The following is a 56,216-nucleotide window of genomic DNA, read 5'->3' as shown; positions in this document are numbered from 1 at the left end:
TTGCCCACCTCGAACTGCGGCTTGACCATCAGTGCCAGCTCGCCGTCGCCGCTCGTCACGGCAAGCAGCGCGTCGAGCACGAGCTCCAGGGAGATGAACGAGAGGTCTCCGACAACCAGGTCGACGGGACCTCCGACCGTCTCGAGGGTCAGCTCCCGGACGTTGGTGCGGTCGTGGACCGTCACCCGCGGGTCGCTGCGCAAGGACCAGGCGAGCTGCCCGTAGCCCACGTCCACTGCGACCACCTCACGCGCACATCGACGGAGGAGCACGTCGGTGAAGCCGCCGGTGGACGCCCCCGCGTCGAGGCAGCGCTTGCCCGACACGGTCAACCCGTGACCGGAGAACGCGTCGAGCGCACCGGCGAGCTTGTGGCCGCCACGCGAGACGTAGTCCTCACGCTCCGGGTCTGCCTTCACGACCAGGGCCACGTCGGTCGTGACCCCCGTGGCTGGCTTGGTCGCCACGACACCGGCAACCCGCACCCGGCCCTCGGCAATCAGGTCGCTGGCGTGCTCGCGCGACCTGGCCAGGCCTCGCCGGACGAGCTCTGCATCGAGGCGCAGTCGCCGGGGCGCCACTTCGGCTCAGGGCTCCTGTGGGGCGTCGAGAGCGCGCCGCAGCTGCTCCTGGGCGCGCTCGAAGGCGCCCACGTGCTCGGCCACCGGCACGTCGCCGAGCCTGTCGATCTGCTCCAGGACCTGGTCCACCTCGACCACGCCGGTCGGCTCGAACGCGAGCCCGTCGGAGTGGGCGGAACCCTGCTGCTCGTCCATGGCAGGAAGCCTACTCGGAGAGGGTGGTCCGGTCAGGGCCGGGCGGTACGACGTCGGACACGTCCGCAGGGCCGCCGGTGCGGTCGAGGTGTGACCAGCACGCCGTCGCCGTGACCCGCCACCAGTCGGCGACCTCACCCTCACCGCGGACCTCGAGGCGACCGTCGACCACGTCCGCCTGCCACCCCCCGAGTCGGGCTCCCCCTCCGACGGTCTCGGGAACCGGGTGTGCCTCGAACAGGCCCTCCAGGTCAGGCGAGATGTAGCTCGGGCGCATCTCGGGAGGAGCTGAGACGAGCTCCTCGAGCCACGTCACCCCGGTGAGCACCAGGATGGACGGGACGCCGACCGAGTGCGCGCCCTCGATATCGGTGTCGAGCCGGTCGCCGACCATGAGCGGCGTCGAGCCGCCCACGCGGCGGATGGTCTCCTCCATCAACGGCCGCTCGGGCTTGCCCGCCACGGTCGGGGCCACGCCCGCGAACTCGCTGATGGTCCGCACCAGCACGCCGTGCCCCGGTGCCAGCCCGTAGGCGGTGGGGATGGTGAGGTCAGCGTTGCTCGCCACGTAGGGAAGACCGTCCCTCACGAGTACGGCGGCCCGCATGATCTCGCGCCACCGGACGTCCTTGCCGTAGCCGCTCACCACGGCGACCGCCGAGTCACCAGCACTCGGGGACACCGGCTCCAGGCCCTCGTCCACGAGTGCGGCCTCGAGACCCTTCCCGCCGAGCAGGACGACCCTGGCACCGGTGCCGTGCTGCTTACGGAGGAGGCGGGCAGCGGCCTGCGCCGACGTCACCACGTCGGAGGGGTCGGCCGCCACCCCCACCCCTGCCAGCTTCACCGCCACCTCGTCGGGGGTGCGTGAGGCGTTGTTCGTCACGAACGCGACGTGGCGGCCGCCGGCGCGAGCGCGTTCGATGCGTTGCGGCGCCCCGGCCACGGCCTGGCCACCGACATAGACGACGCCGTCGAGGTCGAACATCACCAGGTCGTGCGCCTCCAGCAAGACGCCCGGGCTCTCCTGCAGCATGGCCACCCCTTACCCGTTCGCTCCTCTGCCGGCCCCTACGATGCTGCGATGGACTTGGCCACGGTCGTGCCGCCGTACGTGGCGAAGCCTCTCCGGCTCGAGCCCTTCCGTGCGTCGATGCTTGCGCCCGCCAGGGTTGGGGATCCCTCGTCTGCTCGAGCCCTGGCGCGACCATACCGTGACGTCGCCGGGCGGCTGGCGACCTGGATCGAGCGCGGCTGGGCGCTGCGTGACACCGGGCCGGCGATCTACCTGCACGAGTACTCCGCGGGCGGGGTCACGATCAGGGGCTTGGTGGGCGCGCTGGACGTGTCTGCGCGAGCAGCCGACATGCGCGACAGGGCGGTGTGGCCCCACGAGGCAGTCCATCCCGAGCAGGCCGCCGACCTGGCCGCGCGGATGGAGGAGATGCACCTGAACCCCGCCCCGATCCTCCTCGTCCACGACGGCGACGCGGACGTGCGTGAGGTGATCCAGCAGACGTCGGCGACTCCCCCGACGTGGAGCTTCGAGGACCACGGGGGCCAGCACCAGCGCCTCTGGGCCGTCCGCGACGAGAAGGCCCTCGACCAGATCACCCGGGGCCTGGCCGAGACACGATGCCTCATCGCCGATGGCCACCACCGCTACGCGGCCTACCTCGCCCTGCAGGCCAAGCATCCGGGCACTGCCTGGGACGCGGGCCTCGCCATGGTCGTCGACCAGTCGGACACGCCGTTCTTCCTCGGCCCCATCCACCGGTCCCTCTCGGACCTCGACCTCGACACCATCACGTCCGTGGCCGACGAGCTGGGGGCGGTCATCACAGCGCACCCGCGCGCGGACGCGCTGAACACGCTCGCCCCCGGCACTCTTGTGTGCACCGATGGTGCCCGGTGGAGGACCATCACTCCCGAGGTGCGCGGCGCGGACCCTCTCGTGGAGTGGCTGCACGACACCCTCATCCCCGCCCTCCCCCACGCCCCGCGACTCGCATACCACCACACCGTCACAGACGTACTTGCCTCGCTCGGGTCCCACGCCGTGGGCGCTCTGCTGCCCAGCGCCGACTTCACACAGATTCGCGACGTCGTGTCTTCTGGCCGTCTCCTTCCGGAGAAGGCGACCTCCTTCCAGCCGAAGCCGAGCCTCGGGGTCATCATGCGGCACGTGCCCGACGCCTGACCTTCGCCGACACGACCTCGACCTCCACCCGCGACGCGGCCCCGCCGACCCCTCGGAAGAACCGTCGTCTGATCGCCCCGGACACCTCGACCACGTCGCCCGTCTGCCACTTGAGGACGCTGCGCTGAACACGGGCGGTCCACGCCACGCACTCGAGCGCGTCCACCGACTGTCTGGACCTGCCGCCGGGCGCACGGTCGACCACGAGGCGGAACGACACCAACCTGTCCCCGCTCGGCAACGTCCGTGTCACGGGCTCTTCGGCGACCCGTCCGACCAGGCGCACGTCATTGACCGCCGCGACGGCGTCCTCCAGCCCGGGTGTCCCTGTCCTGGGCTGCTTCTCCTTGGGTGTGCGAACCGGCATCGCACCTCACCTCCTCAGTGGAGATACACGCTGCCGGTTGCCCCCGACAAATTGCCGCTCCACGCCGGCTCCCTGTGGAAACGCCACGAGCGGGAGCTGCTGTGAACACTTTGTGGACGGCGATGCAGGGATAGCGCCCCTTGCACACGACGGTGAAATGCAAGAAGCGGGACCCCGAGGGGTCCCGCTTCTGCGTAGTTTATGTCCGGCGGCGTCCTACTCTCCCACAACCTCTCGGTTGCAGTACCATCGGCGCTGAAAGGCTTAACTTCCGGGTTCGGTATGGGACCGGGTGTTTCCCTTTCGCTATGGCCGCCGTAACTTTGTCAACCCTTCACACACATGGTGGGTGTGTTGGTTGGGAACTGCGTAGTGGACGCGGGCGTGCATGACTGTGGTGTTGCTTGGGTGTGTCTGGGCTTGTTTGGTGGTGTTGTGTACGTGGTTGGGACAAGCCCTCGGCCTATTAGTACCGGTCGGCTTGGCATTGCTGCTGTACACCTCCGGCCTATCAACCCCATGTTCTGTGGGGGGCCTTACCCAGCTACCTGGTGGGAAACCTCATCTTGAAACGTGCTTCCCGCTTAGATGCATTCAGCGGTTATCACTTCCGAACGTAGCCAACCAGCCGTGCCCCTGGCGGGACAACTGGCACACCAGAGGTTCGTCCATCCCGGTCCTCTCGTACTAGGGACAGCCTTTCTCAAGTTTCCTGCGCGCGCGGCGGATAGGGACCGAACTGTCTCACGACGTTCTAAACCCAGCTCGCGTGCCGCTTTAATGGGCGAACAGCCCAACCCTTGGGACCTACTCCAGCCCCAGGATGCGACGAGCCGACATCGAGGTGCCAAACCATCCCGTCGATATGGACTCTTGGGGAAGATCAGCCTGTTATCCCCGGGGTACCTTTTATCCGTTGAGCGACCACGCTTCCACATGCCGTGGCCGGATCACTAGTTCCGACTTTCGTCCCTGCTCGACATGTCTGTCTCACAGTCAAGCTCCCTTGTGCACTTACACTCAACACCTGATTGCCAACCAGGCTGAGGGAACCTTTGAGCGCCTCCGTTACATTTTAGGAGGCAACCGCCCCAGTTAAACTACCCATCAGGCACTGTCCCTGATCCGGATAACGGACCTAGGTTAGACATCTAGTACGACCAGAGTGGTATTTCAACGTTGACTCCACCCCAACTGGCGTCGGGGTTTCACAGTCTCCCACCTATCCTACACAAGCCGAACCAAACACCAATACCAAACTATAGTAAAGGTCCCGGGGTCTTTCCGTCCTGCCGCGCGTAACGAGCATCTTTACTCGTAGTGCAATTTCGCCGAGTCCATGGTTGAGACAGCGCCCAAGTCGTTACTCCATTCGTGCAGGTCGGAACTTACCCGACAAGGAATTTCGCTACCTTAGGATGGTTATAGTTACCACCGCCGTTTACTGGGGCTTAAATTCTGAGCTTCGACTTGCGTCTAACCCGTCCTCTTAACCTTCCAGCACCGGGCAGGAGTCAGTCCGTATACATCGTCTTACAACTTCGCACGGACCTGTGTTTTTAGTAAACAGTCGCTTGGGCCTGGTCTCTGCGGCCCTTCACGCTTCCCCCAGCAAGTGGGTTCACGATCCGGGCCCCCCTTCTCCCGAAGTTACGGGGGCATTTTGCCGAGTTCCTTAACCATGGTTGTCTCGATCGCCTTGGTATTCTCTACCTGATCACCTGAGTCGGTTTGGGGTACGGGCGGCGCATAGCTCGCTAGAGGTTTTTCTCGACAGCATAGGATCACCCACTTCGCCACTAATGGCTCCGTGTCACATCTCAGACATATGAGGCCCGGATTTGCCTGGACCTCGTCCTACCTGCTTACCCGTGGACAACCATCGCCACGGCTGGGCTACCTTCCTGCGTCACCCCATCGCTTGACTACTACCAGCTCGGGTCCCACGCTCCACACACCAGCCTCGCCCCGAAGGGTCCGGTCCGCTGCGCTTCGGGTGGTTAGCATCACCAGGTTCGTCATGGGCGCTACTTTGCCGGTACGGGAATATCAACCCGTTGTCCATCGACTACGCCTGTCGGCCTCGCCTTAGGTCCCGACTTACCCAGGGCAGATTAGCTTGACCCTGGAACCCTTGATCATTCGGCGGAAGAGTTTCTCACTCTTCATTCGCTACTCATGCCTGCATTCTCACTCGTGTGGCCTCCACGCCTGGATCACTCCGACGCTTCACTGCCCACACGACGCTCCCCTACCCATCCAGAGCACTGAACACCGATCAAGTCGATGCTGATGTATATCTCTGAATGCCATAGCTTCGGCGGATGACTTGAGCCCCGCTACATTGTCGGCGCGGAATCACTTGACCAGTGAGCTATTACGCACTCTTTCAAGGGTGGCTGCTTCCAAGCCAACCTCCTGGTTGTCAATGCGACTCCACATCCTTTTCCACTTAGTCACCGCTTAGGGGCCTTAGCTGATGGTCTGGGCTGTTTCCCTCTCGACTACGGAGCTTATCCCCCGCAGTCTCACTGCTGCGCTCTCACTTACCGGCATTCGGAGTTTGGCTAACGTCAGTAACCTTGTAGGGCCCATTAGCTATCCAGTGCTCTACCTCCGGCAAGAAACACGCAACGCTGCACCTAAATGCATTTCGGGGAGAACCAGCTATCACGAAGTTTGATTGGCCTTTCACCCCTATCCACAGGTCATCCCCTCAGTTTTCAACCTAAGTGGGTTCGGTCCTCCACGTCGTCTTACCGACGCTTCAACCTGCCCATGGATAGATCACTTCGCTTCGGGTCTTGAGCGCGCTACTGAATCGCCCTATTCGGACTCGCTTTCGCTACGGCTTCCCCACACGGGTTAACCTCGCAACACACCGCAAACTCGCAGGCTCATTCTTCAAAAGGCACGCCGTCACCCACCACAAGGGCAAGCTCCGACGGATTGTAGGCACACGGTTTCAGGTACTATTTCACTCCCCGCCAGGGGTACTTTTCACCTTTCCCTCACGGTACTTGTCCGCTATCGGTCATCAAGGAGTATTTAGGCTTAACGGGTGGTCCCGCCAGATTCACACGGAATTTCAGGGGTTCCGTGTTACTTGGGAACACGCTCCAGAGCCAGTGGCATACATCTACGGGGCTATCACCCGCTACGGCGCGGCTTTCCAACCGGCTTCGACTTCCCCACTGGTTTCTTACTCTGCACCAGTCCGGCAGAACTGGTCGAACGGTCCCACAACCCCACAACTGCAACCCCTGCCGGGTATCACACAGCCGCGGTTTAGCCTCTTCCGATTTCGCTCGCCACTACTCTCGGAATCACTGTTGTTTTCTCTTCCTGTCGGTACTGAGATGTTTCACTTCCCGACGTTCCCTCCACACACCCTATGTGTTCAGGTGCGGGTAACACGACATGACTCGTGCTGGGTTTCCCCATTCGGACACCCCCGGATCACAGCTCGGTTGCCAACTCCCCAGGGCTTATCGCAGGCTCCAACGTCCTTCATCGGCTCTTGATGCCAAGGCATCCACCATGTGCCCTTCATAGCTTGTCTCAACAACGTCACAACAACACAAACATGCAACGCCACAAGACAACACCACAAGAACAACAAAACAATCATGCACAACCACACCCCCAACAAAAAAAGTCGGGGGCATGAATTAAATGCTCGCGTCCACTATGCAGATCTCAAACAACAACCCCACCAACCCCCACCCCCAACCAACCGGTCGCGGAGCAGACAAAGGAGGAGACAACCAGAGAAACCAACCCCCACCACCCCCCAATCCAGCAGGAGACGATGCGGAGCCTGATCCCTCAGGACCCAACAGTGTGTCCGAACAGCCACCACCCACCAACAGACCCCAGGTTCCACACCCACACCCCACACCAACCCCAAAGGGCCGGCACGAGACACGAGCAGTACTGAGGGACCCACCCGCAGGCAGCGACCCAATCATCGACGATTCCACTAGTGAACACCACCATGCGCCCACCCACACTCGGGGCAGGTCGGGGCGTGTGCTCCTTAGAAAGGAGGTGATCCAGCCGCACCTTCCGGTACGGCTACCTTGTTACGACTTCGTCCCAATCGCCAGCCCCACCTTCGACAGCTCCCTCCACAAGGGTTGGGCCACCGGCTTCGGGTGTTGCCGACTTTCGTGACGTGACGGGCGGTGTGTACAAGGCCCGGGAACGTATTCACCGCAGCGTTGCTGATCTGCGATTACTAGCGACTCCGACTTCATGGGGTCGAGTTGCAGACCCCAATCCGAACTGAGACCGGCTTTTTGGGATTCGCTCCCCCTTACGGGATCGCAGCCCTTTGTACCGGCCATTGTAGCATGCGTGAAGCCCTGGACATAAGGGGCATGATGACTTGACGTCATCCCCACCTTCCTCCGAGTTGACCCCGGCAGTCTCCTATGAGTCCCCACCATAACGTGCTGGCAACATAGAACGAGGGTTGCGCTCGTTGCGGGACTTAACCCAACATCTCACGACACGAGCTGACGACAGCCATGCACCACCTGTACACCGACAAAAAGGGGCCACATCTCTGCAGCTTTCCGGTGTATGTCAAACCCAGGTAAGGTTCTTCGCGTTGCATCGAATTAATCCGCATGCTCCGCCGCTTGTGCGGGCCCCCGTCAATTCCTTTGAGTTTTAGCCTTGCGGCCGTACTCCCCAGGCGGGGCGCTTAATGCGTTAGCTGCGGCACGGAACCCATGGAATAGGTCCCACACCTAGCGCCCAACGTTTACGGTGTGGACTACCAGGGTATCTAATCCTGTTCGCTCCCCACACTTTCGCTCCTCAGCGTCAGGTAATGCCCAGAGAACCGCCTTCGCCACCGGTGTTCCTCCTGATATCTGCGCATTTCACCGCTACACCAGGAATTCCGTTCTCCCCTGCATACCTCTAGTCTGCCCGTATCGAAAGCAAGCCACATGTTAAGCATGAGGTTTTCACTCCCGACGCGACAAACCGCCTACGAGCCCTTTACGCCCAATAATTCCGGACAACGCTCGCACCCTACGTATTACCGCGGCTGCTGGCACGTAGTTGGCCGGTGCTTCTTTAGTAGGTACCGTCACTTGCGCTTCGTCCCTACCGAAAGAGGTTTACAACCCGAAGGCCGTCATCCCTCACGCGGCGTTGCTGGATCAGGCTTCCGCCCATTGTCCAATATTCCCCACTGCTGCCTCCCGTAGGAGTCTGGGCCGTGTCTCAGTCCCAGTGTGACCGGTCACCCTCTCAGGCCGGTTACCCGTCGAAGCCATGGTGAGCCATTACCTCACCATCAAGCTGATAGGCCGCGAGCACATCCCCCACCGAAAAAACTTTCCACACACAACCATGCGACCATGTGTCATATCCGGTATTAATCACCGTTTCCGGTGGCTATCCCGAAGTGGGGGGCAGATTACTCACGTGTTACTCACCCGTTCGCCGCTCGAGTACCACCGAAGTGGCCTTTCCGCTCGACTTGCATGTGTTAAGCACGCCGCCAGCGTTCGTCCTGAGCCAGGATCAAACTCTCCATCGAAAAACAAACCCCCACACAACCCCAAAGAGCCATGCAGAGAAAAAGAGAGCCACATCCCCTGACAAAAAACAAAACTGACAAAAAAGCCAGAATCATTGTCAAAGAAACCATCAACAACCAGCCACCAAAAAGACGACCAGAAGTCAACGGGGCAAAACAAACTAATTCGTCGACTATCAAACACACTGTTGAGTTCTCAAGAATCAGACACACCCACGACACACACCACAAAGCGCGATCACGCGGAGCAACTGGTCAAACTACCGAGAAGATCGGCCATCGTCAAACTGATTGGCTTCTTCTCGGGGCGGTCCTGCGTGGGCCCCTCTCAGGCTGGCCTTCTGGCCAGGAGCGGGCGCCGCTTGCAGCGACAGGTAGAACCATAGACCCTCTCCCTCCTCGATGCCAAACCGGGGGTCGGTTCCACGCATCTGTGCAGGTCAGGGGCTCGTTCGAGCTCGGCGGGGCGCCGCCGGTCGGTAGACCGAGACGTGCGGGTCGTGCTCGATCCAGAACCGCCACGGGCGATCGGCGGCATGCCGCAGGCCGACCCTCGGGCCGGTGCGCACCTCGTCGGTCGCGACTGCGCGTCCGAGCTCGAGGGACAGTGCTCCCCCGCCGCCCAAGTCGCTGCCGTCATGGGTCAGGTCGATCGCCAGTGCACGACACAGTCGTGCAGGCCCGCGAGCGAGGTCCCGAGCGGAAGAGCCGGGGCGTCGTACCTGGGCCACGTCGAGCCCCTCGACGACCTGTCCCGCCCGCAGGAGCACCGCAGAGGCGGCGCCCTCCGGCCCGCACACGACGTTGCAGCAGTGGTGCATCCCGTAGGTGAAGTAGACGTAGAGGTGCCCGCCCGGTCCGAACATGACGGAGTTGCGGGGAGTGCGACCGCGGTAGGCGTGCGAGCCGGGGTCGTTGGCGCCGTCGTACGCCTCGACCTCGCAGATGCGGACGGCCACCTCGCCGTGGCGCAGCACAGCACCCAGGAGGCGCGGCGCCACTTCGAGCGCCGGCCTCCGGAGAAGCGCCTGCAGGTCAGGCAAGGTGCTCACGGTGGGCCGACACCCTGGCCCGAAGCTCGGTCAGCTGTTCGCGGACACGTGAAGGGGCGGTGCCGCCGCGACCGTCGCGCGATGCCACGGAGCCCTCGACCGTCAGGACGAGGCGGACCTCGGGCGTGAGGGCAGGAGAGATCGACGCGAACTCCTCGTCGGTGAGGTCGGCCAGCTCGACACCACGGGCCTCTGCTGCTCGCACGCATGCGCCCGCCACCTCGTGGGCGACCCGGAAGGGCGTGCCCTCGCGCACGAGCCACTCGGCGATGTCGGTGGCGAGGGAGAATCCCTGGGGAGCGAGCTCGGCCATGCGCGCGGTGTTGTAGATGAGGGTGGCGACCTGTCCCGTGAAGGCTGGGAGGAGCACCTCGAGGGTGTCCAGGGAGTCGAAGACCGGCTCCTTGTCCTCCTGGAGGTCGCGGTTGTAGGCGAGCGGGAGGGCCTTGAGGGTGGTCAGCAGGCCAGTGAGGTTGCCCACCAGCCGGCCGGCCTTGCCCCGGGCCAGCTCCGCGATGTCGGGGTTCTTCTTCTGGGGCATGATCGAGGAACCGGTCGACCAGGAGTCGTGGAGCGTGACGAAGTCGAACTCCTTGGTGGCCCAGAGGATGACCTCCTCTGCGATCCTGCTGACGTCGACGCCGACCTGTGCGCACACGAACGCGATCTCGGCGACGAAGTCCCTCGATGCGGTGCCGTCGATCGAGTTGGCCGTGGACCCGGTGAAGCCGAGCTCGCGAGCCACCAGCTCGGGATCGAGACCGAGGCTCTGCCCGGCCAGCGCGCCGCTGCCGTAGGGCGAGTCGCCGATGACGCGCGCGCGCCAGTCGGCGAGGCGCTCCACGTCACGCAACAGCGCCCAGGCGTGGGCGAGCAGGTGGTGGGAGAGCAGCACGGGCTGCGCGTGCTGGAGGTGCGTGCGGCCGGGCATGATCGCGCCGAGATTGGCCTCGGCCTGCCCGGCGAGGGCTTCGACCAGGTCGAGCACCAGCGCGCTCACGACACGCTGGTGGTCGAGGAGGTAGCACCTGAACAAGGTGGCGATCTGGTCGTTGCGGGAGCGTCCGGCGCGAAGCTTTCCCCCGACGTCGGCACCGACCTCCTCGATCAGCAACCTCTCCAGGGCTCCGTGGACGTCCTCGTCGGACGCCTCGGGGCGGAGCGTGCCGTCGGTCACGCGGGCAGCAAGGGCATCCAGCCCGCGGTGGAGCTCCAGCTCCTCGTCGGCAGTGAGCAGCCCGGCAGCCCCGAGCGCCTTCGCGTGGGCGTGCGAGCCTGCGATGTCGTAGGGCGCCAGTCGCCAGTCGAAGTGGGTCGACCGCGAGAGCGCCTCGAGCTCGGGAGAAGGACCGCCGGCGAAGCGCCCTCCCCAGAGCTTGCCCTGGTTGGTGCCGGTGAGCTCACCCATCAGTCGGTCCCGAACTCCATGGCCGCATTGTCCAGGGCGACCTCGGGGGTGTCCTGCTCGGCCTCCGGGTTGTCCACGATCCGCTCGGCACCCCCCGCCGGCAACGCACCCAGCAGGTGGCCGTGCTCGACGAGGACCTGGCCCTGGTCGAGCGGCTGCCCGGCGTAGAGCTCGAGCTTGGCGCGCGAGTCGGCGATGTCGAGGTTGCGGAGCGTCAGCTGACCGATCCGGTCGCTCGGGCCGAACGCGGCGTTCTCGGTGCGTTCCATCGACAGCTTGTCGGGGTGGTAGGAGAAGGCCGGACCGTCGGTGCGCACGATCGTGTAGTCCTCTCCCCTGCGCAGCCTGATCGTGACCTCACCGGTGACGAGCGACGCCACCCAGCGCTGGATGGACTCGCGCAGCATGAGCGCCTGCGGGTCGAGCCAGCGGCCCTGGTAGAGCAGGACACCCAGCCGGCGCCCCTCGGCGTGGTAGTTGGCGATGGTGTCCTCGTTGTGGATGGCGTTGAGGAGCCGCTCGTAGGCGATCCAGAGCAGCGCCATGGCCGGCGCTTCGTAGATGCCACGGGACTTGGCCTCGATGATGCGGTTCTCGATCTGGTCGGACATGCCGAGGCCGTGCCGACCACCGATGGCGTTGGCCTCGTGGACCAGGGCGACCGGGTCGTCGTACTGGGTGCCGTTGATGGCGACCGGGCGGCCGCGGTCGAAGCGGATGGTGACGTCCTCGGTCTCGATGTCGACCGAGGGGTCCCAGAACTTCACGCCCATGATCGGCTCGACGACCTCCAGGGACACGTCGAGGTGCTCGAGCGTCTTGGCCTCGTGGGTGGCGCCCCAGATGTTGGCGTCGGTGGAGTAGGCCTTCTCCTTGCTGTCGCGGTACGGCAGGCCGTGCTCGGTGAGCCACTGGCTCATCTCGGCGCGACCGCCCAGCTCGGTGACGAAGTCGGCGTCGAGCCAGGGCTTGTAGATGCGCAGGTCGGGGTTGGCCAGGAGCCCGTAGCGGTAGAACCGCTCGATGTCGTTCCCCTTGAAGGTGGACCCGTCGCCCCAGATGTCGACGCCGTCCTCGTGCATGGCGCGCACCAGCATCGTGCCGGTCACGGCCCTGCCCAGCGGCGTGGTGTTGAAGTAGGCCCGGCCGCCGGACCTGATGTGGAAGGCGCCGCAGGCCAGCGCCGCCAGCCCCTCCTCCACGAGGGGGCCGCGGCAGTCGACAGCCCGGGCGATCTCGGCGCCGTACTCCTTGGCTCGCGCGGGGACGCCGGAGATGTCGGGCTCGTCGTACTGCCCGATGTCGGCGGTGTAGGTGCACGGGACGGCGCCCTTGTCGCGCATCCAGGCCACGGCGACCGAGGTGTCCAGGCCACCGGAGAAGGCGATGCCGACCCGCTGGCCGATGGGGAGGGAGGTGAGGACCTTGCTCACGAGTCATCCTTTGCTGCGGAGTTCGAGGAGTGGGAAGTCGTAGCGGAGTGGTGGGAGTCGTTGGCGAGCGCGACGAAGCGCGCGGCGAGGGCGTCTCCGCCCCCGGGGTCACGACCGATCACGAGGACCGTGTCGTCTCCGGCGATGGTGCCGAGCACGTCAGTGATCTCGGCGCGGTCGAAGGCGCTCGCCAGGAACTGCGCAGCGCCCGGCGGAGTGCGCAGCACCACCAGGTTGGCGCTCGCCTCGGCGCTGACCAGGAGCTCGGCGCACAGCCGGGAGAGCCGGTCGAGCGCTGCGGCGGACTCTCGGGGAGCAGCCGGCGATCGGTCACCGCCCTCACCTGGAACCGCGTAGACGAGCGCCCCGTCGCCACCGCGGACCTTCACCGCGTCGAGCTCGACCAGGTCACGGCTGAGCGTCGCCTGGGTGACGTGGACCCCGTGCTCGCCGAGGAGCTGGGAAAGCTCGGTCTGGGAGCGCACAGCATGGTGGGTCACCAGCTCGATGATGCGCTGGTGCCGGGCGTTCTTGGTCAGCGGGCTCACGGCGCTCACGACTGCTCCAGGAGCCAGGTCAGCAGCGCCTTCTGCGCGTGGCGGCGGTTCTCGGCCTCGTCCCAGACGACCGACTGGGGGCCCTCGATCACCTCGGTGCTGATCTCCTTGCCGCGGTAGGCCGGGAGGCAGTGCAGCACGATGGCGTCGGGGTCGGCGTGGGAGAGCAGCTCACTGGTCACCCCGTAGGCGGGGAACACACGCAACCGCTCGGCTGACTCGTCCTCGCGACCCATGCTCACCCAGGAGTCGGTGACCACGACGTCGGCGCCGGACACCGCCTCGACCGGGTCGCGCAGGACCGTGACCGCACCGCCGGTCCCGGCGGCGCGTGCACGCGCCCTGGCCACGACTCCGGTGTCGGGCTGGTAGTGCTCGGGAGCAGCGACCACGACGTCAATGCCGGCCGTGGCCCCCGCCAGCGCCCACGAGTTGCCCATGTTGCAGGCGCCGTCGCCCACGAACGCGACGCGCAGGCCGCGCAGGCTCCCCTTGTGCTCCTGGACCGTGAGCAGGTCTGCCAGCAGCTGGCAGGGGTGGAAGTCGTCGGTGAGGGCGTTGACGACGGGGACGCCCGCGTGGGCGGCCATCGTCTCCACGTCACGCTGCTCGCCGGTGCGCCACACGATGGCGGCGGACTGCCGGCCGAGCACGCGGGCGACGTCCTCGATGCACTCCCGTTGCCCCATCGCCGCCAGGCCACCGTCGACGGTCATCGGGTTGCCGCCCAGCTCGGCGATCCCGGCGGTGAAGGACACCTGCGTCCTCAGCGTCGGACGGTCGAAGAGGAGGGCGACCGTCATGGGACCCGCCAGGGGCTTGGGTCCGAAGGGGTCGGCCTTGAGGGCTGCGGCGAGCGCGAGGACCTCGGCCTGCTCCTCGGGAGAGAGGTCGTCGTCAGCGAGGAGGTGGCGCGTCATCGGGCCACCTGCGCAGCGTCGAGGATGGCGGGCCATGCGGCCACGAAGGCGTCCGCCTCGACGTCGGTGAGGATGAGCGGCGGCGCCAGTCGAACGCGCGTCGGCGTGGCATTGTTGAGGATGAACCCGGCGTCCAGGGCAGCGGCCGCGACCGCGGCGGTCTCGGCCGCCGCCAGCTCCACGCCGAGCAGGAGCCCCTCGCCGTGGACCTCGACCACCCGGGAGTCGTCACCGAGCCCGTCTCGCAGCCCCTTGCCGACGGAGACGACCTGGTCGAGGAAGCCCTCTCCACCGACCGTCTCGAGCACGGCGAGGGCCGCTGCGCAGGCGACCGGGTTGCCACCGAAGGTGGTGCCGTGGTTGCCCGGCTCGAACAGGTCGCCGGCCGCGCCGAGCCCGATGGTGGCGCCGATAGGGATGCCGCCGCCCAGACCCTTGGCGAGTGTGACGACGTCGGGCGTGATGCCGCCACCGAGCCCAAGCTGGTGGGCGAACCAGGCACCGGTCCGACCGATCCCGGTCTGCACCTCGTCCAGCCAGAGCAGGGCGCCGTGGCGCGTCGTGATCTCGCGCGCGTCCGACAGGTAGCCCTGGGGCGGGACGACGACGCCTGCCTCCCCCTGCATGGGCTCCAGGACGACGGCGGCCGTCTCGTCGGTGACCGCTGCGGCCAGCGCCGCCGAGTCGCCGTACGGCACGAAGGTCACCTGACCGGGCAGCGGCTCGAACGGCTCGCGGTAGGCGGCCTTGGACGTCAGTGCCAGCGACCCCATCGTGCGGCCGTGGAAGGACCCGGTCGCCGCGACCAGGTGGGTGCGGCCGGTGCGACGGCTGAGCTTGAAGGCAGCCTCGTTGGCCTCGGTGCCAGAGTTGGAGAGGAAGACCCTCCCGGGGGCGCCGAGCAGCGCGAGGAGCCTCTCCGCCAGCTCCATCTGGGGAGTCGTCGTGAAGAAGTTGGACACGTGGCCAAGCGTCTGCAGCTGGGAAGTGACTGCCTCGACCACCGCGGGGTGGGCGTGCCCCAGGGAGTTGACCGCGATCCCGGCGAGCAGGTCGACGTAGGACCGACCGGCGTCGTCCCACACGCGGGCACCTTCGCCGCGCACGAGGTTCAGGCGCGGTGTGCCGAACGTGTTCATGAGGCTGTGGTGGTAGCGCTCCTGCCAGCTCATGACGAGGCTCCTTCGTCCGGTGCCGGGTGGACCCGCAGCTTGGTGGCGACACCGGGCAGCACCTGGGTGCCGACCCCTTCGTCGGTGAAGATCTCGAGGAGCACGGCGTGTGGCTCACGGCCGTCGACCACGGTGGCGCGGGACACTCCTTGCGACACGGCCTGGTAGCAGGCCCGCATCTTGGGCACCATCCCGGCGTCGAGCGTCGGGAGCATCTCGGCCAGCGACTCGGGGCTGATCTCCTGGATGACCTCGTCGGAGTTGCCGTAGTCACGGTAGAGGCCCTCGACGTCGGTGAGGACGAGCAGCTTCTCAGCCCCGAGGGCGACTGCCAGCGCCGCCGCGGCGGTGTCGGCGTTGACGTTGTGGACCTGGCCGTGGTCGTCGGGAGCCACTGAGCTGACGACCGGGATGCGGCCGGCGTCGATCAGGTCGAGCACCGCCTCCGGGCGGACCCGGGAGACCTCCCCCACCAGGCCGAGATCGACCTCCTCGCCGTCGACCACGGTGTTGGTCGCCTCGGCCGTGAACAGCCCTGCGTCCTCTCCCGAGAGTCCCACGGCGAGGGGTCCGTGCTCGTTGATCAGGCCGACCAGCTCGCGCTGGACCTGGCCGACGAGGACCATGCGTACGACGTCCATGGCCTCCGGCGTCGTCACCCTGAGGCCGCCGCGGAACTCGGACTCGATGCCGAGGCGGTCGAGCATCCGCGAGATCTGCGGTCCGCCACCGTGGACGACGACGGGCCGGAAGCCGGCGAACCGCAGGAACGCGATGTCCTCGGCAAAGGCGACCTTGAGGGCGTCGTCGGTCATGGCGTTGCCGCCGTACTTCACCACGATGGTGCGCCCGTGGTAGCGCTTGAGCCACGGAAGGGCGGCGGCGAGGGTCCTGGCGTCGGTCTTCATGAGGAGTAGGCGCTGTTCTCGTGGACGTAGGCGTGGGTCAGGTCGTTGGTCCAGACGGTCGCCCGGGTCTCCCCGGCCTTGAGGTCGATCGTGACACTCACCTCGCGGCCGCTGAGGTCGACCGACGCCGGGTCCTCCGCCGGCGTGCTCCGGCGGCACACCCAGACGCCGTTCATCGCGACGTCGAGGTCTGCGGGGTCGAACGCGGCGTCCGTGGTGCCGACGCTCGCGAGGACGCGCCCCCAGTTGGCGTCCTTGCCGAAGACCGCGGCCTTGAAGAGGTTGGAGCGGGCGACGCTGCGTCCGACCTCGAGAGCGTCCGCCTCGGTCGCGGCGTTGAGGACGGTGATGGCGATCTCGTGGTCGGCACCCTCGGCGTCCTTGATGAGCTGCATCGCCAGGTCGCTGCAGACGCTCGTGAGCGCCGCAGTGAAGTCCGCAGGCGTCGGGGTGATGCCGGAGGCGCCGCTCGCCATCAGCGTGACCGTGTCGTTGGTGGACATGCAGCCGTCGGAGTCGATGCGGTCGAAGCTGAGGCGGGTGGCGGTCCGAAGGGCGTCGTCGAGCAGCTCCGCGGGCACGACTGCGTCCGTGGTCAGCACGACCAGCATGGTCGCGAGCTGAGGGGCCAGCATCCCCGCCCCCTTGGCCATGCCGCCGATGGACCAGCCGGCCCCCTCGACGACGGCCTGCTTGCTGACCGAGTCGGTCGTCATGATCGCCTCGGCGGCGTGCCCGCCGCCCTCGGCCGAGAGCTGCGTGTGTGCGGCATCGACGCCGGCCAGGACGGCTGACCGGTCGTTCACGAGGCCGATGAGCCCGGTGGAGCACACCACCACGTCGATGGCGCCGCAGCCCAGGTGCTCGGCCACGCGCTCGGCGACGGCGTGCGTGGTCTGGAACCCGTCGGGACCGGTGTAGCAGTTGGCGCCGCCGGAGTTCAGCACGACGGCGCGCACCACGCCGTCCTTGACGACCTCCTGGCTCCACAGCACCGGGTTGGCCTTGCAGCGGTTGGTGGTGAACACGGACGCGGAGTCGAACGAGGGGCCGTGGTTGACCACGAGGGCGACGTCCTTGGCGCCGGTCGACTTCAGGCCGGCAGCAACACCGGAGGCGACGAATCCGGCTGGGTGCGTGACGCTCATTTCTTCTTCTTCCGGTGGGGACCCGAGGACGCGGGCGTGGCGGGTACGGCGGCGGTCACGGAGTGACCCCGTCGTCGCCACTCCTCGGCTGCCCGGTCGGCGTCCACCAGTCGCACCAGGACCCAGTCGGTGTCGAAGGTCGAGAGCGTGTAGACGGGCACCCGGGCCTCCGCGAGCGGCGCCAGGAGCGAGTGGAGGATCCCCACGGCGTCCGGGTCGAGGGGTCCCTGCACCTGGAAGGCCGTGAGAGGACCGATGTGCGGGGTCTTGGTGGGGACCGACCGGGTCGCGCAGATGACGCTGGTCTCTGCCGCGGTGGCGGTGACCGAGAACAGGCTGGCGGACTCGGCCCACTGCGGTAGGTCGGCGCCCGGCCCGAGGCGGACGATCGCGAGCTTCTCGGGGAACTTGAGGAGCGTGAGGGGCGCAGGGTTCGGCTGGTCGGTCATGGCGCGAGTCCGATCGTTGTGAGTCCGGTGGTCTCGGGGATGCCGAGGGCGAGGTTCATGCACTGGACGGCGGCGCCGGCGGTGCCCTTGGCGAGGTTGTCGACGGCCCCCACGGCGACCAGCCGCGAGGCGGCGACGTCCACGGTGACCTGCACGTGCACGGCGTTGGATCCCAGCACGGACTGGGTCTGGGGCCATGCCCCCTCGGGCAGGAGGTGCACGAACGGCTCGTCGGCGCACGCTGCGGCATAGACCTCGCGCGCTTCCTCTGCACTGACGTCGCGGCGCAGCGGCGCAGACACCGTCGCCAGGATGCCGCGGGACATGGGCACCAGGAGCGGGGTGAAACCGACCCTGACCTCGCCGTCGTGGACGAGCCGGAGGTTCTGGGTGATCTCTGGCGTGTGCCGGTGCACCCCGCCCACGCCGTAGGCGCTGGCGTTGCCCATCACCTCGCTGCCGAGGAGGTGGGGCTTGGCGGCCTTGCCGGCACCGGAGGTGCCGCTGGCTGCCACGATGGTCACGTCGGGCTCGACGAGACCTGCAGCGATCGCGGGGGCAGCCGCAAGGGTCGAGACCGTCGGGTAGCAACCGGGGACGGCGATGCGTCGGGCACCGGCGAGCCGCGCCCGCTGGCCGGGCAGCTCGGGGAGCCCGTAGGGCCACGACCCGGCGTGCCTCCCACCGTAGAAGCGCTCCCAGTCGGAGGCGTCCTCGAGGCGGAAGTCAGCACCGCAGTCGATGACCAGCGTGTCGTCGCTGAGCTGTTCCGCGATCGTCGCCGACTGACCGTGCGGAAGAGCGAGGATGACGACGTCGTGACCGGCCAGCGTCTCGCTGCTCGTCTCCGCCAGGACCCGGTCGGCGAGCGGGAGCAGGTGCGGCTGGAGCCGACCGAGGAGCTCGCCGGCGTTGCTGCCTGCGGTCAGCACGCCGATCTCCACCTCGGGATGGGCGAGCAGCAGACGAAGCGCCTCGCCGCCGGCGTACCCGCTGGCTCCGGCGACGGCGACGGTCACGGGGCTCATGTGAATGACTATACATAACGGTGCATGACCGTGCGACGCGGGCTCATGTGTCGGTGGTCACGTCTACCGTGGACCCATGCCGTTGAGCGCCACACGATACCTCGCCCACATCCGAGACGAGTCCGCCCGCTTCCGGGAGGTGCTCACCGTCGCCGACCCCGCGGCCCGGGTGCCCGGATGCCCTGACTGGGACGCCGACGACCTCCTGTGGCACCTCACCACCGTCCAGCAGTTCTGGGCCACCATGGTCATCGATCGTCCCAGCGGGCCGGAAGACTACGAGGAACCGACCCGCCCGCACCTTCGCGACGACCTGTTCTCGGCGTTCGACGATGCGTCCGGGGCGTTGGTCGCCGCGCTCGACGGAGTGCAGCCCGACGACGAGGCCTGGACGTGGCACCCCACGGACCACTCCGTCGGTTTCATCCTGCGCCGGCAGGCCCACGAGGCGCTGATCCACCGGCTCGACGCCGAGCAGACGGCGGGCGAGCAGACCGAGCTCGACGCGGGCCTGGCGGCTGACGGTGTGCTCGAGGTCCTCGACGTGATGTACGGCGGCTGCCCACCGTGGGGCTCCTGGGAGCCACTCCCCCACCTCCTGCGTGTCGACTGCACCGACACCGGTGACCAGTTCTGGATACAGCTCGGCAGGTTCAATGGCACCGACCCCGATGACGGCACCGTCCACACCGACGAGGAGGACCTGCACGTCGTCGCGTCGCCCGGAGACGACACCGAGCCGGAGGTGGTGGTCGACGGACCTGCCGGGGCCCTCGACGCATGGCTCTGGCACCGCGGCACCGACGAGGAGATCTCGGTCGCGGGCGATCGCGAGGTCTGCGACCGCTTCCGCGCGATCGTGGCCGGACCCATCACCTGACCTCGAACCGCGAAGTCAGGTGCGCTGGACCGCTCCCGTGCGCTTCGCCGCCATCGCGACCGCGGCTTCACGGGCGGCGGTCGCCTCACCCTCCTTGAGCGTCCGGTCCGGGGCTCGGAAGCGCAGGGCGTAGGCGAGGGACTTCTTCCCCTCCCCCACCTGGTCACCGGTGTAGACGTCGAAGAGTCGGATCGACTCCAGCAGCTCGCCGGCGCCCTCGCGGAGCGCGGCTTCGACGTCGGCTGCACGGACCTCGGCGTCGACCACGAGCGCAACGTCCTCCTTGGCTACGGGGTAGGACGAGAAGGTCGGCGCCTCGCGCAGGTGCACGGCCCGCTCGATGAGCACATCGAGGTCGACCTCGGCACCGACTGCTCGCTTCGGCAGCCCGAAGGCCTGACAGACCTTGGGGTGCAGCTCACCGGCGTGGCCGATCACCTCGCCGTCCACGGAGAGCTCGGCGCAACGCCCGGGATGCCAGGGGGCGACCTCCACGGCCGACGCCGAGACGTCGAGACCCAGGGCCGCCGCGACCGAGCGGACCGCCTCGACCGCGTCGGACCACGACACAGGGCGCGACTCGCCCCACCAGCCGCCGGACACGGCGTCCCCGGCGGCGACGAGCGCGAGGTGCAGGGGCTGGGCGGGCAGCGCTGCATCGAGCGCCTCGAACTCGGCGTCGGTCGGGCGCCGGTCGACCGGAAGGATGGCGGCTGGCCCCGAGTGGCGGGGAACGGTGACCGTGCCCGTCTCGAAGATCGCGATGTCGACATTGCCGAGACCGACGTTGCGGCCGGCGGCGCGCAGCATGCCGGGGAGCAGCGTCGTGGTCATGAAAGCGGCCTCGGCGCTCAACGGGTTGGAGAGCTCGAGCAGGTCGCGGCGCGGGTCGTCCTCCGGCAGGCCGAGTGCGTCGAGGTCGGCCGGGCCGACGAAGGGGAACGTCACGATCTCGACGAAGCCCTCCCCCGCCATCGTGCGCCCGATCCGCCGGCGCAGCTGCTGGGGCCTGGTCAGGCCCCGACCCGACGGCGGGGTGGGCAGCACCGAGGGGATCAGGTCGTAGCCGACGAGGCGGATGACCTCCTCGGAGAAGTCCTGGGGATCGGTGAGGTCGGGCCGCCACGGCGGCGGCGTCACGGACAGCGTTCCCGACCCCGTCACCTCGCACCCGACGGCGCGCAGGCACTCGACGGCGCGCTCCTCGGAGATCGGCATCCCCGAGACGCGCGACGCGAGATCGGCAGCGACCTCGACGACAGGCATCGCCGGCGGGCTTCCGACGACGGTCACGCCATCCTCGACCCGCGCACCCCCGTGCTCGACGAGTAGCTCGACCACGCGATCGGCCGCCGCCTCGCAGATGGTGGGGTCGACTCCTCGCTCGTTGCGCTTGCCGGCCTCCGAGGTGATCTTGTGGCGGCGCCCGGTGCGGTACATCGACACCGCGTCCCAGTGGGCGGCCTCCACCAGGATCGAGGTGGTGGAGTCGGACATCTCGGTGGTCTGGCCCCCCATCACGCCGCCGAGGCCGATGATGCCTGAGTCGTCGGTCACGACCAGGTCGTCGGGGTGGAGCGCGCGATCGGTGTCGTCGAGAGTCGTGAGCCGTTCACCCGCGCGGGCGCGGCGTACGACGATCGGGCCCTGAAGCTTGTCGGCGTCGTAGCCGTGGATCGGCCGCCCCGTCTCGAGCATCACGTAGTTGGTGATGTCGACGGCGAGCGAGATCGGACGCATGCCTGCCGCGGTGATGCGCCGGACCATGAAGTCGGGAGTGCGAGCGCCCGGGTCGAACCCGGTGACCCGCCGCGCGACGAACACGGGGCAGCCCTCGGGGTCCTCCACCACGACGGGGTGGCCCTGGTCGTCGGCTGCAGGAGTCTCGCGGATCGCCGGGTCCCGGAAGCCGCTCGCACCGTCGACCGAGACGAGCACCTCCCGGGCGATGCCGCGCAACGAGAGCGCGTAGGCCCGGTCGGGGTTGACCTCGAACTCGATGATCTCCTCGTCGAGGCCCAGGATGGTCCTGACGTCCTCGCCGGGGGCACCGGCGTCCGGCGGGAGCACCATGATGCCGTCGTGGTCCTCACCGAGGCCGAGCTCCATGGCGGAGCAGATCATGCCGGCGGACACGTGCCCGTAGGTCTTGCGGGCGCTGATCTCGAAGTTCCCCGGGAGGACGCCGCCGGGGAGGATCACCACGACCAGGTCGCCCGGCGCGAAGTTGTGGGCCCCACAGACGATTCCTTGCGGCTCACCGGTGCCGTTGGCGTCTCCGACGTCCACCGTGCACCAATTGATCGTCTTGCCGTTCTTCTGCGGCTCGGGCTCCATGGTGAGGACACGACCGATCACGAGCGGTCCCGTGATGTCACGCCCCGGGCTCTCCACGGCCTCGAGCTTGAGCCCGGTCAGGGTCAGGCGCGCGGTGAGCTCGTCGGTGGTCGTGCCCTCGGGCACGTCGACGTAGTCCAGGATCCAGGACAGGGGTGCCTTCATCGGTGGTGCTCCCCTCTCAGATCTCGCTGCCGAACGCGGCAGCGAAGCGGACGTCACCCTCGAAGAGCGGACGCAGGTCCTCGAGGTTGTGGCGGAACATGAACGAGCGATCGATGCCCATGCCGAAGGCGAAGCCGCTGTAGACGTCGGGGTCGACACCGCACGAGACGAGCACCCGTGGGTTGACCACGCCGCAGCCTCCCCACTCGATCCAGCCCTCGCCCCGGCAGGTGCGGCAGGAGTCGCCGCCCTCCCCCGCGCCACTGCCCCGGCACACGAAGCACCGCACGTCGACCTCGGCGGAGGGCTCGGTGAACGGGAAGTAGGACGGGCGGAATCGCGTGTCGATGCCGTCGCCGAACAGCTGTGAGGCGAAGTGGTCCAGCGTGCCCTTGAGATGCGCCATGGTGATGCCCTCGTCGACGACGAGCCCCTCGACCTGGTGGAACATCGGCGAGTGGGTGGCGTCGTACTCGTCGGTGCGGAAGACGCGGCCCGGACACACGACGTAGATCGGCGGGTTGCGGGTCAGCATCGCGCGGGCCTGGACCGGTGAGGTCTGCGTGCGCAGCACGACGTGGTGGTCGGCCGGCTCGGTCCAGAACGTGTCCTGCATGGTGCGGGCAGGATGATCCGGGCCGAGGTTGAGCGCGTCGAAGTTGAGCCACTCGGCCTCCACCACCGGCCCCTCGGCGATCTCGTAGCCCATGGCCACGAAGAGGTCGGCGATCAGCTCGGACTGGAGCGTGAGCGGATGACGGCTCCCGCGACGGCGGCGCGTGGTGGGTAGGGAGACGTCGACGGTCTCCTCGGCCAGCATGCGCTCCTCGTGCTCGACCTCGAGCGCTGCCTGCCGCTCGGCGATCGCCTGGCCGATGACGCCCCGCGCCTGGCCGACTCGCTGGCCGGCCTCCTTGCGAGCCTGAGGCGGCAGGGCACCGATCTCGCGGTTGGCGAGCGCGAGTGGCGAGCGGTCACCGGCGTGCTCGAGGCGTACGCGCTTGAGCGCTTCGAGGTCCGAGGCGCCGGACACCGCGGCGAGTGCCTCGTCACGCATCCGCTCGACCTCGTCAGCCTTGAGCGGGGTGACCTCGACGGGGTCGTAGTCCTTGTTGGGGCCGGACATGGCTCCCTTTCGCGCGGCGATGAGCAGTTCGCCGCAGAGTCTAGAAGTGGGTGAGCTCAGGGTCGGACGGGGACTCCCCGGACCCGGCGACGTCAGCTGCCCGACGGACCTGGTCCGGGGCTCAGAAATCGCATGCTCGTGTCCACGACACCCATGCTACTGGCCGAAGACCTCCCACACGCCAGCGCATTTCTCTGCGTCGCTCGTGGGTGTCGACACCGGACCCAGGTCCTCCAGCGCCTCGTGCGCCCTCGAGCGGCCGAGGTTCCACGCGCGGGCATCTTCGAGCGTCTCCGGCGCGAGAGCATTTCGAGGCATCCCCTGCAGGACGCATCGCGAGACGTCCACCGGCAAGCGTTCGACGATGGCCGGCGTCGCATCGGCCGACAGCGTCTGCAGGTAGCGCAGGTCGAGGTCCCCGGTCGTCTCGTAGCGGTCGAGGTTCCTCTCGGCGACCCACGCATCGGGGTCGAGCGCGGCCAGGGCGATCAGTGCGGCGGCACCCGAGACCAGCGCGATCCTCGGCAGCCATCGACCCAGTCCCGCTGCACCGGCGATCATCGTCGCGAGCAGCAGGAAGCCGAGCCACCCCTCGAAGAAGTCGACGAACAGGCGCAGCGTGGTGAAGCCGTAGGCGTCCTGGTAGACGGCCATGCCACGCAGAGCCGACGCCACGACGAGGAGTGACAGGGAGCAGAGCAGGCCGAGCGACCCGAGCAGCCAGCGCCGGTCCGTGGGCGTATCGCCCGCCCGGCGAGCGGCCACCCAGACCACCACCAGCGTGAGCACCGTGGCGAGTGTGAGCTGGCCGAAGCCCTGGTGGACGAAGTCGGCGTACGTCAGCCCGGTGGTCTCCTCGATGTAGGAGCGTCCCCCGACGAGGGCACGCGCCTGGGCGGCGATGAACGCGAGGAAGACCCCGTCGACCACGAGCACCGGCACCAGCCACTCGTAGCGGTTGGCGAGCCTCGGAGCACGACGGCGCCCCAGCACGTCGACGTCAGGGGGGTTCAGTGCCAGGTAGCCCGCACCCAGCGTCACCGCGAAGACGAAGCACGCGAGGAAGGCTCGGGCGACCAGGTCGTTGAAGGTCAGGCTGGGCACCAGCCGGTCCACCCAGTCGCTGAACACCGGGTTGGCACTGGCAAAGATCGTGCCGAACACAGCCAGTCCGAGCAGGGACCACACGACCGTGCGCACCAGCGCCGGGACCTGCGACCCGGCGCCCGCGATCCGCAGCGACCGCCCGAACCAGGGCAGCCCTCGCAGGGAGGCCAGCGGCCAGGCGACCCCCGTCACCATGTATCCCGTCACGGTTCTCGCGGCGGTCGTGCCACAGAGGAACACGCCTGCCGCCGCGACCAGGCAGAGCAGCTGCACCCACACCGCGTCGAGCAGGGACATCGGCAGGACGAGCAGCAGGGCCAGGCCCGCGCAGACCAGGGTCCACGGCTCGCGACGGCTGCGGGCGGTGAGCAGGGCTGCTGCGCCGCAGACGACCGCCACGAAAGTCCAGGAGACACCGATCGCCGTGAAGGACAGCACTGCACCGGCGACGAGTCCCGCGACCCCGGCAGCGGCGACCGTCCGGAGGCTCGATCGAGCTCCATCTTCGGGCCAGAAGCGGCCGAAGAGGGCGTCGAGCGACGAGGAGGCGGCAGTGGGTGCCTGCGTGGTGGGCCGGGGCGCCGGCGCTGGTGTCGCTGCCGGCGCCTTCGTGGCCGGGCTCACCTCGAGCCGGAGGCAGGCGCCCCGTCCAGAGGGCGGGTCCACGAAGCGCAGGCTGCCGCCGTGCAGCCCCGCCACCCACCGGGCGATGGCGAGACCCAGGCCGGTGCCGCCACCGCTGGGGTCCGTGCCGAAGCGCTCGAAGGCGCGCTCGCGGTCACCCGGCTCGACGCCCGGCCCGGCGTCGGTGACCTGCACCCACCAGCCGTCGTCAGAGCCACCCGCGTCAACCTCCACCGCTGTCCCGGGTGCTGTGTGTCGTCCGGCGTTGTCCAGGATGTTCACCAGGAGCTGACGCAGTCGGGCCGGGTCTGCCTCGACCACCAGGTCGACCGGCACACTGACGTCGTACCGGGCCGTGCGTCCGCCGGCGACGACCTGCTCGACGCAGGTGTCCAGCAGCGCGCGGACCGGCGTCGGCGCGTGGTGGAGCCTCGCGACCCCCGCCTCGAGCCGCGAGAGCTCCAGCAGGTCGGCGACGAGGTCCCGCAGCATCTCGGCCTGCGCCAGCGCTCGGCGCAGGTTGTCCTCGTCGGCAGGTACGACATCGTCGGCGAGGTTCTCCAGGAGAGCGGTCATGGCGGTCAGCGGCGTGCGCAGCTCGTGCGACACCGTGGCGATGAGGTCGCGACGTTCGCGATCCACCGTGGCGAGGTCGTGAGCCATCCGGTTGAAGGAGGCAGCCAGTCGACCCACCTCGTCCGAGGACTGCGTGTGCACCCGGCCGGAGTAGTCGCCGCGCGCCATCCGGTCGGCGACCTCGGTCATCGCGCGCAGCGGAGCCACCATGCCAGCGGCCAGGAGCTGGGTGACGGCCAGGGCCACGCCGACGGTGACCGGGAGCACCAGCAGCCAAGGCACCTCGGCAGCCGAGCCCACCAGCGCGAGCAGGCTGGAGACCACCACGGAGCCGGCTACGAGGAGACCCAGCTTGGTCTTGATGGACCCGATCGTGTCGAGCGGCCGGCTCATCAGCCCTCCTCGAGGGCGTAGCCCACGCCGTGCACCGTGCGGATCCGTGCGGGGCCGATCTTCGCCCGGAGGGCCTTCACGTGCGTGTCGACCGTCCGGGTGCCGGCGCCGCTCAGGGCGTCCGCCCAGCCCCACACCTCCGTCAGGAGACGGTCCCTGGACAGGACCTGTCCCGGAACCTGTGCCAGACAGGTCAGCAGGTCGAACTCGGTGGGCGTGAGGTGGATCTCGCGGTCGCCCACGCTCACCCTGCGCCTGCCCGGGTCGACGACGAGATCACCTGCTCGGAGGACCCGGGGATGCTGTCCGGCCGCCAGCTCGGCGGCACGGTCCACCCGTCTCACGAGGGCGGCGACCCGCGCGATGACCTCCCGCATGCGGAACGGCTTGGTGAGGTAGTCGTCGGCGCCCACCCCCAGCCCCACCAGGATGTCGGCCTCGTCGTCACGAGCGGTCAGCATGAGGACCGGGAACGGCTGCTCGGCCTGGATCCGGCGGCACACCTCGTGGCCGTCGTAGCCCGGCAGCATCACGTCCAGGACGACGACGTCAGGGGTCCGGGACAAGGCCAGCTCGACTGCACCAGGACCGTCGAAGGCCTGGAGGACGGCGTAGCCCTCGGCCAGCAGTCGCTGGGAGAGCGCGTCGTTGATGGTGCGGTCGTCCTCGACCACGAGGACGGTGCGTGCGGTCATGGTCCGACACTAGGAGCCGCCCGCGGCCGGAACCGGTCGCGACCCGTGAGGGTTCGGTGAGGATCACCGCCTCAGTCGGGGCGCAGGTCCTCCTGCGGCCAGTCGATGATCACGCGAGCACCACCGCTGGTGGCATCGGCGATCGTGATGACTCCTCCGTGGGCGCGGGTCAGGCCCCCCACGATGTACATCCCGAGACCGCTGCCACCTCGCCCGAGGGTCCAGAACTTGGTGAACACACGGTTGCGGATCTCCTCGGGGATCCCTTCGCCCTCGTCCTCCACCACCACGCGCACGGCGGGCCACCCCGCGTCGTGAGGGGCGACGCTCACGTCGACGCGCCCCTCACCGTGGCGCACGGCGTTCTCCAGGACGTTGGTGACCACCTGGGTGAACTTGTCGGGGTCGGCGAAGACCTCGGGGGTGCTGGGATCCACGTCGAGGTGGATCTCTCGCGAGGTGCTGTGGGACACCGACTCGACGACCCGTCCCACCAGGACGTCGGCCGGACACTCACGCGGGTAGAGCTGGAGGCGCCCGGTGTCGATGCGTGCGACGTCGAGCAGCTCGGCGATCAGCCTGGTGAGGCGATCGGCGTCGGCGTTGACGGTGGTCAGCATGAGCTTGCGCTGGTCGTCGCTCAGCTTGTCCCAGCGGTTCAGGAGCGCCTGGACGAACCCCTTCACGCCCGTCAGCGGTGAGCGCAGCTCGTGCGCGACCGTGGCCACCAGGTCGGAGCGCTCACGGTCCAGGCGAGCACGCCCACGGCCGCTGCGCAGCGCGATGGCGATCCCCGTCACCGGGCCGAGGCGCTCGTCACGCACGAGTCGTGCCGTGGTGAGGATCTCTTCGGCACGCGGGTTGAGCCAGGACTGCTCCGGGATGCCACGCACGGTGGCGAGGGTGTCGTAGGGGCGGTTGACGTCGAGCCAGCTGCGACCCTCCTGGTCCTGGAGCCGCAGCACCTCCTCGAGGCGCACGCCCACGGCCTCGTCACCGGGGCCGAGCCCGAGCATCGACCGCGCCTGGGTGTTGATCACCGTGACGGCGCCGTCAGTGTCGACCCCGATCATTCCGTCCGGGTAGGCGTCGGCGAGCGCCTGCAGCCCGGTGGAGCCGGGTCGGACGAGGCGGCTGGTCACGCGCTCACCCTAGCCGTGCCGCGGATCAGCCGAGGCCCGCTGCTCGCGTGCGCTGGCATAGAGGCAGACCGCGGCCGCGGTGGAGAGATTGAGGCTCTCCGCGCGGCCGTGGATCGGGATGGCCACGCGCGCATCGGCGGACTCGGCCAGCTCCGGAGGGAGCCCCCACGCCTCGTTCCCGAAGAGCCATGCACTGGGCCCGGAGAGGTCAGCGTCGAAGAGATCCACCTCACCGGCCGCGTCCGCCGCCAGCACGGTGATCCCGTGCTGGCGAGCAGCCGCCACGGCGGCACCGGGCTCGGGGCACAGCGCGACCGGGAGGTGGAACAGGCTCCCCACGCTGGCGCGCACCGTCTTGGGGTTGTAGACGTCGACGGAGCTGCCTGCCAGCACGACGCCGTCGGCGCCGACGGCGTCAGCGGTCCGGATCACGGTGCCGGCGTTGCCGGGATCCCGGACGTCCGCACAGATCACCAGGAGCCGCGACGTGGGCCGCACCACCTGGTCGAGCGGGAGGTCCAGGTGGCGGCAGACGGCCACGACACCTGCCGGAGTCACGGAGTCGGAGAGCGTTGCGAGGGCACGGTCGTCGACCAGCGTCACCGTGCCCGCACCGGCGAGCAGGTGGTGGTACTGCTCCAGCGCCGCGGGCGTGGCGAAGACCTCCACGACGCAGCCGTCCACCCCCAGGGCGCCCTGGACGGCCTTCGGCCCGTCAGCAAGGAAGAGCCGCCGCTCGGAACGGACCGAGCGGCGGCTCAACTTGCGGGCGTCCTTGACGCGGCCATTACCGGGCGTCAAGGGCTCCATGTGGTTCATCATCGCGGTTTCGAGGCTCGCTGCGCTCGCACCTCGACCGGCGAGGCTCAGGCGGAGACCTTCGGGGCGTTGACGTCCTCGGGAAGTGCTGACTTGGCGGTCTCGACGAGCGCCGCGAAGGCGGGCGCGTCGTTGACGGCCAGCTCGGCGAGGATCTTGCGGTCGACCTCGACGCCAGCCAGGCCGAGGCCCTGGATGAAACGGTTGTAGGTCATGCCGTTGGCGCGAGCAGCGGCGTTGATGCGCTGGATCCACAGCTTGCGGAAGTTGCCCTTGTTCTTGCGGCGGTCGTTGTAGCTGTAGACCAGCGAGTGGGTGACCTGCTCCTTGGCCTTGCGGTAGAGGCGCGAGCGCTGGCCGCGGTACCCGCTGGCCCGCTCGAGGGTGGTACGACGCTTCTTCTGGGCGTTCACTGCGCGCTTGACGCGTGCCATCTTGTTGCTCCTTGGTGCTTGTGGTCTCGGGGAGGGTGGGGCAGGCGGGAGGTCAGAGACCCAGCAGCTTCTTGGCCCGGGGAACGTCGTTCTTGGCAACCTCGGCGGTGCCGGACAGTCGTCGGGTGACCTTGGAGGGCTTCTTCTCCAGGTTGTGGCGCATCCCGGCCTTCTGGCGACGGATCTTGCCCGAGCCGGTGACGCGGAAACGCTTGCTGGCGCCCGAGTGGGTCTTGTTCTTAGGCATGTGTCTCTTCCTTCGGTTGCTCGTGTGTCCGGGGGTCCCTGTGCAGGGAGGGATCAGGCGTCGATCTCGGGATCGAGGTTCTCGGAGCGCCCGCGCTCCTTCTTCTGGGCCACCGGCCCTGCCGCGTGCGCAGCCTCGCGCTCGGCGGCCTCCTCGGCGACGCGGTCGGCACGTGCCTGCATCTTGGTGGCCTTCGCCGCCTCGGCATCGACCTTGGCGTCGGCCTTCTTCTTGTGCGGGCCGAGCACCATGATCATGTTGCGGCCGTCCTGCTTGGGGCTGGACTCGACGAAGCCCAGCTCCTGGACGTCCTCGGCGAGGCGCTGGAGCAGCCGGAAGCCCAGCTCGGGCCGGTGCTGCTCGCGACCGCGGAACATGATCGTGATCTTGACCTTGTCGCCCGCGTTGAGGAAGCGCACCACGTGACCCTTCTTGGTCTCGTAGTCGTGGGCGTCGATCTTGGGTCGAAGCTTCATCTCCTTGATGATCACGTTCGACTGGTTGCGACGGGCCTCGCGCGCCTTCTGGGCGTTCTCGTACTTGAACTTGCCGTAGTCCATGAGCTTGCAGACCGGCGGGCGTCCCTGAGGTGCGATCTCGACCAGGTCGAGGTCGGCTTCCTGGGCAAGCTTGAGTGCCTGATCGGTGGGCACGATGCCAACGGTCTCGCCGTTGGGTCCGACGAGCCGGACCTCGGGAACGCGGATCCGGTCGTTGATGCGTAGCTCGGTGCTGATGGGTCCTCCAGTGATCGGGTGGCAGTTCCACTCCAAGCGGAAGCCAGTCGCGACACGTCTCCCGGGATGCGGGAATCAGTGTCCAGCGCTGCTCGTGAGAGCTGCTCACTGGGGACCGGACCCGACGACCTTGGGGTGGTGCTGGTGCGGTCGATGCGGGTGGGAGACGAGTGCTGCGAGCCTCCGCTTGAGAGTCAACAGTGAAGACTACCGGATCAATCCCCCGCGGGCCCAATCCAGCCGTGGCCGTCCGCGACCGCGACGAGGCGCCATCCCGCGGCGAGCCGGGTCAGGTCCTCCCCCTCGACCGCGTAGGAGGCCGGCCCGGCCAGGTCGACGAGGAGTGCGACCGCGCCGTCCTGGACGGCGGCGGTGGCAGCCGTTGCGGCAGGCACGGGGACAGGGCGCGCCTCCGGGTCCCAGCGGCGCATGGTCTCGGTCGAGGTGAACGCCAGCAGGCCGGTGCGGCCGCCCCCGGACCGGACCAGGACGGCAGCCATGTCGGAGGACTTGTCGTGGGCCAGCCCGGACTCGTCGTAGGTCACCTCCCCCAGCACCGCGACGACAGGGACGAGCAGGCGTGCGTCCTGGAGGGCGGCCAGGACGTCGCCCGACCGAGCCTGCCCCAGTGCGTACTGCACCAGCGTGGAGGTCAGCGCAGGGTCTGCGAGCCCCCGGTCGTCAGGGAAGCCTGGATCGGGGATCGTCCGTGGCGGTTCGTGTTCCACTCCCCCATTCTCACCAGCGACTGGCTCGCTGTGGAATCGTAGAGGCGTGGACGAGGCAACCTGGGCGGCACTCGCCGCGGCACTGACAGTGGCCGGAGCGATCTGGACCTGGGTCGCGTTCCGAAGGCGGGGCGTGGCGAACGGCCTCCGCGCGCTCGGCTTCACCCTGCTCCCGGTGGCCGCTTGGCTCACCGGCACGCTGGAGCTCGTGACCGAGGTCAGCGGCTCCGTCGCCGACTGGGCGACCGGTCTGGTCTTCAACCCGTTCACCTGGGCGGGGATCGGTCTGGCGGGGCTCTCCATGGTTCTCCTGGTGATCAGCGGGATCATGCGCGACCGCCAGCTCGCCCGGGGGCAGAAGGCCACCGGAGAGGTGGCGGGCGGACGTCGTGCCGAGCTGCCGCGAGCGTCGGGCCCCGCCAGCCCGCCGGTGGACGACGACCTGGCCGAGATCGAGGCGCTGCTGAAGAAGCGCGGCATCTCGTGACCGCCGGTTTCGTCGAGCGCAACCGCCTCTGGACCCGTCTCGGCACCGCAGTCGAGAGTCACCCGCGGCCCCTGTCGACCCCCATCGCGGTGGTGGACCTCGACGCGTTCGACGCCAACGCCGCCGACCTGGCACGGCGCGCCGGCGGCAAGCCGGTCCGCGTGGCGTCGAAGTCGCTACGCGTCCCGGGGCTGATCACTCGGGCCCTCGCGCACGAGGGCTTCTCCGGTGTCCTGGCCTACACGCTCGCCGAGGCCCTGTGGCTCCATGAGCAGGGGATCTGTGACGACGTCGTGGTTGCCTACCCGAGCGTCGACCAGGGAGCACTGGCCTGCCTGGTCGAGTCGCCCGCCGCGGCCCGGGCGATCACCCTGATGGTCGACGACCTCGCCCACCTGGACGCGGTGGATGCCGCTCGTCGTTCCGGCCCGGACGACGTCGAGGTCAGGGTTGCGCTCGACCTCGACGCGGGACTGCGCGTGGGCGGCCAGCACGTCGGCCCGAAGCGATCGCCCCTCTTCGACACCGCCGACGTCCTAGGGCTGGCGAGGGCCGTCCTGGATCGCCCAGGGTTCCGGCTGGTCGGGGTCATGACGTACGAGGGTCAGGTCGCGGGGGTCCCCGACGACGTCCCCTCGCAACGCGCGAAGTCGCTCGTGGTGCGCCGACTCAAGGCCGCGTCGATGCGCCAGCTGGACGTGCGCCGTCGAGAGCTGTCCGACGCCCTCAGCCGGCTGGTGGACCTCGAGTTCTGGAACGCGGGCGGCTCCGGCTCTGTCGAGGCCAGCGCGGCCGACGGCGCAGTCACCGAGATCGCCGCCGGCTCGGGGCTGCTGGTGCCTGGGCTCTTCGACCACTACCAGTCCTTCGAGCCACGCCCGGCAGCGTTCTTCGGGTTGCGGGTCAGCCGCAAGCCCGCGCCGGGCATCGCCACCGTGCACGGGGGCGGCCTGATCGCCAGTGGGCCCGTGGGCACAGACCGCGCCCCGGCGCCCTGGGCCCCGCCCGGGCTGCACCTCACCGGTCTCGAAGGTGCCGGTGAGGTCCAGACCCCCCTCACCGGACACCGGGCTGGCCTGCTCCGCATCGGCGACCTGGTGTGGTTCCGGCACGCCAAGTCGGGCGAGCTCTTCGAGCACGTGCGAGATGTGCACCTGGTGCGCGGGGAGGCGATCGTCGAGACGGCGCCCTCCTACCGGGGCTGCGGTCTTGCGTTCTGACGTCTCCGACCTCGCTGCCGAGGTTCTCGCCCTGACCCTCTCGCGACCGCCCACCCTGGGTGCGGCACGCCTGCTGTGCATCGACGGCTTCGCCGGCACGGGCAAGACGACCCTCGCTGCCGAGGTGCTCCGACTCGGCGGCGGGCACGTGCTGCACCTGGACGACTTCTATCCGGGCTGGCGCGGCCTGGACGAGGTCGGCGCGCAGGTCGAGCCCATGCTCGGCGACCTCGCCGCAGGCATCCCTGGCCACTACCGGCGCTGGGACTGGGACCGCGACGCCTTCGTGGAGGACGTGACGGTCGAGCCGGTGGACCTGCTGGTGCTCGAGGGCGTCGGCTCGGGGCAGGGGGCGTGGGCCCACCTGATCACCGCGCTCGTCTGGCTCCGAGCCCCGCAGGCGGTGCGCCTGCAACGAGGTCTCGAGCGCGACGGAGCCGCTGTCCGCGACCAGTGGATCCAGTGGCAGGACGACGAGCGAGCCCTCCTCGCGCGGGAGCACACCGACCAGCGAGCGGACGTGGTGGTCGACACCAGCGGCTGAGCCGGGCAGCCTGTGGCCATGACCTCGTCGGTGCGTCCCAGCGGTGACCAGTTCGAGATCACGGCCGAGGGCTACCGCGCCGTCATCACCGAGGGAGGGGCCGCGCTGCGCTCCCTCACGCACGAGGGACGAGACCTCGTCGACGGGTTCGCGGCGGACGCGATGAGCTCCGGCGGACGCGGTCAGCTGCTCATGCCCTGGCCGAACCGCGTCCGGGACGGCAGGTACTCCTTCGGCGGACGCGACCTGCAGCTCGCCCTCACGGAGCCGGCCCGGTCCAACGCGTCCCACGGTCTGGTCCGCTGGGTGGCCTGGACCCTCGAGGAGCACACGCAGTCCTCGGTGTCGCTGTCCTACCGGGTGATGGCACAGACGGGCTATCCGTGGACGGTCGACATGCACGTGCTGTACGACCTCTCGGCCGACGGCCTGCACGTCAGGCAGACAGCCACCAACCTCAGTGGCGACGAGGCTCCGTACGCCAGCGGAGCCCATCCCTACCTCCGTGTCGGCGAGCACATCGAGCACCTGGAGCTGACCGTCCCGGCACGGACCCGACTGCTGCTCGATCCCGAGCGGAAGCTTCCGACGGGGCAGGAGGCGGTGGACGGGACGTCGTACGACTTCCGCAGCGGGCGAGTCATCGGCGAGTCCGTCCTCGACGTCACGTTCGGCGACCTGGTTCGCGACGGCTCACGTGCCGATGTCGCCCTGTGCGATCCCGCGACCGGCCGCGGGGTCGGGCTCTGGGTGGACGACCGGCACCGGTGGCTGCAGGTGTTCACCCCCGAGGTGCCAGCCGGACAACCTCGCACCGGTGTCGCCGTGGAGCCCATGACGGCGCCGCCCGACGCCTTCAACTCCGGCACGGACCTGGTGGCCCTGGCACCCGCAGGGAGCGCGGGCGAAGAGCTGTCGACCGAGTGGGGCCTGCGTGCCCTCGTGGGCGACCACTGACTCAGCGGTCGATGAGGGCGCGCAGCTCACGGACGCCCCGCTGGGCCAGCTGCCCGTCGGAGCCCTGGAAGGCCATCACCGACACCGTGGTGCCGTCGGCCAGGTCGAGGGTGGCCCAGGGCGCACCGGGCGGCAGGTGCACCGCAAGGACCTGCGCCCAGTCGAGCTCGCGTCGCTTCAGGCCATTGACCACGACGAGACCGTCGGCCCGCGCCGTGGCGCGGCTGCGGCTCAGGAGCCAGCCCAGGAAAGCGGTAGCGAGCCCGAAGGCGAGCACGGTCCCGCGCTGCAGCCACGTCCACCGGTCGCGGATCGACTGGTCGAAGCCGAACCAGGCGGCCGCGCACACGACGAGCAGGAGGACCCCGAAGAAGACCACGGCGAGACGAACCCCCAGAGGCCGCCACGTGTGGGGAAGGGCCGGGGCGGGCGGGTGTGCGGGAACCGCGGGGTCGGACGTCACAGCCGGCACGCGTGGATGTCGGTGAGCAGGATGGCTCGGGCGCCGAGCGACCAGAGCTCGTCCATGAGCCTCTGCGACCCTGACCGCGGCACCATGACGCGCACGGCGACCCAGCCGGCCTTCCCGAGCGGCGAGATCGTGGGCCCTTCACGGCCAGGCACGAGGTCGGTCGCCCGCTCGAGGTTGGACTCCTCGATGTCGTAGTCCATCATCACGTAGCTGCGCGCGACCATGACGCCCTCGATGCGACGGTGGAAGATCTCGAACCCCTCGGGGCGCTCACCCTCGCGGGTGATGAGGACCGCCTCGGAATCGAGGATCACCTCGCCGAAGGTCGCCAGGCCGGCCGCTTTCAGGGTCGACCCGGTCTCGACCACGTCGGCGATCACGTCGGCGACACCGAGCTGGATGCTGGTCTCGACCGCCCCGTCCAGCCGGGTCACGGATGCCTGGATACCGCGACGGAACAGGAAGTCCTCCACCACGCCGACGTAGGAGGTCGCGATGCGCAGCCCCGCGAGCTCCTCGAGCGTCTCGTAGCGCCCGGCCGGCCCCGCGAAGTGGAACCTGGACCTGCCGAAGCCGAGCTGCATCGCCTCGGTCGCCTTGGCGCCGGAGTCGAGCAGGAGGTCCCGACCGGTGATCCCGGCGTCGAGGGTGCCCTCACCGACGTACAGGGCGATGTCACGAGGACGCAGGTAGAAGAACTCGACGTCGTTCTCGGTGTCGGAGAGCGCGAGCTCCTTGGAGTCGCTGCGCTGCCGGTAGCCGGACTCGCGGAGGATCTCCGAGGCCGACTGGGACAGCGACCCCTTGTTGGGGACGGCGATGCGGAGGGTCATTCAGGGCCTCACAGGTGGGCGTAGACGTCGTCGAGGGTCAGTCCGGTCGCGAGCATCAGCACCTGCGCGTGGTAAAGCAGCTGGCTGATCTCGAGCGCCGTGGCTTCCTTGCCCTCGTGCTCGGCTGCCATCCACGACTCGGCAGCCTCCTCGAGGAGCTTCTTGCCGATCGCATGGACACCGGCATCGAGCTGACGCACGGTGCCTGACCCCTCGGGTCGCTCCTCGGCCTTGGCGGACAGCTCGGCCCACAGCTCCTCGAACGTCTTCACAGGGGTCAAGCCTAGGGCGTGCCCGCGCGCAGGCTCGCCAGGGTCCGAGCGGTGGCGAGCGCAGCCGCCGTGGCCTCCCAGCCCTTGTCCTCGCCCGACCCGTCGAGACCGGCGCGGTCGAGCGCCTGCTCCTCGGTGTCGCAGGTGAGCACCCCGAAGCCGACCGGAACCACGTGGTCGAGGGCGACGCGGTTGAGGCCGTCGGTGGCGGCCGAGCAGACGTACTCGAAGTGCGGCGTGCCACCGCGGATGACGACGCCGAGCGCGACCAGCGCGTCGTAGGAGCCCCGGGCGAGCTCGGCGCACACGACCGGCAGCTCGAAGGTGCCGGGCACCCTCACGATCGTGAAGTCAGCGACCTGGTGGGCCGCGAGAGCACGCTCCGCACCAGCCACCAGGCCGTCCATCACCTGGTCGTGCCAGCTCGCGGCCACGACTGCCACGCGCATCCCGCTCGCGTCGAAGGGCTCGGTCGGGGGTGCTCCGGCTCCGCTCACTGGTGCAGCTCCTCTGTGGTGTCGGCGACGGACGCCGTCGCCAGGTCTGGCAGGTCATGGCCCATCCGGTCGCGCTTGGTGCGCAGGTAGGCGAGGTTGTCGTCGGTCGGTACGACGCTCAGCGCGACGCGCTCCGCCACGTGGATCCCGAAGTCCTCGAGGCTCTCCTGCTTGTCGGGATTGTTGGTCAGGAGCCTCACCGACGCCACCCCCAGGTCTCGCAGGACCTGGGTCGCGGTGCCGTAGTGGCGGGCATCGGCCGGCAGCCCGAGGTCGAGGTTGGCGTCGACGGTGTCGCGACCCCCGTCCTGGAGCTCGTAGGCCTGGAGCTTGGCGACGAGGCCGATCCCCCGCCCCTCGTGGCCCCGGAGGTAGACCACGACGCCGCGGCCCTCCTCCACGATCCGGGCCATCGCCTCCTGGAGCTGGGGTCCGCAGTCGCAGCGCTGACTGCCGAACACGTCACCGGTCAGGCACTCGGAGTGGACCCGCGTGAGGACCGGCTCCTCCCCAGAGATGTCACCGTGCACCAGCGCGACGTGCTCGCTGTCGTCGATGGTGATGCGGTAGCCCACCGCGGTGAAGACGCCGTGCGCGGTGGGCAACCTCGTCTCGGCAACCCGTGCGACATGGCGCTCGTGCCGGCGGCGGTAGCGCACCAGGTCCTCGATCGAGATCATGGCCAGGCCGTGCTCGTCAGCGAACTCCCGCAGCTCCGGAGCGCGCTTCATCGTGCCGTCGTCGTTGACGACCTCGACCAGCACTCCTGCCGGGGTCAGCCCAGCCAGGCGGGCCAGGTCGACGGCGGCCTCGGTGTGGCCGCGCCTGACCAGCACCCCGCCCTCGCGGTAGCGCAGTGGGAACACGTGTCCGGGTCGAGTGAGCTCCCACGGCTCTGTCGCCGAGTCTGCGAGCCTTCGAGCCGTGTGTGCACGGTCGGCCGCACTGATGCCGGTCGACACGCCGTCACGGGCGTCGACGGAGATCGTGTAGGCGGTACGGAGCCGGTCCTTGTTGTGGGGCGTCATGAGCGGGATCTCCAGACGCTCCAGCATGTCGCCGGGCATCGGGACGCAGATCACCCCGCTGGAGTGGCGGATGGTGAAGGCCATCAGCTCCGGCGTCGCCTTCGCCGCCGCGAAGATGATGTCGCCCTCGTTCTCGCGGTCCTCGTCGTCGACGACGATCACGGCCTTGCCGGCGGCGATGTCGGCGATCGCACGTTCCACGGAGTCGAGGCGGACGCTCACACCGTCACCTCCTCGTGGATGTCGGTGTCCCGGACCTGGTGCGTCGTCCTGCTGGCCTTCGCCCAGACGACGAAGCCCAGCACGACGAACCCGGCGTAGACGAGGTACATGACCGCTGTCGGGTAGTAGCCGGCCTGCACCAAGGTGGTGACTCCCACGACGTCGACCAGCATCCACACGATCCAGAACTCCACCCACCCACGGGCCATGCCGTAGGTCGCCAGCATCGAGCCGGCCAGGATCCACGCCTCGGTCGCAGGCCCCCACGACCCGATCTGCGTCAGCAGCGCGTAGGCGAGGACGTAGCCGACGACCCCGAGTGCGAGGAGCTGGAGCCGCTCGCCACGAGTGGCCCAGCGAGGGGCGATGGCGCCACCGTCGGAGGCGCCCCCCGAGCGCCGGGAGCTGCTCCAGCGCCACCAGCCGTAGGCGGAGACGGCGGCGAAGAAGACCTGCCGCCCGGCCTGGCCCCACAGCGGCTCGGCCACCACCCCGGAGAGCTCCCCCGAGGCGAACACCGTGAACAGCAGCGCGTTGCCGACGAGACCGACCGGCCACGCCCAGACGAAGCGCTTCATCCCCAGGATCGCGCTGGCGAGCCCGAAGAGGTTGCCGATCACCTCGGGCGCACTGAGCGTGCCCCCGGGCACGGGGATGTGGCCGTTGACCAGCCACTCGAGGAAGTTCATGCGGGATCCTTGGGGTCGTGCGCGGCGAGAAGCTTCTCGACGTGCTTGGCGATGATGTCGGCCTCGAGGTTCACCCGATCGCCGGGTCGGCGCGAGCCGAGCGTCGTACGGGCGAGGGTCTCCGGGATGAGGCTGACGGTGAAGTGGTCGGGTCCGGCCGCGACCACGGTGAGGCTGACGCCGTCGACCGTGATGGAGCCCTTGTCGACGAGGTAGCGGGACAGGTGAGGGGGGAGCGAGATCTCGACGACCTCCCAGTGCTCGCTGGGCGAACGGGAGATCACCTTGCCGACCCCGTCGACGTGGCCCTGCACGATGTGACCACCGAGCCTGGTCTGGGGGGTCACGGCTCGTTCGAGGTTGACGGTGTCGCCCGGCTGAACACCCCGCAGCGACGTCTTGTCGAGCGTCTCCTGCATGAGATCGGCGGTCCAGGTGCCGTCGCCGATCTCGGCCACCGTGAGGCAGCAGCCGTTGACGGCGATCGAGTCGCCCAGCGCCGTGCCCTCGAGCACCAGGCCGGCACGGACCGTGAGTCGGATGGCGTCGCCCTGGTCGTGCACGTGCTCGACGGTCCCGAGCTCCTCGACGATGCCGGTGAACATCACTTCCTCCTCATCGTCAGACGGATGTTGGTGTCCTCGCCCTCGTGGCCCTCGAGCACGTGGACGTCGGTGACGTGCAGGTGAACCGCGTCGGAGATCGTGGTGATCCCGAGGTCGGCGACCGCGTTCGTGCCCGATCCCAGCAGCATCGGGGCGACGTAGGCGACGACCTCGTCGACGAGGTCGGCCTGGAGGAAGGCTCGCGCCAGGGTCGGCCCGCCCTCGAGGAAGACGTGCCGGCGCTCGAGGGAGTGCAGGGTGGCCAGCGCCTCTTCGGGGTCACGCGTGCGCAGGCGCACGGTCTCGGCACGGTCGTTGAGGATGCGTCGGTCGTCAGGTAGGTCGCGCAGGCCCATCACGGCCCGCAACGGCTGCGTGGCCAGGGGCTGGTCGACCTCGTCGCGCACGGTGAGCTCGGGGTCGTCGATCGCGACGGTGCCGGACCCCACCAGCATCGTGTCGCACAGTGCACGGAGCCGGTGGGTGTCCAGGCGAGCGGCACGGCTGGACACCCACCGGCTCGTCCCGTCGGCCGCTGCGCTGCGTCCGTCGAGCGTGGTCGCGAACTTCCAGGTGACGAACGGGCGCCGGCGGGCGATGGCGAAGGTCCAGGCGCGGTTGATCTCCTGGGCGTCCTCGATCATCAGGCCGCCCTCGACCTCGATCCCTGCGGAGCGCAGGCGACCTGCCCCGCCGACCGCGACCGGGTTGGCGTCGGGCTGTGCGTAGACGACGCGGCGGACCCCGGCCCGGATGAGGGCCTCGGCACACGGGCCGGTGCGGCCGGTGTGGTTGCACGGCTCGAGCGTGACCACGGCGGTTGCGCCACGGGCGGACTCCCCCGCCTCCGCCAGGGCGTGGGCCTCGGCGTGCGGGGTGCCGGCGCCACGGTGGAAGCCCTCGGCGAGCACCGCGCCCTGGTCGTCGATGAGGACGCACCCGACGCGGGGGTTCGGACCCACGGGCACGCCGGGGGTCACGGCAAGGGCGAGGGCACGGCGCATGGCGCCCCGCTCCGCCTCGGTGAACGTCATCCTTGCCTCCGGTCCGTCGACGCGGACTCACGGGGGCCAGGACCGGACGCCCTGGCGGCGACCGGTCTGCGTGCGCTTCTCATCCGGACTATGACCGTCGGTCCAGGAGTTCCACCTGGTCAACCGGCCACTGGCTGTGGCCGGGTCGCGGACTGTGACCGCCGGTGCGGAGTTCCACCGCCCCCAGAGCACGCGTGCTCAACTGTGGGCCCAACCTTGCCACATGCCGGCGCATTCCCTCACCGGGCGTCCCACGTGATCTGGGCAACTCCCGACCACGCCCAGCTGGGCTGCTCTCAGGCCGTATCGGCGCGAGCCCGCAGCGCCCGCACCATCTCGTCGGGGTCGTCGGCCGAGTAGACCGCGGAGCCAGCGACGAAGACGTCGGCCCCTGCCTCTGCGCAGCGCTCGATGGTCTCCAGCGACACGCCGCCGTCGACCTGGAGCCACGTCTCAAGGCCGTGCTTGCGCACGAGGTCCCGGGCGCGTCGGATCTTGGGGAGCACCATGTCGAGGAACTTCTGGCCACCGAAACCGGGCTCGACGGTCATGAGGAGCAGCATGTCGAGCTCGGGCAGCAGGTCCTCGTAGGGCTCCACCGGGGTCGCGGGGCGCAGGGCCATGCTCGCGCGGGCGCCCTTGGCCCGGATCTCGCGCGCCAGACGCACCGGTGCGCGGGTCGCCTCGACGTGGAACGTCACGCTCCCCGCACCTGCCTCGACGTAGGCGGGAGCGTGGCGGTCGCAGTCCTCGATCATGAGGTGCACGTCCAGGGGCACGTGCGTGGAGCGCGCCAGCGCCTCGACCATGGAGGGTCCGAACGTCAGGTTGGGCACGAAGTGGTTGTCCATCACGTCGACGTGCACCCAGTCGGCGCTCGGGATCCGAGCGACCTCCTCCCCCAGGCTGGCGAAGTCGGCATTGAGGATGGACGGCGTGATCTGGACTCCCACGGCCAGTGAGTCTAGGGCTCGGGCTCGGCCGGAGGGTCCGCGCCCTCGGCCTCGTCGCGCTTCGCCCACTCGAGCAGCGGCGCGATGTCGAAGACGTGGTCATCGATGTCAGCGTGCAGGTCACCGAGCGCTGCGAAGCGGCCCGGCACCGTGTGGAGCGTGAAGTCGTCGGGCTCGCACGCGTCGATCTCGTCCCACCGCACCGGCGCAGAGACCCGGGCGGTCTCCACGCCTCGCACCGAGTAGGCGGCCGCGATGGTGTGGTCGCGGGCGTTCTGGTTGTAGTCGACGAACAGATGGTGTGGATCCCTGTCCTTTCGCCACCACTGTGTCGTCACGTCGTCGGGAGCACGACGCTCGACCTCGCGGGCGAACGCCAGGGCGGCGCGGCGTACGTCCTTGAAGCCGTGATCAGGCTTGATCCGGACGTAGACGTGGAGACCGGACCCACCGCTGGTCTTGGGGAAGCCGACGGCTCCGAGCTCCTCCAGCACCTCCTCGGCGACGCGCGCCACGCGCCGGACCTGTGCCCAGTCGGAGAGCGGGCCGGGGTCGAGGTCGATGCGCCACTCGTCGGGGGACTCGGTGTCGCCGCGTCGGCTGTTCCACGGGTGGAACTCCACCGTGGACATCTGGACCGCCCAGATGACGTGGGCGAGCTCGGTCACGCACAGCTCGTCGGCAGTGCGGTTCCAGCGCGGGAAGTGGAGCTGCACCGTCTCGATCCACGGCGGTGCCCCCTGAGGGATTCGCTTCTGGTGCACCTTGTCGCCCGCCAGGCCCTTGGGGAACCGGTGCAGCATGCAGGGACGCTCGAACAGTGCGTTGACGATGCCCTCGCCGACGGAGAGGTAGTAGTGGACGAGGTCGAGCTTGGTGATGCCCGCTGGCGCGACGGTGCTGGGGGGAAAGTAGACCCGGTCGGGGTTGGTCACCTTGACGACCCTGTCGTCCACGTCGATCTCGGTGAACGGAGAGGCCATGGGGGCAGACTACTGACCGGTGGCTCCTGGTCCCGGTGCCGTGGGCTCGACCAGGACGGGGTCGGACCAGCCCTCGTCGGCGTACTGCGTCTCGGGACGGTGCCAGCGCACCTCGGTCGGCCCGGTCACCACGAGCTCGGCGCGGGTTCGTCCGTCCTCGTCGGCGAGGCGCGGCTCCCCCACTCGCTGCCACGCGCCGCCGGGGCTGCGCGTCTCGAGCACGAGCGGGTCACCGGTCAGACGGCCTCCCGCGTCCCTGGACGAGCCCGAGACCACGACCGTCTCCCCCTCGGGGACCTTGCCCGAGACCTCGGTCGTGGTGGTCAGGGGCACTCCCTCGAAGTCGAGCGTCCCGCCGGCACCGTGGACCGCGTCGATGTTGAAGCCCTGACCGTCGCACCCGAAGCCGTGGACGACGTAGCCCGGTCCGTCACCGTGGGACGCGGCGAACTCGGCAGGCGTGGCCGATCCAGCCCGGCCGACCTGGTGATGGGTGGACAGCTCGACGAGCGTCCACTCATAGCTCACCTCTGCGGCTCGGACCTGGTGCCAGCCCGCAGCGGGGACGGTGAGCGACGCGCGACCGTGCCAGGCGGTGCCCGGCAGAGCGTCGGGCGTGACGACCCAGGCGTAGGAGACCCCGCTGGTCCCCGTGCCGGACGACACCGAGACAGCCGCGTCGACCTCGGAGAGGGAGGAGAACCCGAGGAACGGCCCGCTGGCGGATCCCGGGCCGGCAGGGACCAGGCCGAGGGACCGCTTCCCGAGAGGAGCGACGCCGGGCCCGAGGTTGAGACGGGTCTGAGGGGCGGCAGCAGGCGCCCTGAAGGATTCACAGCCCACATAGGTGATGAAGGCGCCGTCGCCGGCAGTGCCGGGTCCGCTGCGAGTGAGCGTGTCGCCGGCAGAGGCTGCCGGAGCAAGAGCAAGGACCGTCACAGCCGCGACGGCGTTGGTCAGCAAGGTGCGCACGTGTCTCGTCTCCCCGTGGTCGTGAGGTTCCGATACCCCGCGACCGAACCCATCATGCGCCCAAATCCCGTCCGGCGGAACAGTTGCCGCGGCACTAGTTCGCCGGCGTCAGGAGCGACGTCGCAGAGTCGCGGCGAACATCGCGTCCGTCCCGTCGCGGTGGGGCCAGAGCATCATCCGGTCGAGCTCCTCGAGGTCGCCGCGGCCCGCGAGCACCGCATCGAGCACCTCGACAGTCTCCGCGAGGACGGGCGAGCAGGTCGCGTAGACCATCACCCCGCCCGGCCTGAGCGACTCGGCCCCGGCGTCGAGGAGCGCCCGCTGGAGCGGCACCAGCTCGTCGAGGTCGCCCGGAGACCTGCGCCACCGCGACTCGGGCCGACGCCGCAGTGCGCCCAGGCCCGAGCACGGAGCGTCCACCAGGACCCTGTCGAAGGTCCCCGGGACCCACGAGGGGCGGGTGCCGTCGCCGGTGACCACCCGGTAGGCCTGCGGCGGGACCGCGCGCAGGGCGTTCGCCACCAGGGCGGCGCGGTGCGGCTGACGTTCGTGGGCCACGACGGTGGCGTTCCTGCCCGCGGCCAGGGACGCGAGCAACGCCGCCTTGCCACCGGGCCCGGCGCACAGGTCGAGCCAGCGCTCGTCGCGACCGGCCAACGGCGCATCGGCGACGGCGAGGGCGACCAGCTGCGATCCCTCGTCCTGCACCCCCGCGCGCCCCTCGGCCACCGCGGGGATGGCCGCGGGGTCGCCACCGCTCAGCGAGACGGCGTACGGCGACCTGCCGGACGCGGTGCCCCCGGCCGCGACGAGCTCCTCTGTCGTGGACAACCCTGGTCGGGCCACCAGGGTCACTCCGGGAGCGTCGTTGTCTGCCATCAGGAGCGTCTCGAGCTCGGCGGGCCGGTCGAGCGCCTGCGCCAGCGCCTCGACCACCCAGCGGGGATGGGAGTGACGCACCGCGAGGTGCCCCAGGAGATCGTCGGCCCGGTCCGGTGAGACGCGGCGCCTCCACTCCTCGATGTCGCCCTCTGTGACCTTGCGGAGCACTGCGTTGACGAGACCGGCAGGGCCCTGGCCGACACGCGCGCGGGTGAGGTCGACGCTCGTGGAGATCGCAGCATGGTCGGGGACCCTCATGGAGAGCAGCTGGTGGACGCCGAGGCGCAGGACGTCGCGGACCTTGGCCTCGAGCCGGGGCCTGGTCAGGCATGCGTCGATCACCTCGTCGTAGAGCCCCTGCATCCGGAGGGTGCCGGACGCCAGCTCGGTCGCGAACGCCGCGTCCCGCTCGCGCAGCCCGTGCTGGCGGAGCACCTGTGGCAGCACGAGGTTGGCGTAGGCATCGTCCACCCTGACCGCTCGCAGGACGTCATGGGCAGCCAACCGGGCGGGGTCGACCCGGGGTCGGCGATCAGCCATCGGCGAAGAACTCCTTCACCACGCGCTTGGGGGCCCGGTGTGCCCAGGCATCGGTGATGATCTCCGCCAGCTCCTCCCGAGTGATCTCCCCCAACCGGGACTGCTGCACCAGGACGCCGGGGTGGTTGCGGAAGTGGTCGATGTCGAAGAACGGGTTGCCGGGGTCGTCGACGATCGCCGCCTTGTCAGCCATCGAGGGGAGATGGATGACCACGAGGTCGTCGTACATCTCGCCGGTCACGGGGTCGACCGCCGTCTTGTGCGGGTGTCGGTAGAGGAGGAACCCCTTGCCCTTCTCACCGCGAGGAACCTTCCACGTCGGACGGTCGCCCCAGGACACGCCGAGCTCGGTCTCGGGCAGCCCGGCGCAGATCTCGTCGATGTCCTCGGGGCGCGCTGGCCTGCTCACCGGAGACCCTAGTCCCCGAGCCGGGCACCGGACGCGAGCCGGACGCCCCGGGCCCAGTCGGCGGCGGGCATCTCCTTCTTGCCGAAGGCCTTCACCCGCCCCAGCTCGACGGGGGCGGTGGCCGTGCCGACGTGGACAGCGTTCTTGGTGACCTCGAGCACGCCGGGGTCGATCGGCTCGCGGTCGGACACGCGGACCGGGCCCAGCTTGACCCGCTCGCCCGCGTGGGTCGTCCAGGCGCCGGGGGCGGGGGTGCAGGCGCGGACCTGCCGATCGATCGCGACGGCGGGCTGCGACCAGTCGACCCGCGCGTCCTCGACGAGGATCTTCGGGGCCAGGCTCACGCCCTCCCCGGGTTGCTCGCGCGCCTCGAGTGATCCGGCCTCGATGCCGTCGAGGGTCTGCACCAGGAGGCCGGCGCCGCCCTCGGCGAGCCGGGACAGCAGGTCACCTGCGGTGTCGTCGGCTCGCACCCGCTCGGTCATCACCCCGAACGTCGGGCCGGCGTCGAGCTCCTTGACGATCCTGAAGGTCGTCGCGCCCGTCACCTCGTCACCAGCCCAGAGAGAGTGCTGGACCGGGGCCGCACCCCTCCATGCCGGCAGCACCGAGAAGTGGAGGTTGATCCAGCCGTGGACCGGGATCTCGAGCGCGGACTGGGGCAGCAGCGCTCCGTAGGCAACCACAGGACAGGCATCCGGGGTCAGGCTGCGGAGCACCGCCTGGAACTCGGTGTCGCGCGGGTGCTGGGGCTTGAGCACCTGCACCCCGAGCTCCTCTGCGCGCTGGGCCACGGGGCTGGCCACCAGCCGGCGACCTCGACCGCTGGGAGCATCAGGCCTCGTGACCACGCCGACCAGCTCGTGCCGGCTGGCAGCGACCGCGTCGAGGGCCGGGAGTGCCACCTCGGGGGTGCCCGCGAAGACTACGCGCATCAGCGACCCCGCCCGAAGGTGGGGTGCGGGCTGACCCGCACCGTGGGCTGCTCGAGGCCGAACCACTCGGACTCGCGGATCTCCCTCATGGCGGCCTTCCGAGCCTCGGTGTCGAGCTTGTCGATGAACAGGATCCCGTCGAGGTGGTCGGTCTCGTGCTGGAGCGCGCGGGCCAGCAGCTCCGAGGCCTCGATGCGCAGCGGCTCGCCGTGCATGTCGAAGCCGGTGGCGACCACGGAGAGCGCCCGCAGGCAGTCGTAGGTCACCTCAGGGAGCGAGAGACACCCCTCCAGACCGTCCTGGGTCTCGTCGGAGAGCTCGAGGACAGGATTGACCAGGTGGCCCGTCTCACCCTCCACGTGCCAGGTGAACACCCGGAGCCCCACCCCTATCTGTGGAGCTGCCAGTCCGGCTCCCGGAGCGGCGAGCATCGTGTCGGTGAGGTCCTGGACCAGGGTGCGGATCTCCTTGTCGAAGTCGTCGACCTCGATCGCGCGCTGGCGCAGGATCGGGTCACCGAAGAGACGGATGGGCTGGACGGCCATGGTGGAAGTCTAGGGAGGAGGTCTCGTCACAGGGTCGGCGGATCGACCTGCACACGCACCGGATCGAGCTTGCGTGCGCTGCGGAGGCGCTGCAGTTCACCCAGCGCGTCGGAGAGCGCCGGACCCGAGGCTGCAGGAACACGCACGACCACACGTTGGAGGTCGGCCGAGACCACGACGGGACCGAGGACCTCGGCGTGGTCAGGCAGGCTCGCCAGCGTGAGCGCGTCGTCGAGCGCCCCGGGCTCGCCGGTGATCGTCGCGATCCGAGCCGCCGGCGGGAGGTGTGCCTCGACCCGCTCGGCCCACTCCCGAGCCGCCAGACCGGCGGGGTCCCAGCGCACCAGGGCCTGCAGTGCCGGGGACGCGGGATCCCCGACTGCCACGACGCGCCCACCGGGCCGGACGAGGCCTGCGGCACCCATCCACCGCCTCAGGGCTTCCTCGGCGACGCGCAGGTCGTCCCTGCCGAGGGTGATCCAGGTGTCGAGGAGGACGACCGCGCAGTAGCCACCCTCAGCGACAGGCTCGGCCCCGACGGTGGCGACGACGATCGCCGGCTTGTCGGCCACGCACTCGAGGATGCGCTCTCCACTGGAGCTGCGCACCGTCGTCCCCGGGAAGGACCGACCCAGCTCCTCTGCCGTCCGCGCCTCACCGAGGACCGGGGCACGAAGACCGCGGTGTCCGCACTCGGGGCACGACCAGGAGGCGGCAGCCTGGCCACACCAGCGGCACTGTGGCGGACTCGTGGGGCCGGCGAGCCGCAGCGGCCCAGAGCAGGCTCCGCAACGCGCAGGGGTGCGGCACCGCTCGCAGGCCAGGGAGGCGGCATAGCCGGCTCGTGGGGTCTGCACGAGCACGGGGCCGTCAGCGACGCCCTCGCGGATCGCCTCGAGTGCCAGCCGCGGGAGCCGGGTGCCGACTGCGCGGTCCTCGCCCGGGACGACGTCCACCCTGGCCCTGCGGCGCACAGCGGCGCGGGGGGCCACCAGGTGGTGGGCCCACCCCCGGGTGAGGAGGTGGTGGGCCTCGACGGTGCAGGCGAAACCGGCGACGAGAGCGGCCGCACCCTGCTGCTCGGCGCGCATGAGCAGCACGTCCCGCGCGTGGGGATAGGGAGCACGCGGCTCGGCATGGAGGTCGTCGCCGTCGTCCCAGACCACGACCAGACCCAGGTCACGGACCGGAGCGAACACGGATGCTCGCGTCCCCACGACGACCTTGCGGGCACCGCGCGAGATCGACAGGAACTCGCCGTAGCGGGCCGCCGGACCACTCTCGGCCGTCAGGACCGCGTGCTGGCCCGCTCCCAGTGTCGCCGTCAGCGCTGCATCCACGCGGGTCACGTCGCGCTGGTCGGGAACGCACACGAGCGAACCCCGTCCCCCTGCCAGCGTGGAGGCCACGGCCGCGGCCACCATCGACGGCCAGTCGTCACCCGGAGCAGCGGTCCACACGGCTCGAGGCGCGTCACCTGCCCGGAGTCGACCGAGGAACGCCTCCGCGTGGGGCACCTCCCCCCAGGACTGGATCTCGACCGGTCGGGTCGCCACCGGGGACGGCGCAGAGGGCACCTTCTCGGCGGCGGCGTGGCGCGGCGGCACCGCCAGCCTGAGGACGTCGGACCTGGTCCCTGCCCACCGTCGGGCGACCAGTGCGCTGAGCTCGGCGATCTCCGGCGCCAGCACGGGCTCGGAGCTGACCACCCGGCGCAACGGCTGCAGGCGTCCCGTGTGGTCGCTTCCGGCTGCTCGCGCGAGGACGTAGCCATCGACGTCCTGGCCGGCGAAGCGCACCTTGACGCGCGCTCCGGGCACTGCGGTGTCGGCCATGCGCACCGGGACGGCATAGTCGAAGGGCCGGTCGAGATGGGCGAGCGGGACGTCGATGAGCACGCGTGCCACGGGGTCGAGCTCGGCCGGCTCCCAGGAAGCAGCGTTGCGCCGTCGGGTCTCGGCCGCCTTGGCCTTGGCATCTCCCACCGCAGCACGAAGCCCCGGCAGCATCTCTGCGTCCGGGGCCTCGCGTGGACTGCTCATGCGCAGAAGTCAACCAGCGCGTGCTGACAGCGCAGGAGGTCAGGCTCCCGCAGCCGCCCGCAGCTTCTCGGCGCGGTCGGTGCCCTCCCAGGTGAACTCGGGCAGCTCCCGACCGAAGTGGCCGTAGGCCGAGGTCTTGGCGTAGATCGGCCGCAGCAGGTCCAGGTCACGGATGATCGCGGCGGGGCGCAGGTCGAACACCTCGAGCACCGCACGCTGGATGGCCTCGTCGTCCACGACACCGGTCCCGAAGGTCTGGATGAAGACGCCGACCGGCGCGGCCTTGCCGATGGCGTAGGCGACCTGCGCCTCGCACCGCCGGGCCAGTCCCGCTGCCACGACGTTCTTCGCGACCCAACGCATCGCGTAGGCGGCTGAACGGTCCACCTTGGACGGGTCCTTGCCCGAGAAGGCGCCGCCGCCGTGGCGGGCCATGCCGCCGTAGGTGTCGACGATGATCTTGCGGCCGGTCAGCCCGGCGTCGCCCATGGGCCCGCCGACGACGAACTTCCCGGTGGGGTTGACCAGGACTCGGTGGTCGTCGGAAGGAATGTCGAAGGTGGCGAGCACGGGGTCGATCACGTGCTCCACGATGTCGCGCTCCAGCTGTGCGTGCTCGACGTCCTCGGCGTGCTGCGTGGAGAGCACGACGGTGTCGACCCTGACCGGGCGGTCCTCGACGTCGTACTCGATCGTGACCTGGGTCTTGCCGTCAGGACGTAGGTAGGCGAGCGTGCCGTCCTTGCGGACCTCGGTCAGCCGCTGGGCCAGTCGCTGGGCGATCATCACGGGCAGCGGCATCAGCTCGGGGGTGTCGTCGCAGGCGTAGCCGAACATCAGCCCCTGGTCGCCGGCTCCTCGCCTGTCGAGGTCGTCCTCGGAGGAGTCGAGGCGTGCCTCGATGCCCTGGTCGACGCCGGCGGCGATGTCCACCGACTGCGCGCCGATCGCCACCTGGACACCGCACGTGGTGCCGTCGAAGCCCTTGTCGGAGGAGTCGTAGCCGATGTCGAGGATGGCCTTGCGCACGAGGTCCGCCACCGGTGCGTAGGCGTTGGTGCGGACCTCGCCGGCCACCACGACGAGACCTGTGGTGAGCAGCGTCTCGACCGCGACCCGGAGGTTCTCGGTGTCGGTGTCGTGCTCCATCAGGTAGTCGAGGACCGTGTCGCTGATGCGGTCAGCGATCTTGTCCGGGTGACCCTCGGTCACGGACTCCGAGGTGAAGAGGCGTCCAGCCACGTCGGTACTCACTTCTTTCCATCGTTGGGGTGGAGATCAATGTACGCGGTGACCGCGCTCTGGCCTGACGGTCTCAAGGGCCGACGAGACGTTCGCGGACCTGGTCCCAGACCACACGGGCCAGGGCGGTCTTGGTGCCACGGGGGACGTCGACCCGACTGCCGTCGGCGCCGAGGATCACCGCTTCGTTGTCGGGCGAGCCGAAGACAGCTCCCCCACTCACGTCGTTGACGACCAGGAGGTCGCACCCCTTGCGCGCCAGCTTCTCGCGCGCGTGGTCGAGCACGCTCCCGGTCGCGTCACCGGTCTCGGCGGCGAAACCGACGACGACCTGGTGCTCATGGGCCCGCTCGTGGGAGATCGTCGCCAGGATGTCGGGGTTCTGCTCGAGCTCGATGGCGGGGGCGGAGCCATCGGCCGCCTTCTTGATCTTGGTGTCGCTCGTCGTCGTCGGGCGGAAGTCGGCCGGAGCGGCCGCCATGACGACGGAGTCGGCGTGGAGCGCGGCCTTGACCACGGCGTCACGCAGCTGCTCGGTCGTCTCGACGTGGACGACCTCGACACCGGCCGGGTCGGGCTGGACGGCATTGGCGCTGATCAAGGTCACCTCTGCTCCGCGGCGGGCCGCCTCGCTCGCCAACGCATAGCCCTGGATCCCCGAGGACCGGTTGCCGAGGAAGCGCACCGGGTCGAGGTACTCGCGGGTGCCTCCGGCACTGACCACCACCCGGCGTCCGGCGAGGTCGCCCGGGGTGTCACCGCCGAGCACCGAGCGGCACACCTCGAAGATCTCGGCGGCCTCCGGGAGGCGCCCCTTGCCGGTGTCCTTGCCCGTGAGCCGGCCCTCGGCAGGCTCGATGACGTGCACGCCCCGGCCGCGGAGGGTCTCCACGTTGGCGCGGGTGGCGGGATGCTCCCACATCTCGGTGTGCATCGCCGGGGCAAGCACGACCGGGCAGCGAGCGGTGAGCAGGGTGCTGGTGAGCAGGTCGTCGGCGAGCCCGTGGGCAGCTCGGGCCATCAGGTCGGCCGTCGCCGGCGCGACCACCACGAGATCTGCCTCCTGCCCGATGCGCACGTGCGGAACGGCGTGCGCATCGGTCCACACCTGTGTCGAGACCGGCTTGCCCGAGAGCGCCGCCCACGTCGCGGGGCCGACGAACTCGAGCGCGGCGGCCGTCGGGACGACCGTCACGTCGTGACCGGACTCGGTCAGGCGTCGCAGGAGCTCGCACGCCTTGTAGGCGGCGATGCCGCCGGAGACGCCCAGCACCACGCGGGGCGCGGCCCCGGCGGGCCGCTCGATGCTCACCAGAGCCGTCGACTCACTCGGTGACGTCGGCAGCAGCAGCCTCAGCCGCGGCGGCCTCGGCGGCGGGGTCGATGTCCTCGCAGGTCAGCAGGTCCTCGTTGATCTCGCGCAGCGCGATCGAGAGGGGCTTCTCCTGGACGTGGGTCTCGACCAGCGGACCGACGTACTCGAGCAGGCCCTCACCGAGCTGGGAGTAGTAGGCGTTGATCTGGCGGGCTCGCCGGGCGCTGTAGAGGACCAGCTTGTACTTGCTGTCGGTCTTGCCGAGCAGGTCGTCGATCGAGGGGTTGGTGACGCCCTCGGCGGCGATGGTGGGTGCAGCCACAGTCAGATGCCTCTATCCGGATCAGGAACGGGGGAACGCGCAGTCATCAAGGCTACCAACTGCTCAGCCGCATCGTGAACTTCGTGGTTGACGATCGTCTCGTCGAACTCGCTCTCGGCGGCCAGCTCGGCACGAGCGGTCTCGAGCCTTCGCTCGCGTTCGGCCGCACCTTCGGTGCCCCGTCCCACCAGACGGCGCACCAGCTCCTCCCACGACGGCGGGGCGAGGAAGACGAACAGGGCCTCGGGCATGGTCTCCCGGACCTGGCGTGCTCCCTGCAGGTCGATCTCGAGCATCGCCGGGCGGCCCGAGGCGAGCGCCAGCTCGACCGGCCCCCTCGGCGTGCCGTAGCGAGCCGTCTTGTGGACCACTGCCCACTCCAGGAGGTCGCCGCGCTCGATCATGGCGTCGAAGTCGTCGTCGGAGACGAACCAGTAGTGGACGCCGTTCTCCTCGCCCGGCCGCGGGGGCCTGGTGGTCGCGGAGACGGAGATCCAGACCTCCGGGTGGTGGCGACGGATCTCCGCGGCCACCGTGCCCTTGCCGACGGCGGTGGGCCCTGCGAGCACGATCAGACGGGAGTGAGTCACGACTGGTCGGGGCCGAACTCGCGCTCGAGCGCAGCGACCTGCTTGACCCCGAGTCCACGCACGCGCCGGCTCTCGGCGATGCCGAGTCGCTCCATCACCTGGCGCGCGCGCACCTTGCCGAGGCCCGGAACCGACTGCAGGAGCTCGACCACACGCATCTTGCCGATCACTTCGTTGTGCTCGCCCTCGCGGAGCACCTCGATGATCGAGCCTCCGGAGTTCTTGAGGCGGTTCTTGACCTCGGCGCGCTCGCGGCGAGACGCAGCCGCCTTGTCCAGGGCAGCCTGCCGCTGTTCGGGCGTGAGTGGGGGGAGGGCCACGAAAGGTCCTTCTGGTGCGAGATCGAGAGGTCCGGGTCAATCTAGTCATTGCCGCGCGGGGCAGGCAATCGAGGGCCCTCAGTGGGCGAGAGGTGTTCCACACACGTCGAGGGCATGCTGCTCCAGGGCGGCCATCGCCTCGATGGTCCGTCTGGATCCGAGCTCCTCCGAGGCGCGCTCGATCCGGTCCTCGGCACCGCCGTCGACGGCGGACTCCAGAGCCTCCAGAGCCGTGACGACGTGGGTCCACTCGTCCTCGATGTCGGAGGGGGCGTGCTCCTGGAGGTCGCGGTAGGGCGGCAGGGCCGCGAACAGGGCGTCCTCGTCCTCGGAGGCAGCGACCTCGGTCAGCTCGTCCTGGTGGTCCGCGACCCGCTCGCAGTAGGCCTCCTGCGGGTCGGAGGAGCACCCGGAGAGCGTGCTCGCCACCGTCAGGAGGGTCACGAGGACCGTCGACACGGAAGCGGGAGAGCTCACGACTGCTGGATCCTGCGCACGGCATCCGCCAGGGCTGCCGGCTCGGGGCCGGCCGCGAGGAGGCCGCGCGAGGAGGATGGGATCACGAGGTTCCCGCCAGAGCCCCCGAAGAGCCGGTCCAGGTCGTCGTCGGTGCCGCCCTGGGCGCCGTACCCGGGGACGAGGATCGGGCCGTTGATGGCGAAGTCCTCCTCCGACTCTCCGATCGTGGCGCCGACCACCGCGCCGTACGACCCCAGCGGTGAGACCCCGGCGTTGAGCGTCCTGAGGTGGTCCAGCACCACCCCGGCCACGGTGCCACCACCGGAGCGTGCGTGCTGCACCTCGGGCCCTTCCTTGTTGGACGTCAGTGCGAGGACGAAGATGCCGGCGCCATGACGCTCCGCGGTGTCGATCATCGGCTGCAACGAGCCGAACCCCAGGTAGGGAGAGGCGGTGATCGCGTCGGCCGCCAAGGGTGACGCGGGATCGAGGTAGGCATCGGCGTAGGCCTGGGAGGTGGAGCCGATGTCACCGCGCTTGACGTCGAGGATCACCAGCGCGCCGGCCGACCGCGACTCGGCGATGACCCGCTCCAGCACTGCGATCCCGCGGGAGCCGTGGCGCTCGAAGAAGGCGCTCTGCGGCTTGATGCACGACACGTGCGGGGCGAGCCCCTCGACCGCCGCCAACGCGAAGCGCTCCAGCCCGCCGACGTCGTCGCTCAACCCCCAGTCGGCGAGCAGCGACGCGTGGGGGTCGATGCCGGCACACAGGGCGCCCCGCTGGTCGACGAGGGTCCGCAGGCGTTCACCGAAGGGGGTCATGCGTCATCTCCTAGCTCGGCCGCGACGCGCGCGACCGTGGTGGGGTCGTGGAGCAGTGCGGTGCCGATCTGCACGGCCACCGCGCCGGCGCCGAGGAAGAGCCGGGCCGACGCGGCGTCGTGCACGCCGCCGCAGGCCACGAGCGGGACACCGGGCAGGCTGCGCGCGGTCTCGGTCAGGCAACGGAGCACAACGGGTGCGACGGCCGGCCCGCTCAGCCCTCCGGGTCGGCCGTCGGGGAACGCTGCGGGAACGGTGTTGCCGAGGACGACCGCCGTCGCGCCTGCCTCGTGGCAGGCACGGGCGCCCTCCACGACACGCGAGACGTCCGGCCGCAGCTTGGCGAGCACCGGGCGGTCCGCGGGGAACTCTCTTCGCACCGCCGCCACCACGCTGGCTGCGTGATAGGGCTCGCGGACCTCGAAGAGGTCCAGGCCCGTCTCGTCGGGGGCGCCGACGTTGACCTCGAGCCCAGCCACGCCGGGAGCCCGGCTCAGGCGCCGGGCGAGGTCGGCGTACTCCCCCAGCGTCGACCCGGCCACCGAGACGAAGACGCGGGCGCCCGCGCGGACGAGCCACGGCAGCTCAGTCGCCAGGAAGTGCTCGAGACCGGGGTTGGGAAGTCCGACGGCGTTGACCAGTCCACCCGACACCTCGACGACGCGGGGCCCGCTGGCACCTTGACGAGCGTCGAGCGTGACGGAGCGGGTGACGAAAGCCACGCCGTCGAGGTCGAGGAAGGGGGCGAGCTCACGGCCCGTCCCGCCACACCCGGAGGCCACCATCACCGGACCGAGGGCGATCGTCACAGCTCGGCCCACCGGACCCGGTCACCACGGACCACGGGTCCCTCGGTGCACGCACGCACGATCCGTGGCACCCCGTCCTCGCCGAGCACCGGGAGAGGACATCCGTGGCACAGACCTGTGCCGCACGGTCCGGGGACCTCGACGGCTGCCTGGCTCCAGGCCCCGCAGGTCTCGGCCGCACGTGCCACGTCCCGGAGGACGGCGGTGGGTCCGGCGGCGTAGGCCACAGCCGCGTTGCTGCGACGCAGCAGGTCCGGCAGCTGCTCGCCGACCGTGCCCCTGCTGCCGACCGATCCGTCGGCGGTGATCACGGTGACCGCGCGTGCGGAGCGACGAGCCTCGAGGGTCGAGACGAGGTGCGCCTCGTCCATCCCGGCGAGTGCGAGGGTCACCGCGCAGTCGCGCTCCCGCAGGCGCTCGGCCAGGGGGAACAGGACCGCAGCGGCGTAGCCCTCGCCCACGAGCAGGCACGACACCGGCTCCTTGGGAAGGGCGAAGGGACGGCCCAGCGGGCCGGTCACGGCGAGCCGTGTCCCGGTGGGCTGCGCGGCGAGCCACCGGGAGCCCGGGCCCCGAGGCTCGACCACGATGTCGAGGGTGGGGCCGAACGCGCTCGACTCCTTGATCCGGTGGATCCAGAAGGCTCGTCTCGCGACGTGGCCGGCGACGGTGAGGGCCACGAAGTTGCCCGGACGGAAGCGTGCTGGGACCCCCGGGGCAGCGATGGTGAGCAGGCGGTAGGCCCCCGCCTTCTTGGTCGCGATGACCTCGCCGTCGACGTGGAGGGGTTCACGCGCGCTGGTCGCCGCCCGTGCAGTCATCTCAGGCGAGGCCCCGCAGGACGTGCGAAGGCCAGGCGGGACCTCCGTAGACGAAGCCGGTGTATCCTTGGAGGAGGTCGGCTCCCGCGTCGAGCCGACGTCGTGCGTCCTCGGCGGTGGAGATGCCACCCACCCCCATCAACGTCAAGTCGGGCCCGACGCGCCCGCGCAGGAGGCGCACGACGTCCTCGGCACGCTGGGCGAGCGGGCGGCCGGACAGGCCGCCGGCCCCGATCTGGTCCACCTGCGAGCGCTCGGTCACCAGCCCCTCGCGCGAGATGGTGGTGTTGGTGGCGATGATCCCGTCGAGGCCGACCGCCAGCGCGAGGTCACCCACGGCCAGGACGTCGTCGTCGCTGAGGTCGGGGGCGATCTTGACGAGCAGCGGCACCCGGCGGTCGCCGGTGACCTCGTCCGCGCGGCGTCGTACGGCGTCGAGCAGCGGCCGGAGCCGCTCGACCGCCTGGAGGTCCCGGAGTCCGGGGGTGTTGGGCGAGGAGACGTTGACGACGAGGTAGTCGGCATGCGGAGCGAGCAGCCCGGCGGACTTCTCGTAGTCCAAGATGGCGTCCTCCTCGGGAACCACCTTGGTCTTGCCGATGTTGATCCCGACGACCACCGGCCCGGCGCCAGTTCCGCGTCCGGACGGTGCAACCTCTCCACCGAGTCGGCGCTCGCGCGCGGCCAGCCTGCGCGCGACGACCTCGGCCCCGTCGTTGTTGAACCCCATCCTGTTGATGATCGCCCGGTCGTCCTTGAGCCGGAACAGCCTGGGCCGAGGGTTGCCCGGTTGGGGTTCGCCGGTCACCGTGCCGATCTCCACGTGACCGAAGCCCAGCGCAGCGAGGGCATCGATCCCGATGCCGTTCTTGTCGAACCCCGCGGCCAGCCCGAGCGGGTGCGGGAAGGTCAGGCCCAGGGCCCTCACCTGCGATCTGGCGCCGACTCGGCGACGCGCAAGCGCCGACTCGCCGCCCAGCAAGCGCCGGGTCGCGGGCTCGGCTGCGCGAATCGCCCGGAACGCATGGTGGTGGATCCGCTCGGGATCGGTGCGCGAGAGGACGTGGTCGAACAAGGTGGAGTAGACGCGCGGCCGAGCCGACGACACCTCAGTCACCGATCCGGGCCCGGGCCCAGTCCTGCAGTGACCGCACCCCGATCTCACCCCGCCGCATGGCCTCCATGCCCTGGACCGCGGCGCCCAGGCCCTGGATCGTGGTGATGCAGGGGATGTCGGTCAGGATCGCCGCGGTGCGGATGTCGTAGCCGTCGAGCCGGGGAGACCCGCCGCTGGTCGACCCGTGCGGGGTGTTGATCACCAGGTCGACCTCACCCGCGCGGATGCGCCCGACGATCGTGGGCTCGCCGTCGGGGCCGGGACCCTCGGAGTGCTTGCGTACGACGG

Annotated in this window: 57 protein-coding genes, 3 rRNA genes and 1 riboswitch (2 of these 61 running past the window's edge); of the genes, 6 read left to right on the top strand and 54 right to left on the bottom strand. The window is 69.6% G+C overall.

The genetic code is table 11. The features are described 5' to 3' along the window. The 3 genes in view from EXE58_RS17255 to EXE58_RS17245 are tightly spaced (at most 10 nt apart) and all read right to left on the bottom strand, a layout consistent with a single transcriptional unit that may run on beyond the window. Window positions 1-581, bottom strand: the 5' portion of a protein-coding gene (locus tag EXE58_RS17255) for a TlyA family RNA methyltransferase (RefSeq protein WP_135268994.1). Its footprint begins 262 nt before the window's first position; only the first 581 of its 843 coding nucleotides appear in the window; it begins with the start codon at window positions 579-581; its stop codon lies beyond the left edge, outside the window. A 6-nt stretch (window positions 582-587) separates the two neighbouring features. Continuing rightward, entirely contained in the window at window positions 588-776 is a 189-nt protein-coding gene (locus tag EXE58_RS17250; protein ID WP_135268993.1) for a hypothetical protein, read from the bottom strand. Between the two features lie 10 nt (window positions 777-786). Continuing rightward, on the bottom strand, window positions 787-1,812 hold the full coding sequence (locus EXE58_RS17245; RefSeq protein ID WP_244242290.1) for an HAD-IIA family hydrolase: 1,026 nt from the start codon (window positions 1,810-1,812) through the stop codon (window positions 787-789). 48 nt (window positions 1,813-1,860) lie between these two features. On the opposite strand from EXE58_RS17245, the gene EXE58_RS17240 reads away from it, so the two are divergent. Next, window positions 1,861-2,976 carry a DUF1015 family protein gene (locus EXE58_RS17240; protein ID WP_135268992.1) on the top strand — a complete coding sequence of 372 codons (1,116 nt, stop codon included), beginning with the start codon at window positions 1,861-1,863 and terminating at the stop codon, window positions 2,974-2,976. Here EXE58_RS17240 and EXE58_RS17235 read toward each other — a convergent pair. From EXE58_RS17235 to argC, 14 genes are all read right to left on the bottom strand, one after another. Next, complete coding sequence (locus EXE58_RS17235; RefSeq protein WP_135268991.1) at window positions 2,951-3,343, bottom strand: single-stranded DNA-binding protein; 393 nt, start codon at window positions 3,341-3,343, stop codon at window positions 2,951-2,953. The two genes, EXE58_RS17240 and EXE58_RS17235, sit on opposite strands and share 26 nt — an antisense overlap. 203 nt (window positions 3,344-3,546) lie before the next feature. Then, window positions 3,547-3,663: ribosomal RNA gene (rrf, locus tag EXE58_RS17230) — 5S ribosomal RNA — on the bottom strand. A gap of 126 nt (window positions 3,664-3,789) precedes the next feature. Then, window positions 3,790-6,905: ribosomal RNA gene (locus EXE58_RS17225) — 23S ribosomal RNA — on the bottom strand. Between the two features lie 481 nt (window positions 6,906-7,386). Continuing rightward, a 16S ribosomal RNA gene (locus EXE58_RS17220) occupies window positions 7,387-8,903 on the bottom strand. Together the 16S, 23S and 5S rRNA genes form the textbook arrangement of a ribosomal RNA operon. A gap of 440 nt (window positions 8,904-9,343) precedes the next feature. Then, entirely contained in the window at window positions 9,344-9,955 is a 612-nt protein-coding gene (locus EXE58_RS17215) for a DNA-3-methyladenine glycosylase (protein WP_135268990.1), read from the bottom strand. Beyond that, window positions 9,939-11,363, bottom strand: coding sequence for an argininosuccinate lyase (gene argH, locus EXE58_RS17210; RefSeq protein WP_135268989.1), 1,425 nt, complete (start codon window positions 11,361-11,363; stop codon window positions 9,939-9,941). Before argH ends, EXE58_RS17215 begins: the two co-directional genes overlap by 17 nt. Then, window positions 11,363-12,796 carry an argininosuccinate synthase gene (gene argG / locus EXE58_RS17205; RefSeq protein WP_135268988.1) on the bottom strand — a complete coding sequence of 478 codons (1,434 nt, stop codon included), beginning with the start codon at window positions 12,794-12,796 and terminating at the stop codon, window positions 11,363-11,365. Before argG ends, argH begins: the two co-directional genes overlap by 1 nt. Next, entirely contained in the window at window positions 12,793-13,353 is a 561-nt protein-coding gene (locus EXE58_RS17200) for an arginine repressor (protein WP_135268987.1), read from the bottom strand. The genes argG and EXE58_RS17200 overlap by 4 nt, the downstream gene beginning before the upstream one ends. Beyond that, window positions 13,350-14,273 (bottom strand): ornithine carbamoyltransferase, encoded by a 924-nt coding sequence (argF, locus tag EXE58_RS17195; protein WP_135268986.1) that lies wholly within the window; start codon window positions 14,271-14,273, stop codon window positions 13,350-13,352. Before argF ends, EXE58_RS17200 begins: the two co-directional genes overlap by 4 nt. Then, window positions 14,270-15,445 (bottom strand): acetylornithine transaminase, encoded by a 1,176-nt coding sequence (locus EXE58_RS17190; protein WP_135268985.1) that lies wholly within the window; start codon window positions 15,443-15,445, stop codon window positions 14,270-14,272. The genes argF and EXE58_RS17190 overlap by 4 nt, the downstream gene beginning before the upstream one ends. Then, window positions 15,442-16,353: an acetylglutamate kinase gene (gene argB, locus EXE58_RS17185; protein ID WP_135268984.1), complete on the bottom strand. Its 912-nt coding sequence runs from the start codon at window positions 16,351-16,353 to the stop codon at window positions 15,442-15,444. Before argB ends, EXE58_RS17190 begins: the two co-directional genes overlap by 4 nt. Beyond that, window positions 16,350-17,501, bottom strand: a complete 1,152-nt coding sequence (argJ, locus tag EXE58_RS17180) for a bifunctional glutamate N-acetyltransferase/amino-acid acetyltransferase ArgJ (RefSeq protein WP_135268983.1) — start codon at window positions 17,499-17,501, stop codon at window positions 16,350-16,352. Before argJ ends, argB begins: the two co-directional genes overlap by 4 nt. Then, window positions 17,498-17,950, bottom strand: coding sequence for an ACT domain-containing protein (locus EXE58_RS17175; protein WP_135268982.1), 453 nt, complete (start codon window positions 17,948-17,950; stop codon window positions 17,498-17,500). The genes argJ and EXE58_RS17175 overlap by 4 nt, the downstream gene beginning before the upstream one ends. Further along, a complete protein-coding gene (gene argC, locus EXE58_RS17170; RefSeq protein WP_135268981.1) occupies window positions 17,947-18,978 on the bottom strand; it encodes an N-acetyl-gamma-glutamyl-phosphate reductase in 1,032 nt (343 codons plus the stop codon). The genes EXE58_RS17175 and argC overlap by 4 nt, the downstream gene beginning before the upstream one ends. 76 nt (window positions 18,979-19,054) lie before the next feature. On the opposite strand from argC, the gene EXE58_RS17165 reads away from it, so the two are divergent. Continuing rightward, entirely contained in the window at window positions 19,055-19,858 is an 804-nt protein-coding gene (locus tag EXE58_RS17165) for a maleylpyruvate isomerase family mycothiol-dependent enzyme (RefSeq protein ID WP_135268980.1), read from the top strand. Between the two features lie 15 nt (window positions 19,859-19,873). Here EXE58_RS17165 and pheT read toward each other — a convergent pair whose 3' ends face one another. From pheT to EXE58_RS20190, 10 genes are all read right to left on the bottom strand, one after another. Continuing rightward, window positions 19,874-22,360, bottom strand: a complete 2,487-nt coding sequence (pheT, locus tag EXE58_RS17160) for a phenylalanine--tRNA ligase subunit beta (RefSeq protein ID WP_135268979.1) — start codon at window positions 22,358-22,360, stop codon at window positions 19,874-19,876. 16 nt (window positions 22,361-22,376) lie between these two features. Beyond that, a complete protein-coding gene (gene pheS / locus EXE58_RS17155) occupies window positions 22,377-23,486 on the bottom strand; it encodes a phenylalanine--tRNA ligase subunit alpha (protein ID WP_135268978.1) in 1,110 nt (369 codons plus the stop codon). Window positions 23,487-23,642: 156 nt separating this feature from the next. After that, the gene (locus EXE58_RS17150) at window positions 23,643-26,186 is read right to left on the bottom strand and encodes a DUF4153 domain-containing protein (RefSeq protein ID WP_135268977.1); all 2,544 of its coding nucleotides are present in this window, start codon (window positions 26,184-26,186) and stop codon (window positions 23,643-23,645) included. Next, window positions 26,186-26,881 (bottom strand): response regulator transcription factor, encoded by a 696-nt coding sequence (locus EXE58_RS17145; protein WP_135268976.1) that lies wholly within the window; start codon window positions 26,879-26,881, stop codon window positions 26,186-26,188. The genes EXE58_RS17150 and EXE58_RS17145 overlap by 1 nt, the downstream gene beginning before the upstream one ends. A 71-nt stretch (window positions 26,882-26,952) precedes the next feature. Beyond that, the gene (locus tag EXE58_RS17140) at window positions 26,953-28,023 is read right to left on the bottom strand and encodes a sensor histidine kinase (RefSeq protein WP_244242289.1); all 1,071 of its coding nucleotides are present in this window, start codon (window positions 28,021-28,023) and stop codon (window positions 26,953-26,955) included. A gap of 9 nt (window positions 28,024-28,032) precedes the next feature. After that, window positions 28,033-28,842, bottom strand: a complete 810-nt coding sequence (locus tag EXE58_RS17135; RefSeq protein ID WP_135269671.1) for a TrmH family RNA methyltransferase — start codon at window positions 28,840-28,842, stop codon at window positions 28,033-28,035. A 47-nt stretch (window positions 28,843-28,889) separates the two neighbouring features. Further along, window positions 28,890-29,276 (bottom strand): 50S ribosomal protein L20, encoded by a 387-nt coding sequence (gene rplT, locus EXE58_RS17130; RefSeq protein ID WP_135268975.1) that lies wholly within the window; start codon window positions 29,274-29,276, stop codon window positions 28,890-28,892. A 52-nt stretch (window positions 29,277-29,328) separates the two neighbouring features. Continuing rightward, complete coding sequence (rpmI, locus tag EXE58_RS17125; RefSeq protein WP_135268974.1) at window positions 29,329-29,523, bottom strand: 50S ribosomal protein L35; 195 nt, start codon at window positions 29,521-29,523, stop codon at window positions 29,329-29,331. Between the two features lie 53 nt (window positions 29,524-29,576). Then, window positions 29,577-30,296: a translation initiation factor IF-3 gene (gene infC, locus EXE58_RS17120; protein WP_208544064.1), complete on the bottom strand. Its 720-nt coding sequence runs from the start codon at window positions 30,294-30,296 to the stop codon at window positions 29,577-29,579. Window positions 30,297-30,475: 179 nt separating this feature from the next. Continuing rightward, complete coding sequence (locus EXE58_RS20190; protein WP_135268973.1) at window positions 30,476-30,988, bottom strand: SseB family protein; 513 nt, start codon at window positions 30,986-30,988, stop codon at window positions 30,476-30,478. A 46-nt stretch (window positions 30,989-31,034) separates the two neighbouring features. On the opposite strand from EXE58_RS20190, the gene EXE58_RS20185 reads away from it, so the two are divergent. From EXE58_RS20185 to EXE58_RS17095, 4 genes are read left to right on the top strand one after another with little or no spacing between them, the layout of a single operon-like run. After that, the gene (locus tag EXE58_RS20185; protein ID WP_135268972.1) at window positions 31,035-31,475 is read left to right on the top strand and encodes a cellulose synthase; all 441 of its coding nucleotides are present in this window, start codon (window positions 31,035-31,037) and stop codon (window positions 31,473-31,475) included. Next, window positions 31,472-32,695 carry an amino acid deaminase/aldolase gene (locus EXE58_RS17105; RefSeq protein ID WP_135268971.1) on the top strand — a complete coding sequence of 408 codons (1,224 nt, stop codon included), beginning with the start codon at window positions 31,472-31,474 and terminating at the stop codon, window positions 32,693-32,695. Before EXE58_RS20185 ends, EXE58_RS17105 begins: the two co-directional genes overlap by 4 nt. Beyond that, entirely contained in the window at window positions 32,685-33,239 is a 555-nt protein-coding gene (locus tag EXE58_RS17100) for an AAA family ATPase (protein ID WP_135268970.1), read from the top strand. Before EXE58_RS17105 ends, EXE58_RS17100 begins: the two co-directional genes overlap by 11 nt. Before the next feature lie 18 nt (window positions 33,240-33,257). Then, window positions 33,258-34,196, top strand: a complete 939-nt coding sequence (locus EXE58_RS17095) for an aldose 1-epimerase family protein (protein ID WP_135268969.1) — start codon at window positions 33,258-33,260, stop codon at window positions 34,194-34,196. A gap of 1 nt (window position 34,197) precedes the next feature. Here the strand turns inward: EXE58_RS17095 and EXE58_RS17090 are convergent, their stop codons facing one another. The 27 genes from EXE58_RS17090 to carB all read right to left on the bottom strand — a co-directional run. Further along, the gene (locus EXE58_RS17090) at window positions 34,198-34,575 is read right to left on the bottom strand and encodes a PH domain-containing protein (protein WP_244242287.1); all 378 of its coding nucleotides are present in this window, start codon (window positions 34,573-34,575) and stop codon (window positions 34,198-34,200) included. Window positions 34,576-34,655: 80 nt separating this feature from the next. Further along, window positions 34,656-35,501: an ATP phosphoribosyltransferase gene (gene hisG, locus EXE58_RS17085; RefSeq protein ID WP_135268967.1), complete on the bottom strand. Its 846-nt coding sequence runs from the start codon at window positions 35,499-35,501 to the stop codon at window positions 34,656-34,658. Window positions 35,502-35,509: 8 nt separating this feature from the next. Continuing rightward, window positions 35,510-35,773: a phosphoribosyl-ATP diphosphatase gene (locus EXE58_RS17080; RefSeq protein WP_135268966.1), complete on the bottom strand. Its 264-nt coding sequence runs from the start codon at window positions 35,771-35,773 to the stop codon at window positions 35,510-35,512. Between the two features lie 11 nt (window positions 35,774-35,784). Further along, window positions 35,785-36,270 (bottom strand): 6,7-dimethyl-8-ribityllumazine synthase, encoded by a 486-nt coding sequence (gene ribH, locus EXE58_RS17075; protein ID WP_135268965.1) that lies wholly within the window; start codon window positions 36,268-36,270, stop codon window positions 35,785-35,787. After that, complete coding sequence (locus EXE58_RS17070) at window positions 36,267-37,520, bottom strand: bifunctional 3,4-dihydroxy-2-butanone-4-phosphate synthase/GTP cyclohydrolase II (RefSeq protein WP_135268964.1); 1,254 nt, start codon at window positions 37,518-37,520, stop codon at window positions 36,267-36,269. Before EXE58_RS17070 ends, ribH begins: the two co-directional genes overlap by 4 nt. Then, the gene (gene pnuC / locus EXE58_RS17065) at window positions 37,517-38,209 is read right to left on the bottom strand and encodes a nicotinamide riboside transporter PnuC (RefSeq protein WP_135268963.1); all 693 of its coding nucleotides are present in this window, start codon (window positions 38,207-38,209) and stop codon (window positions 37,517-37,519) included. Before pnuC ends, EXE58_RS17070 begins: the two co-directional genes overlap by 4 nt. Next, a complete protein-coding gene (locus EXE58_RS17060; protein ID WP_135268962.1) occupies window positions 38,206-38,814 on the bottom strand; it encodes a riboflavin synthase in 609 nt (202 codons plus the stop codon). Before EXE58_RS17060 ends, pnuC begins: the two co-directional genes overlap by 4 nt. After that, entirely contained in the window at window positions 38,814-39,848 is a 1,035-nt protein-coding gene (ribD, locus tag EXE58_RS17055; protein WP_244242286.1) for a bifunctional diaminohydroxyphosphoribosylaminopyrimidine deaminase/5-amino-6-(5-phosphoribosylamino)uracil reductase RibD, read from the bottom strand. Before ribD ends, EXE58_RS17060 begins: the two co-directional genes overlap by 1 nt. Window positions 39,849-39,914: 66 nt before the next feature. Next, window positions 39,915-40,044: riboswitch (FMN riboswitch) on the bottom strand. A 100-nt stretch (window positions 40,045-40,144) separates the two neighbouring features. Further along, window positions 40,145-40,801: a ribulose-phosphate 3-epimerase gene (rpe, locus tag EXE58_RS17050; protein ID WP_135268961.1), complete on the bottom strand. Its 657-nt coding sequence runs from the start codon at window positions 40,799-40,801 to the stop codon at window positions 40,145-40,147. An 11-nt stretch (window positions 40,802-40,812) separates the two neighbouring features. After that, window positions 40,813-41,784, bottom strand: a complete 972-nt coding sequence (gene ligD, locus EXE58_RS17045; RefSeq protein ID WP_135268960.1) for a non-homologous end-joining DNA ligase — start codon at window positions 41,782-41,784, stop codon at window positions 40,813-40,815. Window positions 41,785-41,793: 9 nt separating this feature from the next. Further along, window positions 41,794-42,756 carry a hypothetical protein gene (locus EXE58_RS17040; protein ID WP_135268959.1) on the bottom strand — a complete coding sequence of 321 codons (963 nt, stop codon included), beginning with the start codon at window positions 42,754-42,756 and terminating at the stop codon, window positions 41,794-41,796. 108 nt (window positions 42,757-42,864) lie between these two features. Further along, complete coding sequence (locus EXE58_RS17035; protein ID WP_135268958.1) at window positions 42,865-44,178, bottom strand: RsmB/NOP family class I SAM-dependent RNA methyltransferase; 1,314 nt, start codon at window positions 44,176-44,178, stop codon at window positions 42,865-42,867. Further along, window positions 44,171-44,587 (bottom strand): MmcQ/YjbR family DNA-binding protein, encoded by a 417-nt coding sequence (locus EXE58_RS17030; RefSeq protein WP_135268957.1) that lies wholly within the window; start codon window positions 44,585-44,587, stop codon window positions 44,171-44,173. Before EXE58_RS17030 ends, EXE58_RS17035 begins: the two co-directional genes overlap by 8 nt. Window positions 44,588-44,595: 8 nt before the next feature. After that, the gene (fmt, locus tag EXE58_RS17025; RefSeq protein WP_135268956.1) at window positions 44,596-45,522 is read right to left on the bottom strand and encodes a methionyl-tRNA formyltransferase; all 927 of its coding nucleotides are present in this window, start codon (window positions 45,520-45,522) and stop codon (window positions 44,596-44,598) included. Beyond that, window positions 45,522-46,067, bottom strand: a complete 546-nt coding sequence (gene def / locus EXE58_RS17020; protein WP_135268955.1) for a peptide deformylase — start codon at window positions 46,065-46,067, stop codon at window positions 45,522-45,524. The genes fmt and def overlap by 1 nt, the downstream gene beginning before the upstream one ends. Window positions 46,068-46,093: 26 nt before the next feature. Beyond that, window positions 46,094-48,109 (bottom strand): primosomal protein N', encoded by a 2,016-nt coding sequence (locus tag EXE58_RS17015; RefSeq protein WP_167288982.1) that lies wholly within the window; start codon window positions 48,107-48,109, stop codon window positions 46,094-46,096. 39 nt (window positions 48,110-48,148) lie between these two features. Beyond that, window positions 48,149-49,351 carry a methionine adenosyltransferase gene (metK, locus tag EXE58_RS17010; RefSeq protein ID WP_135269667.1) on the bottom strand — a complete coding sequence of 401 codons (1,203 nt, stop codon included), beginning with the start codon at window positions 49,349-49,351 and terminating at the stop codon, window positions 48,149-48,151. A 73-nt stretch (window positions 49,352-49,424) separates the two neighbouring features. After that, a complete protein-coding gene (gene coaBC, locus EXE58_RS17005) occupies window positions 49,425-50,663 on the bottom strand; it encodes a bifunctional phosphopantothenoylcysteine decarboxylase/phosphopantothenate--cysteine ligase CoaBC (protein WP_244242285.1) in 1,239 nt (412 codons plus the stop codon). Between the two features lie 13 nt (window positions 50,664-50,676). Beyond that, complete coding sequence (rpoZ, locus tag EXE58_RS17000) at window positions 50,677-50,988, bottom strand: DNA-directed RNA polymerase subunit omega (protein ID WP_135268954.1); 312 nt, start codon at window positions 50,986-50,988, stop codon at window positions 50,677-50,679. Window positions 50,989-50,990: 2 nt separating this feature from the next. Further along, a complete protein-coding gene (gene gmk, locus EXE58_RS16995) occupies window positions 50,991-51,578 on the bottom strand; it encodes a guanylate kinase (RefSeq protein WP_208544061.1) in 588 nt (195 codons plus the stop codon). Beyond that, complete coding sequence (gene mihF / locus EXE58_RS16990) at window positions 51,575-51,898, bottom strand: integration host factor, actinobacterial type (protein ID WP_135268953.1); 324 nt, start codon at window positions 51,896-51,898, stop codon at window positions 51,575-51,577. The genes gmk and mihF overlap by 4 nt, the downstream gene beginning before the upstream one ends. Window positions 51,899-51,976: 78 nt before the next feature. Further along, window positions 51,977-52,375, bottom strand: coding sequence for a hypothetical protein (locus EXE58_RS16985; protein WP_135268952.1), 399 nt, complete (start codon window positions 52,373-52,375; stop codon window positions 51,977-51,979). Continuing rightward, window positions 52,372-53,181: an orotidine-5'-phosphate decarboxylase gene (pyrF, locus tag EXE58_RS16980; protein WP_135268951.1), complete on the bottom strand. Its 810-nt coding sequence runs from the start codon at window positions 53,179-53,181 to the stop codon at window positions 52,372-52,374. Before pyrF ends, EXE58_RS16985 begins: the two co-directional genes overlap by 4 nt. Continuing rightward, window positions 53,178-53,990 carry a nitronate monooxygenase gene (locus EXE58_RS16975; protein ID WP_135268950.1) on the bottom strand — a complete coding sequence of 271 codons (813 nt, stop codon included), beginning with the start codon at window positions 53,988-53,990 and terminating at the stop codon, window positions 53,178-53,180. Before EXE58_RS16975 ends, pyrF begins: the two co-directional genes overlap by 4 nt. Next, window positions 53,987-54,811: an iron-sulfur cluster-binding protein gene (locus EXE58_RS16970; RefSeq protein WP_135268949.1), complete on the bottom strand. Its 825-nt coding sequence runs from the start codon at window positions 54,809-54,811 to the stop codon at window positions 53,987-53,989. Before EXE58_RS16970 ends, EXE58_RS16975 begins: the two co-directional genes overlap by 4 nt. A gap of 1 nt (window position 54,812) precedes the next feature. After that, complete coding sequence (locus EXE58_RS16965) at window positions 54,813-55,928, bottom strand: quinone-dependent dihydroorotate dehydrogenase (protein WP_208544060.1); 1,116 nt, start codon at window positions 55,926-55,928, stop codon at window positions 54,813-54,815. Continuing rightward, window positions 55,921-56,216: the 3' end of a carbamoyl-phosphate synthase large subunit gene (gene carB / locus EXE58_RS16960; protein ID WP_135268948.1), read on the bottom strand. 3,022 nt of this gene lie beyond the right edge of the window; 296 of the gene's 3,318 nt are visible here — the last part of the coding sequence; its start codon lies off the right edge, out of view; it ends in the stop codon at window positions 55,921-55,923. The genes EXE58_RS16965 and carB overlap by 8 nt, the downstream gene beginning before the upstream one ends.

Origin of the sequence: Nocardioides seonyuensis, assembly GCF_004683965.1 — a bacterium.
Lineage (GTDB): Bacteria > Actinomycetota > Actinomycetes > Propionibacteriales > Nocardioidaceae > Nocardioides > Nocardioides seonyuensis.
Note: the sequence above shows the minus strand (reverse complement) of the source record. Positions and strands in the feature narration are given on the sequence as shown.

Bases quoted from the DNA above. Each gene is read 5' to 3' on its own strand.
- EXE58_RS17250 (WP_135268993.1), bottom strand. From the start codon at position 776: ATGGACGAGCAGCAGGGTTCCGCCCACTCCGACGGGCTCGCGTTCGAG.
- EXE58_RS17245 (WP_244242290.1), bottom strand. From the start codon at position 1,812: ATGCTGCAGGAGAGCCCGGGCGTCTTGCTGGAGGCGCACGACCTGGTG.
- EXE58_RS17240 (WP_135268992.1), top strand. From the start codon at position 1,861: ATGGACTTGGCCACGGTCGTGCCGCCGTACGTGGCGAAGCCTCTCCGG.
- EXE58_RS17235 (WP_135268991.1), bottom strand. From the start codon at position 3,343: ATGCCGGTTCGCACACCCAAGGAGAAGCAGCCCAGGACAGGGACACCC.
- argH (WP_135268989.1), bottom strand. From the start codon at position 11,363: ATGGGTGAGCTCACCGGCACCAACCAGGGCAAGCTCTGGGGAGGGCGC.
- argF (WP_135268986.1), bottom strand. From the start codon at position 14,273: ATGACGCGCCACCTCCTCGCTGACGACGACCTCTCTCCCGAGGAGCAG.
- EXE58_RS17190 (WP_135268985.1), bottom strand. From the start codon at position 15,445: ATGAGCTGGCAGGAGCGCTACCACCACAGCCTCATGAACACGTTCGGC.
- argB (WP_135268984.1), bottom strand. From the start codon at position 16,353: ATGAAGACCGACGCCAGGACCCTCGCCGCCGCCCTTCCGTGGCTCAAG.
- argJ (WP_135268983.1), bottom strand. From the start codon at position 17,501: ATGAGCGTCACGCACCCAGCCGGATTCGTCGCCTCCGGTGTTGCTGCC.
- EXE58_RS17175 (WP_135268982.1), bottom strand. From the start codon at position 17,950: ATGACCGACCAGCCGAACCCTGCGCCCCTCACGCTCCTCAAGTTCCCC.
- argC (WP_135268981.1), bottom strand. From the start codon at position 18,978: ATGAGCCCCGTGACCGTCGCCGTCGCCGGAGCCAGCGGGTACGCCGGC.
- EXE58_RS17165 (WP_135268980.1), top strand. From the start codon at position 19,055: ATGCCGTTGAGCGCCACACGATACCTCGCCCACATCCGAGACGAGTCC.
- pheT (WP_135268979.1), bottom strand. From the start codon at position 22,360: ATGAAGGCACCCCTGTCCTGGATCCTGGACTACGTCGACGTGCCCGAG.
- pheS (WP_135268978.1), bottom strand. From the start codon at position 23,486: ATGTCCGGCCCCAACAAGGACTACGACCCCGTCGAGGTCACCCCGCTC.
- EXE58_RS17150 (WP_135268977.1), bottom strand. From the start codon at position 26,186: ATGAGCCGGCCGCTCGACACGATCGGGTCCATCAAGACCAAGCTGGGT.
- EXE58_RS17145 (WP_135268976.1), bottom strand. From the start codon at position 26,881: ATGACCGCACGCACCGTCCTCGTGGTCGAGGACGACCGCACCATCAAC.
- EXE58_RS17135 (WP_135269671.1), bottom strand. From the start codon at position 28,842: ATGAACCACATGGAGCCCTTGACGCCCGGTAATGGCCGCGTCAAGGAC.
- rplT (WP_135268975.1), bottom strand. From the start codon at position 29,276: ATGGCACGCGTCAAGCGCGCAGTGAACGCCCAGAAGAAGCGTCGTACC.
- rpmI (WP_135268974.1), bottom strand. From the start codon at position 29,523: ATGCCTAAGAACAAGACCCACTCGGGCGCCAGCAAGCGTTTCCGCGTC.
- EXE58_RS17095 (WP_135268969.1), top strand. From the start codon at position 33,258: ATGACCTCGTCGGTGCGTCCCAGCGGTGACCAGTTCGAGATCACGGCC.
- hisG (WP_135268967.1), bottom strand. From the start codon at position 35,501: ATGACCCTCCGCATCGCCGTCCCCAACAAGGGGTCGCTGTCCCAGTCG.
- pnuC (WP_135268963.1), bottom strand. From the start codon at position 38,209: ATGAACTTCCTCGAGTGGCTGGTCAACGGCCACATCCCCGTGCCCGGG.
- EXE58_RS17060 (WP_135268962.1), bottom strand. From the start codon at position 38,814: ATGTTCACCGGCATCGTCGAGGAGCTCGGGACCGTCGAGCACGTGCAC.
- ribD (WP_244242286.1), bottom strand. From the start codon at position 39,848: ATGACGTTCACCGAGGCGGAGCGGGGCGCCATGCGCCGTGCCCTCGCC.
- ligD (WP_135268960.1), bottom strand. From the start codon at position 41,784: ATGGCCTCTCCGTTCACCGAGATCGACGTGGACGACAGGGTCGTCAAG.
- EXE58_RS17035 (WP_135268958.1), bottom strand. From the start codon at position 44,178: ATGGCTGATCGCCGACCCCGGGTCGACCCCGCCCGGTTGGCTGCCCAT.
- fmt (WP_135268956.1), bottom strand. From the start codon at position 45,522: ATGCGCGTAGTCTTCGCGGGCACCCCCGAGGTGGCACTCCCGGCCCTC.
- def (WP_135268955.1), bottom strand. From the start codon at position 46,067: ATGGCCGTCCAGCCCATCCGTCTCTTCGGTGACCCGATCCTGCGCCAG.
- EXE58_RS17015 (WP_167288982.1), bottom strand. From the start codon at position 48,109: ATGAGCAGTCCACGCGAGGCCCCGGACGCAGAGATGCTGCCGGGGCTT.
- pyrF (WP_135268951.1), bottom strand. From the start codon at position 53,181: ATGACCCCCTTCGGTGAACGCCTGCGGACCCTCGTCGACCAGCGGGGC.
- EXE58_RS16970 (WP_135268949.1), bottom strand. From the start codon at position 54,811: ATGACTGCACGGGCGGCGACCAGCGCGCGTGAACCCCTCCACGTCGAC.